The following is a 57,671-nucleotide window of genomic DNA, read 5'->3' on the forward strand; positions in this document are numbered from 1 at the left end:
AGAACCCCAAGCCGTTCGTCTGGACGAAGACTGCCGACGACATCCTCGACACCCTCGCCGCATACTGCACACGAATTAACGACTCAGGACACTAGGTTGTCGCGGATCTCTAGAAGCCTCTGACGCTGGTCCGGGTCGGGGCGGAGCGTTGAGCATCTGATGCAGGCATGTTCATGGATGCAAGGAGTGAACCGCCCCGGGTTCGGTAGAGATCTCAGATTGTGGTTGTGACCTGGGGGTCTGTGAGTTCCGTGTAGTAGTTCGTCTCATACTCGACGGGTGGGACGTGGCCTATCTCACCGTGAAGGCGTCGGTGGCAGTACCAGTCGATCCACTCGGCGGTGGCCAGCTCGACCTGGGAAAGGGTCTTCCAGGGCCGTTGCTGCTTGATCAACTCGGTCTTGAACAGGCCGATCGTGCTCTCCATCAGGGCGTTGTCGTAGGCGTCGCCGACGGAGCCGATCGAGGCCGCGATACCGGCCGCGTCCAGGTGTTCAGCCAGCTTGAAGCTGGTGTATTGGCTGCCCGCATCGCTGTGGTGTATCAACTCGCCCCGAACGTGGGGGCGTTCATCGCGGTCGCGCTGCCACAGCGCCATCTCCAGAGCGTCCAGGACGAGCTGGGTCTCCTTCGACGTCGCGGCGGACCAGCCGACGATGCGGCGGGAGAAGGTGTCCACGACGAAGGCGACGTAGACGACGCCGGCCCAGGTCGCCACGTGTGTGAAATCCGCGACCCAGCAGCGGTTCGGTGCCGTGGCGACGAAATCGCGGTCCACCCGGTCCGGTGCCCGCTCGGCCTACTGGTCCGGGACCGTGGTGATGATCTTCTTGCCGCGGGCGGCGCCGGCGATGCCCAGCTCGCGCATCAGCCGCTCCACGGTGCAGCGGGCCACCTCGTGACCCTGCCGGTTCAGCTCCCGCCAGATCTTCCGGGCCCCGTGGACACGGTAGTTGTCGGTGTAGACCTGGCGGATCAGCTCCTGGAGTTCCGTGTCCCGCACGGTACGGGCGGACGGGGAGGCCAGTCGTTTCTTGCAGGCGTAGTAGGTGGAAGGGGCGATCTTGCAGTCGTGCTCGGTGAGCGTCCCGCAGATCGGCTCGACGCCGCCGAAGCGGTCCCGGTGCTCGTCGATGAACGCTACGAGCGTGTGTGTGGCCGGTCGAGCTCGGCCGCGAAGAAACTCGCCGCCGCCTTCAGGATCTCGTTCGCCCGCTTCAGCTCGGCGATCTCCTTCTTCATCGCCTTGAGCTGGGCCGATTCCTCCGTCGTTGCGCCCGGACGTGTCCCCGCATCGATCTCGTGCTGCTTCAGCCAGTTGCGCAGCGTCTCGCGGGAGCCGATGCCGAGCTTGTCGGTGACCGCCTGCAGGGCGGCCGTCTCGTTCGGGTAGTCGTCGCGCACCTCGGCGACCATGCGCACCGCACGACGGCGGAGCTCAAGCGGGTAACGGGAAGGTCGTGCCATGACTCGATCCTTTCATGAAATCGAGTCTCTACCGAATCCGGAACGGTTCACTCTGGCATACCCTCTTTGGCCCGCAGCTTCGGCCATCACGCGATCGCGGGCAGAGCCATTCCACAGATCTTCATCATCAGCACAGCTGAGCCGTAGATGCCGGCCTGGACTCAGTCACCCAACGTGACTACTCCCTTGGCGCACTGGGCAAGAATCAATACTGCCCACCGCCAGTAGCAGCGGGCGATCCGTCATGCCGGAAGGCTGCCCGTCGCGGAGGCGGAATACGACCGGCCGGGCCCGGAGTGGCGCCCGCCTCCTGTCCGGGCTCGCGGCAGCGGTCGGCCGCTGCCGACTGCCACGGATGACGCGTGGTCAGAAGGCCGCGAGCGTGGCCGGTGTGAGGCCGTGTCCGATGACCGCGAAGGGTCGGCGGCGACTCATGGCGGCCCCGCGATCCGGCCACTCCGTGCCGGAGGAGAGGACCGTCCCGATGTGCGCCGTGCCGCGTTCCGCGCCGGCGGCCGCGCCCATCGCTTCCGGGTCACTGGCGGTAGCCGCTCAGAAAGCGGCCGATGCGGCTGATGGCCGCGTCGAGATCGTCCGCGTACGGAAGGGTCAGAATGCGGAAGTGATCGGGGCGTGGCCAGTTGAAGCCGGTGCCCTGTACCACCTGGATCTTCTCGCGCAGCAGCAGATCGAGGACGAACCGCTCGTCGTCATGGATCCTGTGCACCTTGGGGTCGAGCCGGGGGAAGGCGTACAGCGCGCCCTTCGGTTTCACACACGAGACGCCGGGGATCTCGTTGAGCTTCTCCCACGCACGGTCGCGCTGCTCGTGCAGTCTGCCTCCCGGCGCGGTGAGTTCCTTGATGGACTGACGGCCGCCCAGTGCCGCCTGGATGGCGTACTGGGCGGGTGCGTTGGGGCACAGCCTCATCGAGGCAAGCATGGTCAGGCCCTCGAGATAGCCGTGCGCATGCTGCTTGGGGCCGGTGACGACGAGCCAGCCGGAGCGGAAACCCGCCACGCGGTAGGTCTTCGACAGTCCGCTGAAGGTGAGGACGACGAGGTCGGGTGCGAGGGCCGCCGCGGTGTGGTGGACCGCGTCGTCATAGACGATCTGGTCGTAGATCTCATCGGCGAACACCATCAGCTGATGGCGGCGGGCGAGATCGAGGATGCCTTCGATGATCTCGCGCGGATAGACCGCACCGGTCGGGTTGTTGGGGTTGATGATCACAACGGCCTTCGTCCGATCGGTGATCTTCGATGCCAGGTCGTCGAGGTCCGGGTACCAGTCGGCGGACTCGTCGCAGAGATAGTGCACGGGCCGGCCTCCCGCCAGGGTGGTGACGGCGGTCCAGAGCGGGAAGTCGGGGGCCGGGATGAGGACCTCGTCGCCGTCCTCCAACAGTGCCTGGACGGCCATCGACACCAGCTCGGAGACGCCGTTCCCGAGGAAGATGTCGTCGACCGTGACATCGGTCAGACCCAGGGTCTGGTACCGCTGGGCGACGGCGCGGCGGGCGGAGAGTATGCCGCGCGAGTCCGTGTAGCCGTGCGCCCGCGGCAGCATCCGGATCATGTCCTGGAGGATCTCCTCCGGTGCCTCGAACCCGAAGAGGGCGGGGTTGCCCGTGTTGAGGCGCAGGACGCTGTGGCCCGCCTCCTCCAGGGCGTCGGCCTGCTCGATCACCGGGCCGCGGATCTCGTAGCAGACCTCGCTGAGCTTGCTCGACTGCCGGAATTCCATGCGGTGGCCTCCCAGACCTTGGCGCGATACTTTGTTTTACCAAGTTCGAGCTTGGAAAGTCCAACAACTGTCTAGGATGCGTCACATGCCACGCCGTCGAAGCTACGACCAGTACTGCGCAGCCGCCCGTGCCCTGGACGCCGTGGGTGACCGCTGGACCCTGCTGATCGTCCGGGAGCTGCTGGCGGGACCGCGTCGCTACACGGACCTGCACGCCGATCTGCCCGGGGTCAGCACGGATGTGCTGGCCTCCCGGCTCAAGGACATGGAGCGCGACGCACTGGCGACACGCCGCAGGCTGCCCCCGCCGGCCGCCGCGTACGTGTACGAACTCACCGAGCGGGGAAGGGGATTGCTGCCGGTCCTCACGGCGCTCGCGGAGTGGGGCGCCCCCGCGCTGGGCGAGCGCCGGCCCACCGACGCGGTACGGGCGCACTGGTTCGCCATCCCGCTGCTCCCGGTGCTGTCCGGGCCCGAGAGCGTGGCCGCGGGGTTGCTGGAAGTCCGACTCGACGAAGGCGCGTTCCACGTACGGCTCGGGGACGGCGAACCGGAGTACGGCGACGGGCCGGCCGAAAACCCCGACGCCCGCCTCGTCCTCGACGCCGACACCTGCCGCGAGCTGAGCGGCGGTGCGCTGACGATCGGCGACGGTGTGCGGGACGGGCGTATCGAGGTGTCGGGGGACGGCACGCTGGCCACGGTGCTGCGCGGGGAGTGAACGGAACCGGCCGCCGCGCCGCCACGGCGGCCCGGCGCTGAACGATGATGGACGGGTGCGACTCGAAGCGATCACCTGGGAGCGGCTGACCGAGGCTCTGGCCGAACGGGTTCTGGAGCGCCGGCCGGCGGACGGCGGGCCCTGGCTGCGCGTCGGCTTCGACGGGGCGCCGGCCGCCCGGCCCGGGGAGCCGGCCGAATCGCTCGCCGAGGCGCTTCGGGTACGCGGCCGGTCGGTCGCCGTCGTCGGCACCGAGGGTTTTCTGAGACCCGCCTCGCTCCGGTACGAATACGGGCGCGAGGACCCCGACACGTACTACAGCGGCTGGTTCGACACGGGGGCGCTGTGGCGGGAGGTGTTCGGACCACTGGACCCGGGGGGCTCCGGGCGAGTTCTGCCCGACCTCTGGGATCCTGCCACGGACAGGGCGACGCGCAGCCGGCCCGGCGAACTCCCGCCCGGCGGTGTGCTGGTGCTGCACGGGCCGCTGCTCCTGGGGCACTGGTTCCCGTTCGACCTCACGGTGCATCTACGGCTGTCGCCCGGCGCGCTCCGGCGCCGTACCGACGAGAGCGAGCACTGGACGCTGCCCGCCTTCGAGCGCTACGAGGAGGAGGTGGACCCCGCCGAGGCCGCCGATGTGCTCGTACGGGCCGACGACCCGCGCCATCCCGCGTGGGGTGGCCTGCGCTGACGGCCGGCATCGCTACGGGCCCGGCCTGAGACCGCCCGGCCTGAGACCGCCCCGCCTGAGACCGCCCCGCCTGAGGCCCGCCCCGCCGCAGGCCCGCTCGCGAACGCGGCCGGCACCGGGATCCGTATCTCCCTGGTGCCGGCCGCGGCGGTGCCGTGCGGATCGGCTCCCTGACCGGCCCGCCCAGCCCTTCCCGCTCAGCGTTTCCGCTTCGGTTCAGCTCGCCTCCGTCGCGTCAGGCCGCCCTCACGCCGTCCAGCGCGCCATGCGGGTTGAGCACGTACTTGCGGCTCGCTCCCTGATCGAATTCCATGTAGCCGTGCGGTGCGTCGTCCAGCGAGATCACCGTGGCGTTGACCGCCTTGGCGATGTGGACCCGGTCGTGCAGGATCGCCATCGCCAGGCCCCGGTGGTACTTCATCACCGGGCACTGACCTGTGCTGAACTGATGGCTCTTCGCCCAGCCCAGTCCCAGCCGCACCTTCAGCGTGCCGCTCTTGGCGTCGTCGTCGATGCCGCCCGGGTCGTCCGTGACGTACAGCCCTGGAATGCCGAGCGCGCCACCGGCCCTCACCACGCCCATCAGCGAGTTGAGGACGGTCGCGGGAGCCTCGTCGGTGTCGCGGCCATGGGCGCGCGCTTCGAAGCCGACCGCGTCGACCGCCGCGTCCACCTCCGGTTCGCCCAGGATCTGAGCGACCTGATCCTCCACCTTCCCCTGCGTCAGGTCGACCGTCTCGCAGCCGAAGCTGCGCGCCTGTGCGAGCCGCTCGGCGTTGAGGTCGCCGACGATCACGACCGCCGCTCCGAGCAGCTGGGCCGAGGCCGCGGCCGCCAGACCGACAGGTCCCGCTCCCGCGATGTACACGGTCGAGCCGACGCCCGCGCCCGCGGTCACCGCGCCGTGGAAGCCGGTCGGGAAGATGTCCGAGAGCATGGTCAGGTCGAGCAGCTTCTCCCGGGCCGCGTCCCGGTCGGGGAAGCGGAGCAGGTTGAAGTCCGCGTACGGCACCATGACGTACTCCGCCTGGCCGCCGACCCAACCGCCCATGTCCACGTAGCCGTAAGCCGCGCCGGGACGTGCCGGGTTGACGTTCAGACAGATGCCCGTCTGCCGCTCCTTGCAGTTGCGGCAGCGGCCGCAGGCGATGTTGAAGGGTACGGATACGATGTCCCCTTCCTCGATGAACTCGACGTCAGGGCCCCGCTCGACGACCTCGCCGGTGATCTCGTGGCCGAGGACCAGGCCCTCGGGGGCCGTGGTGCGGCCGCGGACCATGTGCTGGTCGCTACCGCAGATGTTGGTCGCGAGTACCTTGAGAATGACTCCGTGCCGGCACTTGCGGCCGATGTTCGCGCGAGCCACGCCCGGCCCGTCCTGGAGCTCAAGCGTGGGGTAATCGATGTTGTAGACGTTCACCTCACCCGGCTTGATGTAAGCGACCGCCTTGTTTCCTCCGCTCATGCTGACTCGCCGTCCCTTCGGCTCTGCTCGTCCAGCGGATGCCCCGGTCTCTCCGCGCGCGACGCGGTCCGCTGCCGCTCGTGCGGTCCGGCGGGGGACCGAACGGGGCCACGCGAACCCGCGCACTCTGTCACCGCGCACTCTGTCGCCGGGGTGTACGCGCGGTGCCGCTCCGTATTCCAGCCTAAGCCCGCCAAGGAATGCGGACAAAGCGGGTGCCGAGTCCGGTGGCGGGGTCCGGCCTGGGAACAGCGGTTCCGGGAGCGTGCCCTCCTGAGCAGGCGCCGTGACTCCTGGCGGCGCGGCGGCTGTTGTCGCTGAGGTGTGCGCGTTCGCGTGGTTCCTCGCGTCCCGGCGAACGGGACACGGGCGGAATCGGTTCATCAGATGAACAAGTGCCGCCGGAACGCACCGCTGGAAGCCTGTTATCAAGAAGTGACCTGATGGACGTTTCGGTCGGAGGGCGCAGCCCATAGCCTCAGTGCGAAGAAACGTTTCTGTGCAAAGTGCCCCACACCGCGCACTGGTTGAGAGGCTCGCCACGATGCAGGGCACGATCGACGGATTCCACTACGGATCGGTCACCCCCCTGGCGGCCTATGTCATGGCATGCCTGGGCGCCGCGCTTGGTCTGCGCTGCACCACCAGGTCTCTGCGCACCGGCGGCTCCTGGAAGCCCGGCTGGCTGGCGCTCGGCGCGACCTCCATCGGCTCCGGCATCTGGACGATGCACTTCATCGCCATGATCGGGTTCGATGTCGAAGAGGCGCCCGTCAGTTATGACCTGGCCCCCACCGTCGCCAGTCTCGCCGTGGCGATCGTGATGGTCGGCGTCGGAGTCTTCACCGTCGGCTACCGGGGCGCGACCCGGACGGCGCTCCTGTCCGCAGGCTGCCTCACCGGCCTCGGCGTCGCCGCCATGCACTACCTCGGTATGGCCGGAATGAGGGTGCGAGGGCATCTGGAATACGACACCGTGGCCGTCACCCTGTCCATCGTGATCGCCGTCGTCGCCGCGACCGCCGCGCTCTGGGCGGCCGTATCGGTCCACGGCTTCCTGGCGAGCCTGGGGGCCAGCCTGGTGATGGGCGTCGCGGTGACCGGAATGCACTACACGGGCATGTCCGCGATCAGTGTGCACCTGCTGGACGCCTCCGGCGTCTCCGCCGGCGGCTCCTCGCCCACTTCGCTGCTCTTCCCCATGCTTCTCGGGCCCGTGGTCTTCCTGGTCCTGGCGGGCGTGGTCGTGATGTTCGATCCGCTGCTGGTCCTGGGCGAGGGCGAGTGGGACCGGCCTCAGGGGCGACCCGCGACCCAGCCCCGGACCGCCGGGGCATGGGGAAACGTCCCGGCGCCGCGGCACGGCACCCAGGACACCCTCGATCGGTGATCCGCAGCCGCTCGGCGCACGGCTGTCAGTCCGGGGTCGTACGGTGGATCCATGCGGCCCGTTTCCCACATCGAACGTACGGTGGCGCCCTTCGAGGTCGTCAGTTCCTACCAGCCCAGCGGCGACCAGCCGACGGCCATCGCCGACCTGGAGCGGCGTGTCCGCGCGGGTGAGAAGGACGTCGTCCTGCTCGGCGCGACCGGCACGGGCAAGTCCGCGACCACCGCCTGGATGATCGAGAAGCTCCAGCGCCCCACCCTCGTGATGGCGCCGAACAAGACGCTCGCCGCCCAGCTCGCGAACGAATTCCGCGAGCTGCTGCCCAACAACGCCGTCGAGTACTTCGTGTCGTACTACGACTACTACCAGCCCGAGGCGTACGTCCCGCAGTCGGACACCTACATCGAAAAGGACTCCTCGATCAACGAGGAGGTCGAGCGGCTGCGCCACTCGGCGACGAACTCCCTGCTCACCCGTCGTGACGTGATCGTCGTGGCCTCCGTGTCCTGCATCTACGGTCTCGGTACGCCGCAGGAGTACGTGGACCGGATGGTGCCGCTGAAGGTCGGCGCGGAGATGGACCGGGACGAGCTGCTGCGGCGTTTCGTCGACATCCAGTACACGCGCAACGACGTGGCGTTCACGCGCGGTACCTTCCGGGTCCGCGGCGACACCATCGAGATCTTCCCGGTCTACGAGGAGCTGGCCGTCCGCATCGAGATGTTCGGTGACGAGATCGAGGCGCTCACCACGCTGCACCCGCTCACCGGCGAGGTCATCAGCGACGACGAGGAGCTGTACATCTTCCCGGCCAGCCACTACGTGGCAGGACCCGAGCGGATGGAGAAGGCGGTCAACGGGATCGAGCTGGAGCTGGAATCCCGGCTTGCCGAGCTCGACAAGCAGGGCAAGCTGCTGGAGTCCCAGCGGCTGCGGATGCGTACGACGTACGACATCGAGATGATGCGCCAGATCGGCTCGTGCTCCGGTATCGAGAACTACTCGATGCACTTCGACGACCGTTCTCCCGGCACCGCCCCCAACACCCTCCTCGACTACTTCCCCGAGGACTTCCTGCTGGTCATCGACGAGTCCCACGTCACCGTGCCGCAGATCGGCGCCATGTACGAGGGCGACGCCTCCCGCAAGCGGACCCTGGTCGACCATGGCTTCCGGCTGCCCTCCGCGCTCGACAACCGCCCGCTGAAGTGGGAGGAGTTCCAGCAGCGGATCGGACAGACCGTCTACCTCTCCGCCACCCCGGGCACCTACGAACTCTCCCGCTCCGACGGCTTCGTGGAGCAGATCATCCGCCCCACCGGGCTCATCGACCCGGAGATCGTCGTCAAGCCCACCGAGGGACAGATCGACGACCTCGTGCACGAGATCCGCGAGCGCACCGCGAAGGACGAGCGCGTCCTGGTGACCACACTCACCAAGAAGATGGCCGAGGACCTCACCGACTACTTCCTTGAGCTGGGGATCCAGGTGCGCTATCTGCACAGCGACGTCGACACCCTGCGTCGCGTGGAACTCCTGCGCGAGCTGCGCGCCGGTGAGTACGACGTCCTCGTCGGCATCAACCTGCTGCGTGAGGGCCTCGACCTGCCGGAAGTCTCGCTCGTCGCGATCCTCGACGCCGACAAGGAGGGCTTCCTGCGCTCCGGCACCTCGTTGATCCAGACGATCGGCCGGGCCGCGCGCAACGTGTCGGGCCAGGTCCACATGTACGCGGACAGGATCACCCCGGCGATGGAGAAGGCCATCGACGAGACGAACCGCCGCCGTGAGAAGCAGGTCGCGTACAACACGGAGCGCGGGATCGATCCGCAGCCGCTCCGCAAGAAGATCAACGACATCGTCGCCACCATCGCGCGCGAAGAGATCGACACCGAAGCACTGCTCGGCACGGGCTATCGCCAGGCGAAGGACGGCAAACCGGCCAAGACCCCCGTCCCCTCGCTGGGCGGCAGGACGGCGCTGGGGGCCAAGGGTGTCAAGGGGGCCAAGGGCGGCAAGGCCGGCGCCGTGGTCACGGACCGGCCCGCCGCCGAACTGGCCGGGATCATCGAGGAGATGACGGACCGGATGCGGGCCGCGGCGGCCGAGTTGCAGTTCGAGGTGGCGGCTCGGCTGCGTGACGAAGTGGGCGAGCTGAAGAAGGAGTTGCGGCAGATGAGGGAGGCGGGACTCGCCTGACGGGCCGTGGGCCGCTGTGTTGCAAGAACGACACGAAAACGGTCCAAGCCTCCTGTGTCCTCCGCGTGACTGCGTAGGGTTTCCCGCAACCGCATCGGACGGTTGCGGGGGAACCATTCGAGAGGGGACAGCGCGTGGCGGACGTATCCAAGGGCGGTGCGCCCGGCGGTCCCGGGGTCAACCTGACCAAGGGACAGGCCATCAGCCTGGAGAAGAAGGGCGGCGGCACCCTGACCGCCGTGCGTATGGGACTCGGCTGGCAGGCCGCACCGCGCAGGGGGCTGTTCGGCTCCCGGACCCGCGAGATCGACCTGGACGCCTCGGCGGTACTTTTCGCCGACAAGCAGCCGGTCGACGTGGTGTTCTTCCGTCACCTCGTCAGCGACGACGGTTCCGTGCGGCACACCGGTGACAACCTGGTCGGCGGCGCGGGCCAGGGCGGCGACGACGAGGCGGTCCTCGTCGACCTGGAGCGGGTCCCGGTCCATATCGACCAGATCGTCTTCACGGTGAACTCGTTCACCGGCCAGACGTTCCAGGAGGTACAGAACGCCTTCTGCCGCATCGTCGACGAGACCAACGGCCAAGAGCTCGCGCGCTACACGCTCGACGGTGGCGGCCAGTACACCGCGCAGATCATGGCGAAGGTGCACCGCGCGGGCAGCGGCTGGCACATGACGGCCCTCGGCAACCCGGCCAACGGCCGCACGTTCCAGGACCTGATGCCGTCGATCCTGCCGCATCTGTAGACGGGGCGTTTCCCCGGCACGCGCGCGGCTCCCGGAGGCGGTTCCGCCGGGAGCCGCACAACTGCCGACACCCGCATCGCCCGCGTCACCCACATCTGAAGACCCACGCGAGACCGACCACCCGGCAAACCGACCACCCGACAAGAGGACAGAGGCGATGACGGCCGAGCTGGTCCGGGGGCAGAATCACCCCTTGCCCCACACCCGCCTGGAGATCCGGGTGACGGCCGGCGTACCGCTGCTGCCCTGCGCCACCCTCGGTGACGAGCGGAACACCGTGCGCGGCACGGAGTGGGTGGCCCACCCCGGCTCGCCCACCCTCCCCGGCGTCGAGGTGCCCCGGCAGGCCGCACCCGGCCTGCGCTTCCAGGTCGATCTGGAAGCCGTGCCCGAGCAGGTGGGGCTGATACGCCTCCTGCTCGCCCTCCCCGAGGGGGCCGGCGTTCCCGAGCGCTTCGGGTCCATCGCGCCACCCTCCGCCGCTGTCACCTCCACCGACGGCACCGAGGTCGCCCGTTTCACCCTCACCGGCCTGGACACCGAATCCGCCGTCGTCGCACTGGAGCTGTACCGCCGGCAGGGCGCCTGGAAGGTCAGGGCCGTCGGCCAGGGGTACGTGGGCGGACTCGCCGAGCTCCTCCGTGACCAGGGCCTCTCGGAGGCGGCCGCCGTCGCCGCCGGGATCCAGGAGGCGGTGGGCCGGATCAGGGCGGGAACGGTCCCGTCGCCTTCCGCACCCGGGACCGGCCCCGGGCCGTACCCCCTGACCCCTGACCCGGGGGCGGCGGCCGGGTCCGCACCGCACGCGGCCGGTATCGCCCAGGCCGGTGCGGGCGGTGCGGGCGGTGCGGGCGGTGCGGGCGGTGCGGGCGGTGCGGGCGGTGCGGGCGGTGCGGGCGGTGCGGGCGGTGCGGGCGGTGCGATCAGCTACACACATCCGGGCCGCCGGACGTCCACGCCACCGACGCCGCCGCCGGCCGCGCCACCCGCCGGACCGGGACAGCCGGCCCAGCCGGTCGCGGGTGACGCCACGGGCTGGTCGATGGAGGAGCGCCTCTACAACCAGGCCTGGGGCATGTTCGAGGACCTGGCCCGCACCGTCGCGGCCTACCGAAGCGCGACGGACTTCGCCACGTCCCGGCTCGACCAGGAGCTGGACCAGGTCCTCTCCGATCCCCGCAACCGCGTCGGCGGGGCGGGCGAGGCGGCCCGGGAGGCGGCCCGCGCCAAGCACGACCAGCTCGCCGACCGGGCCCGCGCGGTCCTGGAACGCGATCTCGCTCAGCTCGTCGCCGAGTCCGAGGTGGTCGAGCCCGCCTTTCCCGCCGCGTACGCCCGCTGGGACAACCCCGTCTGGCACGCCTACCGCGTCCCGACGCAGCCCCCGATGGCGCTGCGCCTCGGCGACGTCCACCTTCCCGAGCGCCCCGACCTGCGGATCCCGATGCTGGTACGGCTGCCGCTGGAGCGCGGGCTGTGGATCGACAGCGGCCGGTCGGGCTCGGAAAGTGCCCTGCTGGCCGAGGAGGCCGAGCTGCGCCGCCTGGCCGTGGACACGGCGGTCGCCCTCGCCGCGCGACTTCTCGCCGTCCACCCCGCGGGCGCGTTCACGGTCCAGGTGATCGACCCTGCCGGCTCCGCGGCCGTCGCACTGGCGCCGCTGACCGTGTCCGGCGTTCTCGCCGAGGCCCCGGCGGCCGGCGCCGGGGGAGTGGCGGCCGTCCTCGCGCGGCTCACCCGGCGGGTGGATCTGGTGCAGATGGCGGTGCGCGGCGGCGCCACCGAGTCGCTGCCGCCCGATCTGGACACCGCCGAGCAACTGCTGATCGTCAATGACTTCCCGCACGGCTTCGACGACCGCGCGGTCACGCAGCTGCGCTACCTCGCCGACGAGGGCCCGGCTGTCGGGGTCCATCTGCTGATGATCGCGGACCGCGCGGACGCGAGCGCGTACGGACCGGTGCTCGATCCGCTCTGGCGCTCCCTGCTGCGGATCACTCCGCTTCCGGACGACCATCTGGCCGACCCCTGGGTCGGACATGCCTGGACGTACGAGCCGCCCACCATCCCGCCGGGCAGTCAGGTGCTGCTCCGGGTGCTGGAGCAGGTGGCGGCCGCTCGTCGGCACTGACCCAGAGATGTACGGCCTCACGACCCGGTCCCACGCCCCACAACCCCGTGCCGACCTGCGAGTTGACAGTCCTTTACCAATCTCTTTACCTTTTCTTGGCTTTTCCTGTACTCTTCCTTGTATCGGAGGGGAGTACTCCCACACCGCGACGTACCCGTCAATACGGACCGCCATCGGTCCCGGGGCGTCGGCCCGGAGAGCGGCTGTGCCGCCCGGGTGGAAGAGACCTCCGGCAGCGACGACGCTGATCAGTAGCCGTACGACGCCGGAGGCGCAGTAGTGGACGTTTCATGGACCCTGTGGGTGCTGACCATTCTTGGTCTGTCCGCCCTTATCGCGGTCGACTTCTTCATCGGGCGCAAGCCCCATGACGTGTCGATCAAGGAAGCCGGGATCTGGACGGTCGTCTGGATCGCTCTGGCCGCGCTCTTCGGCCTCGGCCTGATGCTGTTCGGCACCAGCCAGGCGTCGGGCGAGTTCTTCGCGGGCTTCATCACGGAGAAGTCGCTCAGCGTCGACAATCTCTTCGTCTTCGTCCTCATCATGGCGAAGTTCTCCGTGCCCTCGAAGCTGCAGCAGCGGGTGCTGCTCATCGGCGTGCTGATCGCCCTGGTCCTGCGCACGGTCTTCATCGCCGCAGGCGCCGCGATCATCGCCAACTTCGTCTGGGTCTTCTTCATCTTCGGAGCTTTCCTGCTCTACACCGCCTGGAAGCTCATCCAGGAGGCGCGCTCCGACGACGAGGAAGAGGAGTTCGAGGAGAACCGACTGCTCAAGTCCATCGAGCAGCGCTTCGGTGTCGCGGACAAGTACCACGGCACCAAGCTCTTCATACGCGACAACGGCAAGCGCGTCATGACCCCCCTGATGGTGGTCATGCTCGCCATCGGCACCACCGACGTGCTGTTCGCGCTCGACTCCATCCCCGCGATCTTCGGTCTGACGCAGGACCCGTACGTCGTCTTCACCGCCAACGCCTTCGCCCTGATGGGCCTGCGGCAGCTCTACTTCCTCATCGGCGGACTGCTCAGGAAGCTGGTGCACCTCAGCTACGGCCTGTCGGTCATCCTGGGCTTCATCGGCGTGAAGCTGGTGCTGCACGCCCTGCACGAGACCGGGGTGCATGTCCCCGAGATCTCCATCCCCGTCTCCCTGGGGGTCATCGGTGGCGTCCTGGTCGTCACCACGATCACCAGCCTGATCTCCTCCAAGAGGCAGACGGAGCGTGACGCGGCGGCCCAGGCCGAGGCGGACAGCAAGGACAGCAAGGACAGCGTCGAAGCCTGACCTGCGCATACCGGCGCGGGACCCCTGGGGGTCCCGCGCCGACGTGCGTGCCACGACAGTTCGGCGGGCAGCGGCTCGGCGGGCGGTGGCTCAGTAGGTGACGGTGATCCGCCGCGCGGGCCCGTCCACCCGCACCAGCCCCCCGTAGGGAATGACCAGTTGCGGGTCGGTGTGCCCGAGGTCCACGTCGAAGACGGCCAGGGTCTCCGGCGCGTACGTGGTGAGCGCGCGGAGCACGGCCTCCCGCTGGTCCCGGGCGTACCGGGCTCCTTCCTCCGGGTCGTGAGGCTTCTCGAACGACCAGGTCTTGGGACGCCCCATCAGCAGGGCGGGAAAGCGCCGCAGCAGATCGCGCTCGCCCATGTTGCGCAGGATCCGGAACACCTCCTCGGCGGCGGGCAGCTCCTCCGAGGTCTCCAGCACCAGCACACAGCCGTCGTAGGCACGCTGATCGGCCTGGATCTCCCGGTCCGCCATCAGCAGCCAGGACAGGATCTCCAGATTCCCGCCCCAGCTGCGGCCCTCCACCACACGCTCGGGTCCGTGCCAGGTCCAGCCGTCGCCCGGCCGGGTCTCCGGCTCCGCCGCGAACGTCGCGGAATCCGCCCAGTCGCGGTCCGTGTCCCGGAACCGCCGGGCGGGGCGCAGCTCGTAGGGCCCGGACGTGAACAGCGCGGCCCGCAGCGACTCGGCGGTGAGCGGGTCCATCGCACCCGGGCGGCCCAGCGCGGCCATCACGCTCGCGCCGTGGTAGCCGACGATGCCGGTGTTCCACAGATAGGCCAGCAGGTTCGTGTTGTCGCTGAAGCCGAAGAACGGCTTGGGGTCGGCCCGGATCAACTCCCTGTCCAGCAGGGGCAGCACAGTGATCTGATCGTCCCCGCCGATGCTCGCGATGACGGCCCTCACCGCCGGATCCGCGAAGGCGGCATGGATGTCGGCGGCCCGTTCCCGCGGCGTCGAGCCCATTTTCCGGGTCGTCGGATATTCGACCGGTATCAGCCCGAAGTCCTTTTCCAGCCGGCCGAGACCCAGCTCGTAGGGGAGCGGCAGCAGTCCCGGCAGGCCCGAGGACGGCGAGATCACCGCGATCCGGTCGCCCGGACGGGGTTTGGGCGGATAGAGCGGGTGCGCGAGGGGTGGCATGCGGTGATCGTACGGAGAGGGCGCGGCCGCGATCCAAGGATTTGACGGCTGCCCGGGCTCCTGGTGATCACCAGCCTCGGGCGCGCCACTCCGCGAGGTGCGGACGCTCGTCGCCGAGGGTGGAATCGTCCCCGTGGCCCGGGTAGATCCAGGCCTCGTCCGCCAGCCGATCGAAGACCTTGGATTCGAGGCCGTCCATCAGGCTCGTGAAGTCCGCCGGGTTCGTGGTCCGGCCGGGACCGCCCGGGAAGAGGCAGTCGCCGGTGAAGACGTGCGCGTGACCGTGCGGGTCGTTGTAGACCAGGGCGATCGAGCCGGGGGTGTGGCCCACCAGACGCAGCGCGGTCAGCTCGACCCGGCCGACCCGGATCGTGTCCCCGTCCTCGACGAGGACGTCGGTCGGGACGGGGATGCCCTCGGCGTCGTACCGGCCCGCGTGGGTACGGGCGCCGGTGGCCGCCACGACCTCGGCCAGTGCCTGCCAGTGGTCGCCGTGGCGGTGGGTGGTGACGACGGACGCGATGCCGTCGTCACCGATCAGGGTCAGCAGCGTCGCGGCATCGGCGGCCGCGTCGATCAGCAGTTGCTCACCGGTGTCCCGGCAGCGCAGCAGATAGGCGTTGTTGTCCATCTCGCCGACGGCGACCTTGGAGATCATCAGGGCGGGCAGCTCGTGCACGTCCGCCGGTCCGCCGACCTTCACCGCTCCGCTGTACGTCATGTGGCTCAGCCTATAGCGGAGGCAGGACGGGCAGCGGGCCGTTCTTGAACTCCAGTGCGGTCCCGGCCCGGCGGCCGGCGAGCCAGCCCATCAGCTCCGGCGCCGGGCCGGTGACGGGGAGGGGGTGGGAGGTGTCGTCCGTCCGGCCGGTGCGCCAGGTCTGTCCGTCGGACGTGGCGATCGCCAGCGGCGGTACGCCGGGATGACCGGAGAAGCGCTCCGCGAGGAAGCCGATCTCGCGGGTGACGAACTCCTCGGAGAGATCTTCGAGATCGCGGTCCAGGCCCAGGTCGACGTGGTGCAGCTCGACCTCGACCCAGCGGCGGAACGGTACCCGGGCGGCCACATCCGTGACGCCGTTGCGCAAGGTGACGGTGCGCGTCCAGTCGGCTGGGGCGGCCGAGGAATGCCGGAAGCGGTCGGCGGCGTTACGGAGGTCGGCGAGGTGGACGTCCAGGGGACGTGGAGCGTCCCGTTCGATGTCGGTGTCGCGGCTCGCGGCGGTCTCGTACATGGGCCGGCCTTCGAGCACATTGACCAGTGCGTCCGCGTTCCGGGCGACATGGGCCAGCAGATGTCCCCGGCTCCAGCCCGGGAGCCGTGACGGCGCGGCGACGGACGCGTTGTCCAGTCCGGCGGCCGCACTGATCAGCCGCTCGTCCGCGGCGTGTAAAGAGGCCAGGTCCCGCTCATGGTCGATCATGGCGCCCACCCTAGGCCCGCCACTCGATCGGGTGAAGAGGGCCGCGAGCCGCCTTAAATCGAATGCACGTGCTATACGCTCGGAGGAGGCATCCTGGCATGTAGGCAGTCCCGAAGGCCGGCGATCCCAGGCCCGGCAACCACCGCTCGGCAGACACCGCTTGGCGATCCATCGCTCCGGCGGACCCCGTTACCCTGGGTAGGGGGTCTGTCCCTGTCTTCTCTTCAGAAAGGTGCGGACCGGCGTGGCCGACCGTCTCATCGTCCGTGGCGCGCGCGAGCACAATCTCAAGAACGTCTCGCTCGACCTTCCCCGTGACTCGCTCATCGTCTTCACCGGGCTCTCCGGGTCGGGCAAGTCCTCCCTCGCGTTCGACACGATCTTCGCCGAGGGGCAGCGCCGGTACGTGGAGTCGCTGTCCTCGTACGCCCGGCAGTTCCTCGGTCAGATGGACAAGCCGGACGTCGACTTCATCGAGGGTCTCTCCCCGGCCGTCTCCATCGACCAGAAGTCGACCTCGCGCAATCCGCGCTCGACGGTCGGCACGATCACCGAGGTCTACGACTACCTCCGGCTGCTCTTCGCCCGCATCGGCAAGCCGCACTGTCCCGAGTGCGGCCGGCCCATCTCCCGCCAGTCGCCGCAGGCCATCGTCGACCGGGTGCTGGAGCTGCCCGAGGGCAGCCGCTTCCAGGTCCTCTCACCGCTCGTCCGTGAGCGCAAGGGCGAATTCGTCGACCTCTTCGCCGACCTGCAGACCAAGGGGTACAGCCGGGCCCGGGTCGACGGGCAGACCATCCAGCTCACCGAACCGCCCAAGCTCAAGAAGCAGGAGAAGCACACCATCGAGGTGGTCATCGACCGCCTCACGGTGAAGGACGGCGCCAAGCGCCGGCTGACCGACTCGGTCGAGACCGCTCTCGGTCTCTCCGGCGGCATGGTCGTGCTCGACTTCGTCGACCTCCCCGAGGACGACCCCGAGCGCGAGCGCATGTTCTCCGAGCATCTCTACTGCCCGTACGACGATCTCTCCTTCGAGGAGCTGGAGCCCCGCTCCTTCTCCTTCAACTCGCCCTTCGGCGCCTGCCCCGACTGCACCGGCATCGGTACGCGCATGGAGGTCGACCCGGAGCTCATCGTCCCCGACGAGGACAAGTCCCTCGACGAGGGGGCGATCCACCCCTGGTCGCACGGCCACACCAAGGAGTACTTCGGACGGCTGATCGGCGGCCTCGCCGAGGCCCTCGGCTTCCGTACGGACATTCCCTGGGCCGGGCTGCCCCAGCGCGCGAAGAAGGCCCTGCTGTACGGCCACAAGACGCAGGTCGAGGTCCGCTACCGCAACCGGTACGGCCGGGAGCGCGCCTACACCACCCCCGCCTTCGAAGGAGCGGTCTCCTTCGTCAAGCGGCGGCACACGGAGGCCGAGACCGACTCCAGCAGGGAGCGCTTCGAGGGCTACATGCGTGAGGTGCCCTGCCCGACCTGTGAGGGCACGCGGCTCAAGCCGATCGTCCTCGCGGTCACGGTCATGGAGAAGTCCATCGCCGAGGTCGCCGCGCTGTCGATCAGCGACTGCGCCGACTTCCTCGGCCGGCTGAAGCTGAACGCCCGGGACAAGAAGATCGCCGAGCGGGTGCTCAAGGAGGTCAACGAGCGGCTGCGGTTCCTGGTCGACGTCGGCCTGGACTACCTCTCGCTGAACCGCGCGGCCGGGACCCTCTCGGGCGGTGAGGCCCAGCGCATCCGGCTCGCCACCCAGATCGGCTCCGGCCTCGTCGGTGTGCTGTACGTCCTCGACGAGCCGTCCATCGGCCTCCACCAGCGGGACAACCACCGGCTCATCGAGACCCTGGTCCGGCTGCGCGACATGGGGAACACCCTGATCGTCGTGGAGCACGACGAGGACACCATCAAGGTGGCCGACTGGGTGGTCGACATCGGCCCCGGCGCGGGCGAGCACGGCGGCAAGGTCGTGCACTCGGGCCCCTTGAAGGGCCTGCTGGCCAACAGGGAGTCGCTGACCGGCCAGTATCTCGCCGGGAAGCGGGCCATCCCGACCCCCGAGCTGCGCCGGTCCGTCGACCCCGACCGGCAGCTCACCGTGCACGGCGCCCGGGAGAACAACCTCCAGGACATCGCCGTCTCGTTCCCGCTGGGTGTGTTCACGGCGGTCACCGGTGTCTCGGGCTCCGGCAAGTCCACGCTGGTCAACGACATCCTCTACACGCACCTGGCGCGCGAGCTGAACGGGGCGAAGTCGGTGCCCGGCCGGCACACCCGGGTCGACGGTGACGACCTGGTCGACAAGGTGGTCCATGTCGACCAGTCGCCCATCGGCCGTACGCCCCGGTCCAACCCGGCCACGTACACCGGCGTCTTCGACCACGTCCGCAGGCTCTTCGCGGAGACCATGGAGGCCAAGGTCCGTGGCTACCTCCCCGGGCGCTTCTCCTTCAACGTCAAGGGCGGCCGCTGCGAGAACTGCTCGGGCGACGGCACCATCAAGATCGAGATGAACTTCCTGCCGGACGTCTACGTCCCGTGCGAGGTCTGCCACGGGGCCCGCTACAACCGGGAGACCCTGGAGGTCCACTACAAGGGCAAGTCCATCGCCGAGGTACTGGACATGCCGATCGACGAGGCCCTGGACTTCTTCGAGGCCGTCCCGACGATCTCGCGGCACCTCAGGACCCTCAACGAGGTCGGCCTGGGCTATGTGCGGCTCGGTCAGTCAGCGCCGACCCTCTCGGGCGGCGAGGCGCAGCGTGTGAAGCTGTCGAGCGAGCTGCAGAAGCGCTCCACGGGCCGCACGGTCTACGTCCTGGACGAGCCGACCACCGGTCTGCACTTCGAGGACATCAGCAAGCTGATCAAGGTGCTGTCCGGTCTGGTCGACAAGGGCAACTCGGTGATCGTGATCGAGCACAACCTGGACGTCATCAAGACGGCGGACTGGGTGATCGACATGGGCCCCGAGGGAGGCAACGGCGGCGGACTCGTCGTCGCCGAAGGCACTCCGGAGCAGGTGGCCGGAGAGCCGGCCAGCCACACCGGGAAGTTCCTGCGGGACATCCTCGACACCGAGCGGATCAGTGACGCGGCGCCGGTGAAGAAGGCCACGGCCCGCAAGACCGCCGCGAGGAAGCCCGCCGTGAAGAAGACCGCCGTGGCCAGGACGGGCGCGCGCGGCGCCTGACCGGGCGCCTACCGGAATCGCCCCCGCCGCCGTCCCGCCTCCCCGGAACGGTGCCGTGCCCGCCCGGGACAGGGCGGGCACGGCAGGCTCCCGGTGCTACCAGGTGACGGGCAGCTCGTGGACGCCGTACACGAGCATGTCCTCCTTGAACCGGAGCTGATCGTCAGGGACCGTGGTGCGCAGGCCCGGGAACCGGCGCAGCAGCGCGGGGTAGGCGAGCTGCAGTTCGACTCGGGCCAGATTCTGGCCCAGGCACTGATGCGTGCCGTGGCCGAAGGCGATGTGCCGCCTCACCTCCGGGCGGTCGATGTCGAGCCGGTCGGGGTCGGTGAAGACGGTCGCGTCCCGGTTCGCGGCGTCGTTGGCCAGGACGACTCCCTCGCCCGCACGGATGAGGGTGCCCGCGACCTCGACATCCTCCACGGCCACCCGGCGGCGCCCGCTGTGGGTGATGGTGAGGTAGCGCAGCAGCTCCTCCACGGCGGTGGCGACGCGCGCGGGATCGTCGCTGTCGCGGACAACGGCGAGCTGATCGGGGTGGTGCAGCAGGGCGAGGGTGCCCAGGGCGGTCATGTTCGCGGTCGTCTCGTGACCTGCGGCGAGCAGCAGGATCGCGTTCTCCACGAGTTGGGCCCGGTCGAGTTCGCCGGTGCGTACCCGCTCCTCGATCAGGGTGCTGAGCAGGTCGTCGGCCGGGCGGCGCTCCTTGTCGGCGATCAAGTCGCTGAGGTACGAGGCCAGTTCGTCGGCGGCGGCTTTGGACTGCTCGGCGGTGCTGTCGAGCGTGACGAGAGTCCGGGCGGCGCGCTGGAAGAGGCCGTGGTCCTGGTGAGGGACGCCGAGGAGTTCGCTGATGACGAGGGAGGGCATCGGCAGGGCGAACGCCGCGACCAGGTCGGCCGGAGGACCGGCCGCTTCCATGGTGTCGAGCAGGTCATCGATGATCTGCTGGATGCGGGGCTTCATGGCGGCGATGCGTTTGACCGTGAAGTGGCCGGTGAACATGCGCCGGATGTGGTTGTGCTCCGGGTCGTCCCGCACGAGGAAGGGAAGATTGCCGGAGTCCCGCCGGGCCTTGACACCTTCGCTCTGGGTGGGATGACCGGGCCGGGTGACGTCGGAGCTGAAGCGCGGGTCGGTCAGCACGGCGCGCTGGTCCTCGTATCGGGTGAGGAGCCAGGCCACCTGGCCGTTCCACAGCCGGATCGGGGAGACGGGCGCGCTCTCGCGCAGCGTGGCGTACTGCGGCGGCGGGTCGAACGGGCAGCCGGGTGCGCGGCTGAGGGGGAAGGTGGGGATGGCCGTCTCGGTCATGACGCGTCCTCCAGGTGGAGTGTGGGGGTGGCAGGTCGCGCGGGGATGGGCTCAGGCATGCACGTCGATCGCCGCCGCGGGGCAGAGCGCCGCCGCCTCACGGGCGCGTTCCAGAGCCCCGGCGGGCGGGGTGGCGTCGAGCAGGACGACGACACCGTCCTCGTCCCGCTGGTCGAAGAGGTCGTCGGCCGCCAGCACGCACTGTCCGGCCGCGCAGCACTTGTCCTCGTCGATCGCGATACGCATAGAGGTCTCCCAACAGGATCGTTCCGACATCCAGGAGGATGTTAGTTACCTTAAGTACTTCCTATCGAGAGCTGGGTGTAGGGAACAAGTGCTTCTTCGGCCATCCGCCGGCTGGGGGCGGCGCCCGGCGGGTCGCCGGATGACGTCGGGCATGATGGCGCGGATGGACGCAACCCCCGCCCGCGAGAGCGGCGGCATCGACGCGTTGCAGGCCCTGCTGAGCACGCTGGCCTACGACCTCACCCGGCCCAGGGCGCACGAGCGGCTTGTCGCCATGGCCGGGGTGCCGATCGACCGGGCGGGGCTGGCACTGCTGCGTGTGCTGGTGGACGACGGGGAGTCGCTGCGGATCGGACGGATCGCGGAGCGGCTCGGAGTCCGTACGCCGCACGTCACCCGGCAGGTCCGCGAACTCGAACGCCAGGGACTGGTCACCCGCGTGGAGGAGGAGGCGGACCGCAGGGCCCAGCGCGTCGGGCCCACCGCCAGGGGGCGGCAGACCCTGGCGCAGGTCGACCGGGCGTCCCAGGCGCTGATCGCCGAGAGCCTGGCCGGTGTGACCGCGCAGCAGATCGAGGCCGCGGTCGAGGTGCTGGGCCGGATCTCCGGACACCGCGGCCCGGCCGGTCACTCCCGCCACGGCTCGGCGAGCTGAGACGGCGTCCCGCGGCGCGTCGGGGCCGGTGCCGAAACGGCGTTCCGCGGCGCGGTCGGGGCCGGCGCCGGGAGGGCCCTCCGTACGGGGAGGGCGTGAGGCAGCGCCGCGTTCCGGGTGCCGCCCGCGCCGATCATGTCCACCGCGTCCGCCACGTCCACCGGCGAGGACCGGACGGACATCTCCGTCCCCGCCGGCGCCGCCCGTACCGTCACCCCCGGGGCCCGGCCCCTGAACGGCCGCCGGAACGGCCCCGGTATCGTCATGAATGTCACCGACCCCGCTGCCCTGTGGAGACATCATGTCCGGTCTGCCCGCCCCTCGCCGAACCGTGCTGAAGGGCGTCGCGCTCGCCGGCGCGGCCGGGCTGGGTCTGGCGGCCTGCTCCACCGATTCGAAGCTCGGCCACGCCCAGACCCCCACCCCGACCGCCCCGGTCGACCTCGGCGCCGCCGCCGACGTCCCGGTCGGCGGCGCCAAGCTCTACCGCGAGCAGCGGCTGGTGGTGAGCTGCCCGGCACAGGGGGAGTACAAGGCGTTCAGCGCGCAGTGCACCCACGCCGGCTGCCTCCTGGAGAAGCTCGAAGGCACCGTGGGCGACTGCCCCTGCCACGGCAGCCGCTTCGACGTCACCACCGGCAAGGCCATCCAGGGCCCGGCCACCGAGCCGCTGCCCGAGGTGCCGGTCAGGGCCGAGGGCGGCAAGCTCGTCGCGGGCCCGGACGCCTGAGCGCACCGGGACGCCCCGAACGCACGGAAGGGCAACGGGGACCGATCACACTGTCGGTGCCCGCCAGTAGGGTGGACCGCATGGCCGACCCCTCCAGCTACCGCCCCGAGCCGGGACAGATCCCGGACTCGCCAGGGGTCTACAAGTTCCGCGACGACCACCACCGGGTGATCTACGTCGGGAAGGCGAAGAGCCTGCGCCAGCGGCTCGCCAACTACTTCCAGGACCTGGCGAGCCTCCACCCGCGCACCCGCTCCATGGTGACGACGGCGGCTTCCGTCGAGTGGACCGTCGTCTCCACCGAGGTCGAGGCGCTGCAGCTGGAGTACTCCTGGATCAAGGAGTACGACCCCCGCTTCAACGTCAAGTACCGCGACGACAAGAGCTATCCCTCGCTCGCCGTCACGCTGAACGAGGAATTCCCCCGGGTCCAGGTCATGCGGGGCGCCAAGAAGAAGGGCGTGCGCTACTTCGGTCCCTACGGGCACGCCTGGGCGATCCGCGAGACGGTCGACCTCATGCTCCGTGTGTTTCCCGTACGGACGTGCTCCGCCGGGGTGTTCAAGAACGCCGCCCGGACCGGCCGCCCCTGCCTCCTCGGCTACATCGGCAAGTGCTCGGCGCCCTGCGTCGGCCGGGTCACGCCCGAGGAACACCGGGAGCTGGCCGAGGAGTTCTGCGACTTCATGGCCGGCCGCACCGGCGCGTACATCCGCCGGCTGGAGCGCCTCATGACGGAGGCCGCCGAGGAGATGGAGTACGAGAGGGCGGCCCGGCTGCGCGACGACATAGGCGCCCTGCGCCGCGCGATGGAGAAGAACGCCGTCGTGCTCGCCGACGCCACCGACGCGGACCTGATCGCCGTCGCCGAGGACGAGCTGGAAGCCGCCGTGCAGATCTTCCACGTCCGGGGCGGCCGGGTGCGCGGCCAGCGCGGCTGGGTCACCGACAAGGTCGAGGCCGTCGACACCGCCGGTCTCGTCGAGCACGCGCTCCAGCAGCTGTACGGGGAGGAGCGGGGCGAGGCCGTCCCCAAGGAGGTCCTCGTCCCCGCCCTGCCCGAGGAGACGGACGCGGTCAGCCAGTGGCTCAGCGAGCGCCGCGGCTCCCAGGTGTCCCTGCGGATCCCGCAGCGCGGCGACAAGAAGGACCTGATGGCGACGGTCGGGCGCAACGCCCAGCAGGCGCTCGTCCTGCACAAGACCAAGCGCGCCAGCGACCTCACCACCCGCTCCCGGGCCCTGGAGGAGATCACGGAGGCCCTCGGGCTGGACAGCGCGCCGCTGCGCATCGAGTGCTTCGACATCTCGCATCTCCAGGGCGACGACGTGGTGGCGTCCATGGTGGTCTTCGAGGACGGCCTCGCTCGTAAGAGTGAATACCGCCGCTTCCAGATCAAGGGCTTCGAGGGCCAGGACGACGTCCGGTCGATGCATGAAGTGATCAGCCGTCGCTTCAGGCGCTACCTCCAGGAGAAGGAGAAGACCGGCGAGTGGTCCGAGCAGCCGGAACAGCCGGAACAGCCGGAGCCCTCGGAACACGGAGACCCGGCCGCCGCGTCCCCGGGCGGGCCCGGCCAAGTGAACGAGGCGCCGCCGCCGCTCCCCGCCGAGACCCTGGCCGGCCCCCCGGCCGAGGAGGACGGCAGGCCCAAGCGCTTCGCCTACCCGCCCCAGCTGGTGGTCGTCGACGGCGGGCAGCCCCAGGTCGCGGCCGCCAAGCGGGCCCTCGACGAGCTGGGCATCGACGATGTCGCGGTCTGCGGTCTCGCCAAGCGCCTCGAAGAGGTCTGGCTGCCCGCGGACGGCGACCCGGTGGTACTGCCCCGCTCCAGCGAGGGCCTGTACCTCCTCCAGCGCGTACGCGACGAAGCCCACCGCTTCGCCATCACCTATCAGCGGGCCAAGCGGGCCAAGCGCGTCAGGACGAGCCCGCTCGACGACGTCCCCGGCCTCGGTGAGTCCCGCAAACAGGCGCTCATCAAGCATTTCGGCTCGGTGAAGAGGCTGCGGCAGGCGACAATCGAGCAGATCTGCGAGGTGCCGGGGCTGGGCCGAAAGACGGCCGAATCCGTGGTCGTGGTCCTGGCCAGGACGGCCCCGGCGACACCCGCCGTGAACACGGCAACAGGAGAGATCATGGAAGACGACGGGGGCAGCACGCATGACTGAGCACGACCGGGACGGAGCGGGGCACGTGAGTACGGGCACCACGAAGGAAGCCGGTGAGACCGCCGACGCGGCCATCCCCGAGCTGGTGATCATCTCCGGCATGTCGGGCGCGGGGCGCAGCACCGCGGCGAAGTGCCTGGAGGACCTCGGCTGGTTCGTCGTCGACAACCTGCCGCCCGCGCTGATCCCCACCATGGTGGAGCTCGGCGCCCGCTCGCAGGGCAATGTCGCCCGCATCGCCGTCGTCGTGGACGTACGCGGCCGGCGGTTCTTCGACAACCTCCGCGAGTCCCTCGCCGACCTCGACGCCAAGCAGGTCACCCGGCGCGTGGTCTTCCTGGAGTCCTCGGACGAGGCGCTCGTCCGCCGCTTCGAATCCGTCCGCCGTCCCCACCCCCTCCAGGGCGACGGCCGCATCGTCGACGGCATCGATGCCGAGCGCGACCTCCTGCGCGAGCTGCGCGGCGACGCCGATCTGGTGATCGACACCTCCAGCCTCAACGTCCACGAACTGCGCGCCAAGCTGGACGCCCGGTTCGCCGGCGACGAGAAGCCGGAGCTGCGGGCCACCGTCATGTCCTTCGGCTACAAGTACGGCCTGCCGGTCGACGCCGACCTGGTGGTGGACTGCCGCTTCCTGCCCAATCCGCACTGGGTCCCCGAGCTGCGCCCCTTCACCGGGCTCAACGAGGAGGTGTCCGGGTACGTCCTCAACCAGCCGGGCGCCAAGGAGTTCCTCGACCGCTACACCGAGCTGCTCCAGCTGATCGCCACCGGCTACCGCCGCGAGGGCAAGCGCTACGTGACCGTCGCCGTGGGCTGTACGGGTGGCAAGCACCGTTCCGTCGCGATGTCCGAGAAGCTCGCCGCGCGCCTCGCCTCCGAAGGCATCGAGACCGTCATCGTCCACCGGGACATGGGGCGCGAGTGACCGGACGCACCTTCCGTATGCGCCGGCTGCGCCGTGGCACCCCCGCACGGCCGGCGCGGGGACGCGGCGCCCAGCCCAAGGTCGTCGCCCTCGGCGGCGGCAGGGGGCTGTCCGCCTCCCTCACGGCGCTGCGCCGGATCACCGGCGACCTCACCGCCGTCGTCACCGTCGCCGACGACGGCGGCTCCAGCGGCCGCCTCCGCGAGGAACTGGGCGTCCTGCCCCCCGGCGACCTGCGCAAAGCCCTGGCCGCGCTCTGCGGTGACGACGACTGGGGCCAGACCTGGGCCCGGGTGATCCAGCACCGCTTCCAGTCCCAGGGCGACCTCCACGAGCACGCGGTCGGCAATCTGCTGATCGTGGCGCTGTGGGAGCAGCTCGGTGACCACGTCCAGGCCCTGGACCTGGTCGGCAAGCTCCTCGGCGCGCACGGCCGGGTACTGCCCATGTCCGCCGTCCCGCTGGAGCTCCAGGCGCTCGTACGGGGCCACGACCCGGCACGCCCCGACGAGGTCGACACGGTGCGCGGCCAGGCCACGGTCGCCCTCACCCGTGGTGAGGTGCAGTCCGTGCACGTCGTGCCGCACGACCCGCCCGCCGTCCCCGAGGCCGTCGCCGCCGTCATGGACGCCGACTGGGTGGTGCTCGGCCCCGGCTCCTGGTTCTCCTCCGTGATCCCGCATCTGCTGGTGCCCGAGCTGCTCGACGCGCTCGTCGCCACCAAGGCCCGCCGGGTCCTCTCGCTGAACCTGGCACCACAACCCGGTGAAACCGATGGCTTCTCACCGCAGCGTCATTTGGAGGTTTTGGGGCGACACGCCCCTAAACTCGCCCTGGACGTGGTGCTCGCCGACGAGGCGGCCGTGCCCGACAGCGAGTCACTCGCCGATGCCGCCAAACGGTTCGGTGCCGCGGTCGAGCTGGCGCCGGTGGCAGCGTCCGACAGTTCCCCGGTCCACGATCCGGAGCTGTTGGCAGCCGCGTACGACCGTATTTTTCGGATGCATGGAAGGATCGGCCCATGGCGATGACGCCAGCGGTGAAGGACGAGATCGCCCGCCTCCCCGTCACCCGGACGTGCTGCAGGAAGGCGGAGGTCTCGGCGATCCTTCGGTTCGCGGGAGGGCTGCACCTGGTGAGCGGCCGCATCGTGATCGAGGCGGAGCTGGACACCAGCATCGCCGCGCGCCGGCTCCGCAAGGACATCCTGGAGATCTTCGGGCACAACTCCGAGCTGGTGGTGATGGCCCCCGGCGGTCTGCGCCGGGGCAGCCGTTACGTCGTACGGGTGATTACCGGTGGTGATCAGCTCGCCCGGCAGACCGGTCTGGTCGACGGTCGCGGACGCCCGATCCGGGGCCTGCCCCCGCAGGTGGTCTCGGGGGCCACCTGCGACGCCGAGGCCGCGTGGCGCGGTGCGTTCCTGGCGCACGGCTCGCTCACCGAGCCGGGCCGTTCCTCCTCGCTGGAGGTGACCTGCCCGGGCCCGGAGGCGGCTCTGGCGCTGGTCGGCGCGGCCCGCAGACTCCAGATCGCCGCCAAGGCCCGCGAGGTCCGCGGGGTGGACCGCGTGGTCGTACGGGACGGGGACGCGATCGGCGCGCTGCTGACGCGCCTCGGCGCCCACGAGTCGGTGCTGGCCTGGGAGGAGCGGCGGATGCGCCGTGAGGTCCGTGCCACGGCCAACCGCCTCGCCAACTTCGACGACGCGAACCTGCGCCGCTCCGCCCGCGCGGCGGTCGCCGCCGGTGCCCGGGTCCAGCGCGCGCTGGAGATCCTCGGGGAGGAGGTGCCCGAGCACCTCGCCGCGGCCGGCCGGCTGCGGATGGAGCACAAGCAGGCGTCCCTGGAGGAACTGGGCGCGCTCGCCGACCCACCGCTCACCAAGGACGCTGTCGCGGGCCGCATCCGCCGGCTGCTGGCCATGGCGGACAAGCGGGCCCAGGACCTCGGGATTCCCAGTACGGAGTCCAGCCTCAGCGAGGAGTTGGCCGACGGACTCGTCGGCTGAGGCCGCCCCGGCGCCCAGCCCCCGTCGGCTCCCACCGGACCGCTGCCGGTCCTCCGTGAAGGACCGGCGGCGGCGGGCGCGGCCTCCGCTCCCTCAACTGCCGCGCCGGCGGCGGCCGTACACAGGACGCACAGCACGGAGCCGGCGGCTCCCGAAGACAGCGGGCCCGTACCCCTACCCGTGGGTACGGGCCGTCGTCGTCCCAGGAGCCTGCCGATGTCACCCCGTGGCCCGTGGAGAGGTAGGGTCATTAGCGGTCGGGGACATCCCATACAACTCGCCGGCGTCGAAACCCGGCGTACCAACGAGGAGATCGGTTCGTGACGATCCGCGTAGGCATCAACGGCTTTGGCCGCATCGGTCGTAACTACTTCCGCGCGCTGCTGGAGCAGGGTGCAGACATCGAGATCGTGGCTGTCAACGACCTGGGTGACACTGCGACCACGGCGCATTTGCTGAAGTACGACACCATTCTGGGCCGCCTCAAGGCCGAGGTGACCCACACCGCCGACACCATCACGGTCGACGGTCACACCATCAAGGTGCTCTCCGAGCGCAACCCGGCCGACATCCCCTGGGGTGAGCTGGGCGTCGACATCGTCATCGAGTCGACCGGCATCTTCACGAAGAAGGCCGACGCCGCCAAGCACATCGCGGGCGGCGCGAAGAAGGTCCTCATCTCGGCTCCGGCCAAGGACGAGGACATCACCATCGTGATGGGCGTCAACCAGGACAAGTACGACGCGGCCAACCACCACGTCATCTCCAACGCCTCCTGCACCACCAACTGTGTGGCGCCGATGGCCAAGGTTCTCCTGGAGAACTTCGGCATCGTCAAGGGCATGATGACCACGGTCCACGCGTACACGAACGACCAGCGGATCCTGGACTTCCCGCACTCGGACCTGCGCCGCGCCCGTGCCGCCGCCGAGAACATCATCCCGACCACCACCGGTGCCGCCAAGGCCACCGCGCTGGTGATCCCGGAGCTGGCGGGCAAGCTCGACGGCATCGCGATGCGCGTCCCGGTCCCGACGGGCTCCGTCACCGACCTGGTCATCGAGCTGGAGCGCGAGGTGACCAAGGACGAGGTCAACAACGCGTTCCAGAAGGCCGCCGAGGGCCAGCTCAAGGGCATCCTGGACTACACCGAGGACGCGATCGTCTCCTCGGACATCGTCAACTGGCCCGCCTCCTGCACCTTCGACTCCTCCCTGACCATGGTCCAGGGCAAGAGCGTGAAGGTCATCGGCTGGTACGACAACGAGTGGGGCTACTCCAACCGTCTGGTCGACCTGACCGTCTTCGTCGGCGCCCAGCTCTGATTCAGGGCAGGTGAAAGGCGCCTGGTGCCGCTCGCGGCACCAGATGTGAACAACAGGGCTCGGCCGGTGCGCAGCGCGCCGGCCGAGCCCTGTCGGCCTGTCCAGACCTTCCAAGGAGTCCAGCAGCAGACATGAAGACGATCGACGAACTTCTTGACGAAGGGGTCGGCGGCAAGCGCGTATTCGTCCGCGCCGACCTCAATGTGCCGCTCGACGGCACCACCATCACCGACGACGGCCGCATCCGCGCCGTCCAGCCGACCATCGCCCGGCTCGCCGAGGCCGGCGCCCGTGTGATCGTCGCCTCCCACCTGGGCCGCCCCAAGGGCGCCCCGGACCCCGCCTTCTCGCTCGCCCCCGCCGCCGCGCGCCTCGGTGAACTCCTCGGCGCCGACGTGGCGTTCGCGACCGACACGGTCGGCGAGTCCGCCCGGTCCGTGGTCGCCGCCCTCGCCGACGGCCAGGTCGCCGTCATCGAGAACCTGCGCTTCAACGCCGGCGAGACCTCGAAGGACGACGCCGAGCGCGGCGCCTTCGCCGACCAGCTCGCCGAGCTGGCCGACCTCTACGTGGGCGACGGCTTCGGTGCCGTGCACCGTAAGCACGCGTCGGTCTTCGACCTGCCGGCCCGCCTCCCGCACGCCGCGGGCGGTCTGATCGCCACCGAGGTCGGCGTCCTCAAGAAGCTCACCGAGGACGTCCAGCGGCCGTACGCCGTCGTGCTCGGCGGCGCCAAGGTCTCGGACAAGCTGGGGGTCATCGACCACCTGCTGGAGAAGGCCGACCGCATCCTCATCGGCGGCGGCATGGCGTTCACCTTCCTCAAGGCCCAGGGCCACGAGGTCGGCTCCTCGCTGCTCCAGGAGGACCAGATCCCGGTCGTCCAGGAGTACCTGAAGCGGGCCGACGAACTCGGCGTGGAGTTCGTCCTCCCCGTCGATCTTCTGGTCGCCGCGGAGTTCCCCGACCTCAGGACCAAGGCGCCGGCCCACCCCGAGACGGTCCCGGCGCACGCCATGCCGGCCGGGAAGATGGGCCTGGACAACGGGCCCGAGACCTGCGCCCTGTACGCCTCGAAGCTCGCCGACGCGGCCACCGTCTTCTGGAACGGCCCCATGGGCGTCTTCGAGCACCCCGACTACGCCGACGGCACCCGGGCTGTCGCCCAGGCGCTCGTCGACTCCCCGGCCTTCTCGGTCGTCGGCGGCGGCGACTCCGCCGCGGCCGTCCGGATCCTGGGCTTCGACGAGCAGGCATTCGGCCATATCTCGACCGGTGGCGGTGCGAGCCTCGAATACCTCGAAGGCAAGACGCTCCCCGGCCTCGCCGCACTGGAGGACTGACCGCTTTATGAGCACTCGCACCCCGCTGATGGCGGGCAACTGGAAGATGAACCTCAACCACCTTGAGGCCATCGCGCACGTCCAGAAGCTCGCTTTCGCCCTGGCGGACAAGGACTACGACGCCGTGGAGGTCGCCGTCCTGGCGCCCTTCACCGACCTGCGGTCCGTACAGACCCTGGTCGACGGCGACAAGCTCAAGATCAAGTACGGCGCCCAGGACATCTCGGCGCACGACGCCGGTGCCTACACCGGTGAGATCTCGGGCCCGATGCTGGCCAAGCTCAAGTGCGCGTACGTGGCCGTCGGCCACTCCGAGCGGCGCCAGTACCACGCCGAGTCGGACGAGGTCTGCAACGCCAAGGTGAAGGCCGCGTACAAGCACGGCCTGACCCCGATCCTCTGCGTGGGCGAGGGCCTGGACGTCCGCAAGGCCGGTCAGCAGGTCCCGCACACGCTGGGCCAGCTCGACGGCGGCCTCAAGGACATCCCGGCCGAGCAGGCCGAGTCCGTGGTGATCGCGTACGAGCCGGTGTGGGCCATCGGCACCGGAGAGGTCGCCACCCCGGAGGACGCGCAGGAGGTCTGCGGCGCGATCCGCGGCCGGCTCGCCGAGCTGTACTCGCAGGAGCTGGCCGACAAGGTCCGCATCCAGTACGGCGGCTCGGTGAAGTCCGGGAACGTCGCCGCGATCATGGCGCAGCCCGATGTCGACGGCGCCCTGGTGGGCGGCGCGGCGCTGGACACCGACGAGTTCGTCAAGATCGTCAGGTTCCGCGACCAGTAAGTATGCGGTAGCACCGATCCGTCGTACCCTTGCGGGGGCCGCGTGGACACGCACCAGCGATGTCACCCGGCCCCCGTCGTTCGTACCAGTCCTGTCAGTCGTCCTGTCAGTCCGAGGAAGTTGGTCCAGCCGTGGTTCTGGGGTTCTCGATCGCCCTCATCATCTTCAGCCTGCTGCTGATGCTTCTGGTGCTGATGCACAAGGGCAAGGGCGGCGGCCTCTCCGACATGTTCGGTGGCGGAATGCAGTCGTCAGTCGGTGGTTCCTCCGTCGCCGAGCGTAACCTCGACCGCATCACCGTTGTTGTCGGTCTGCTGTGGTTCGCGAGCATTGTCGTACTCGGTCTGCTGCTGAAGCTGGACAGCTGACCGCACGTACGGTAAGGCGCCGCGGGCGCGGCCTATCATGAGGTTCCGCGCCCGGCGGTAACGGGGTAACTCCCTTCACTGGACGCGCGTTGGGCCTTACGTAGACTGGGGCGCCCGGCAGCGGAGCTGCCTACCCGATGCTTTGCGGCACCATCACGCAGGGAGTTACGACCGTGGCAAGTGGCAACGCGATCCGGGGAAGCCGGGTCGGAGCGGGGCCGATGGGTGAGGCCGAGCGCGGCGAGTCCGCGCCCCGCCTGCGCATCTCCTTCTGGTGCTCCAACGGGCACGAGACGGTGCCGAGCTTCGCCAGTGACGCACAGGTTCCGGATACGTGGGACTGCCCGCGCTGCGGATTCCCGGCCGGTCAGGACCGGGACAACCCGCCGGACCCGCCGCGCACCGAGCCGTACAAGACGCACCTCGCCTACGTACGGGAGCGGCGCAGCGACGCGGACGGTGAAGCGATCCTCGCCGAAGCGCTCGCCAAACTCCGCGGCGAGATCTAGTTCGCAACACGCCCCAGACCCTCCGGTCCGGCCGGGCACCCAAGGGTGTCCGGCCGGACCGCTTTTGTCCCGGACCGCCCCTCGGGTGGGGGTCGTTGTCCGGGCGGCGTTGTCAGTGGCATCCCCTACGGTCATGAATCCATCGACCGGAAGGGGAAGTTGTGACGACCGTCGACTCCGTGGGGGTACGGGCGCCCGCGTGGCGCGGGGGATTCGGCCGTCTGTGGTCGGCGGCGGTCGTCTCCCGGTTCGGGGACGCGCTGCGCGGGGCGGCCATGCCGCTGCTCGCCACCACCCTCACGGACGATCCGCTGCTCATCGCCTCGGTGACGGCCTGCGGATATCTGCCGTGGCTGCTGTTCGGACTGCTCGGCGGGGCGGTCGCCGACCGGGTCGACCAGCGGCGGGCGATGTGGGGTGTCGATCTGTCAAGAGGCGCCCTGATGGCGGCCTTCGCACTCGCCGTCGGCCTCGGCCACGCGTCGATCGCGCTGCTCTTCGCGCTCGCCTTCGTCCTCACCACCCTCCAGACCCTCTTCGACAACGCGGCCACGGCGCTGCTGCCCTCGTTGCTGCCGCCGTCGGCCCTGGGCAGCGCCAACGCGCGGCTGATGACGGGGCAACAGATCGCCGGCGGCTTCCTCGCGGTCCCGTTGGTGCCGGTGCTGCTGCTCGCGGGCGCCGCTGTGCCGTTCGCGGCCGACGCCGCCACCTACGGGGTGGCCGCGCTGCTGATCGCGTCGCTGCGGGCCGAGCCGTCGGCGCGGTCACCCCGGAAAGCGGGCTCCACCCTGCGCGCAGAGATCGCCGAGGGCATCCGCGTCCTGTGGGGGGACCGGACACTGCGCCGACTCTGCCTGGCGACGACCCTCTGCAACATCGGCATGGGCGCCCTGATCGCGACCCTGGTCCTGCACGTGACGGGCTGGCTGGACGCGGGGAACAGGGGGTACTCGCTGATCATCGCGGCCTACGGGGTCGGGAGCGTGGTGGGCGGGACGCTCGCGAAACGGCTCTCCGAGTGGACGGGCCGGATACGCGCCGTGTTCCTCGCCGGGGCCGTTCAGATCGGCGCTCTGGCGGTGCTGGGAACGGTGCGCGAGATGGGAGCGGCGGTCGCCGCTCTCGCCGTGTTCGGTTTCTTCGGGATGGTATGGAATGTCAATCAGACCACGTTGATGCAGGAGCGGAGCCCGGCGGAGGCGCTCGGCCGGATCAGTTCGGCCTTTCGTACCCTCGCCGTCGCCGGGGCGCCGCTCGGTGCGCTGCTGGGTGGTGTGGCGGCGGCCGGCTGGGGGCTGAACACCCCCGCCCTGCTGGCGGCCGGGCTGTTCACGCTCGCCGTCGCTTCGCTGGGCACCCTGATCAATTAGGTTGGGCGAGCCGCAGGGCACGCACGCAGGCACGAGACGAAGTGGGCTGATGTCCGAATGAACGCAGGAAGCCGTACCAGGCTCGACCAGCTCCCCGCATGGAGCGCGCTGGGCGCCCACCGGGAGCAGCTGGGGGAGACCCATCTGCGGGAGCTGTTCGCCGCCGACCCGGCGCGCGGTACCGGCTACACCCTCCAGGTGGGAGACCTCCACCTGGACTACTCCAAGCACCTGGTGACGGACGAGACGCTGGCGCTGCTGCGCGAGCTGGCCACGGCCACCGGGGTCGAGGAGCTGCGGGACGCGATGTTCCGCGGCGACAAGATCAACACCACCGAGGACCGCGCGGTGCTGCACACCGCGCTGCGCGCCCCCCGGGACGCGGTCATCGAGGTGGACGGGGAGAACGTCGTGCCGGCGGTGCACGCCGTGCTGGACAAGATGGGCGCCTTCGCCGACCAGGTCAGGTCCGGTGAGTGGACGGGCCACACCGGCCGGCCCATCAAGAACGTGGTCAACATCGGCATCGGCGGCTCCGACCTCGGTCCCGCCATGGCGTACGAGGTGCTCCGGTCCTTCACCGACCGGGAGCTGACGGTCCGTTTCGTCTCCAACGTCGACGGCGCCGACCTGCACGAGGCCGTGCGGGACCTGGACCCGGCCGAGACGCTGTTCATCGTCGCGTCGAAGACCTTCACCACCATCGAGACCATCACCAACGCCACCTCCGCGCGCGACTGGCTGCTGACCGAACTCAAGGCCGGCCAGGAGGCCGTCGCCAAGCACTTCGTGGCGCTCTCCACGAACAGCGAGAAGGTCTCCGACTTCGGCATCGACACCGCCAACATGTTCGAGTTCTGGGACTGGGTCGGCGGGCGTTACTCGTACGACTCGGCCATCGGGCTCTCGCTGATGATCGCGATCGGCCCCGGCCGGTTCCGCGAGATGCTCGACGGCTTCCACCTGGTCGACGAACACTTCCGCACCGCGCCGGCGGAGGCCAACGCGCCGCTGCTGCTCGGACTGCTGGGTGTCTGGTACGGCGCGTTCTTCGACGCCCAGTCGCACGCCGTACTCCCGTACAGCCACTACCTGTCGAAGTTCACGGCCTATCTCCAGCAGCTGGACATGGAGTCCAACGGCAAGTCCGTGGACCGGGACGGCAAGCCCGTCGACTGGCAGACCGGCCCCGTCGTCTGGGGTACCCCGGGCACCAACGGGCAGCACGCGTACTACCAGTTGATCCACCAGGGCACCAAGGTCATCCCGGCAGACTTCATCGGCTTCGCCCGGCCGGTCGCCGACCTGCTGCCGGGACTGGTCGCACAGCACGACCTGCTGATGGCCAACTTCTTCGCCCAGACCCAGGCGCTCGCCTTCGGCAAGACGCCCGAGGAGGTACGGGCGGAAGGGGTGCCCGAGGAGCTGGTGCCGCACAAGACCTTCCGCGGCAACCACCCGACCACCACCATCCTCGCCGAGCACCTCACGCCGTCCGTCCTCGGCCAGCTGATCGCGCTGTACGAGCACAAGGTGTTCGTCCAGGGCGCCGTCTGGAACATCGACTCCTTCGACCAGTGGGGCGTCGAGCTGGGCAAGGTCCTCGCCAGGAAGATCGAACCGGTGCTCACCGGTGACGAGCCGGGCGACCAGCTGGACGGTTCGACCGCGGCGCTGGTCGCCACGTACCGCTCGCTGCGCGGCCGCTGACCGATGGAGGAAGGGGGACGACGGCTGCGGCCGCCCGAGAACACGCTGGACGAGCGCGCCATCGGCTGGTGGCGGGCGCGGTGGGCGCTGCTGACCGTCGTCCCGGTGGCCGTGCTGGGCGTGCCGGGGGCGTTCATCGCCCCCGCGCGCCCCTGGCTGCTGATCCCCGCCGCCGCGCTGGCGGTGCTCGGCCTCGCCTGCACCGCGCTCATACCCGGGTGGTGGTTCGGCGTGCACCGCTGGGAGGTGACGGACGAGGCGGTCCAGGTCCGTCCTTCCGCAGGGAATGGCGGATCGCGCCGATGTCCCGGATCCAGACAGTGGACACGGTGCGGGGCCCGCTGGAGCAGCTGTGCGGACTCTCCACGGTGATCGTCACGACCGCGTCCGCCAAGGGCGCGATACGGATCGAGGGACTGGAGCACGAGCGGGCCGCCGAACTGGCCGAGCGGCTGACCCCGCACCCGCGCGCCGCGCGCGGCCGCCGGCTGCGCCGGTCGCCGGCCGCCGCGGTCCTCACGCTCCTGGGCTTCCTGCTGGCCGATGTCCTGCTCGTCGTCGGCGGGGTGCTCGCCGTGATCCTGCTGCCGGCCGCCGTCCTCCTCGACGCCTACCGCAGCCTGGGCCCCTGGTGGCCCGCTCGGGCACCTTGCGGCGCACGACGATCGCGCTCCAGCGCGGCGGCGTGATCGGCTGGACGGTCAAGCAGTCCTACGTCCAGCGCCGCGCGTGTCTGCTGACGCTGACGGCGACGACAGCGGCGGGCGAGGGCGCCTACCACATCCGCGACGCCACCACGGGCGAGGGCCTCGCCTTCGCGGAAGCGGCGGTGCCCGGCCCGCTGAAGCCCTTCCTGATCAAGGAGGTGCCCCCGCCCCACCCCTGATGAGGCGACATGTGGATCATTGCCGTATGACCTCCACCAGCCGTCGTACGGTTCTCACCGCTCTGGCCGCCGCCACCGTGGGCGGCCCCCTGCTGACCGGGCTCGGCGCGGCGCCCGCCCATGCCGCCACCGACCTGTACGCGTCCAACACCGACCTCTACACCAAGCTCGCGGGCCGGGAGGGCATCGACTTCGCCCGCCGCTACCGGCGGCACGAGCAGGCCGACTTCAGCCTCGGCGCGACCTACCCGTACCCCCGCACCACCGTGGTCGCTCCGCACGGCGGCGGCATAGAGACCGGCACCTCCGAGCTCTGTCTCGCGATCGCCGGCTACGACCCGGCCAAGCCCGAGAACAGCCCGGCCGGCGGCCCCGTCCACGACTACTGGATGTTCGAGGGGCTCCGTTCCAGCGGCAACGGTGACCTGCATGTCACGGCGACGCACTGCGACGACCGGATCGCCCTCTCCCTCGCGACGGGCAGCCTCAACGTACTGAGCCTGCACGGCTGCACCGCGTCCCAGGCGGGCGCTCCCGTCGGCAAGCCCGAGGCCGTAGTCGTCGGTGGTCTCAACGGCACGTTCAAGCAGTACCTCCACGACGCGTTCCGGGCCGCCGGAATCCAGACGATCGACGGGTCGTCCGTGCCCGATCTGGCCGGTGTCCAGCCCCTCAACCTGTGTAACAGGACCCTCCTCGGGAAGGGGGCTCAGCTGGAGATCACCACCGAGCTCCGGCGGAAGATGTTCGTGGACAACACCCGGGCCGGGCGGGCCACCAGCACCACCGAGGACTTCAGGATCTTCGTGAACGCCGCGCGCGCCGCCGTCGCGCGGCTGGAGGCGGGAGCCGACCAGATCATCCTCTGACGCGCGCCGGCCCCTCTGAACGCGCTCCGGCCTTTCTGACGCGCTCCGGCGCCACCGGACAACGGCGGAGGGAAAGCCGAAGGCCCGGCTCGCCGCGAGGCGAACCGGGCCTTCACACATCCGGCCGGTGTGATGTCAGGCGGAGGCCGGAGGGTAGAGCTCACGGGGCAGGGCCGAGGCCGCCGCCGCGTCCAGCAGCCAGAGCGTGCGGCTCCGGCCGTACGCGCCCGCCGCCGGGGCCTGGATCTCGCCCGCGCCCGACAGGGCGATCTCCGCCGCCTTCGCCTTGTCCTCGCCCGCCGCCAGCAGCCATACCTCGTGCGCCGCGCGGATCGCGGGCAGCGTCAGCGAGATACGCAGGGGCGGAGGCTTGGGGGCGCCGTGCACCGCGACGACGGTGCGCTCGGTCTCCCGTACGCCGGGAAGCTCCGGGAAGAGCGAGGCGACATGGGTGTCCGGACCGACGCCCAGCATCAGGACGTCGAAGGACGGCACCCGCGCGTGATCCTCGGGGCGGGCCGCCGCGGCGAGTTCCGTGGCGTACGCGGCGGCCGCCGCCTCCACGTCACTGCCGTACGGGCCGTCCGAGGCCGGCATCACATGCACCCGCGACGGGTCCAGCGGCACCGAGTCGAGCAGCGCCTCCCGGGCCTGGGTGATGTTCCGCTCCGGGTCGCCCTCGGGCAGGAAGCGCTCGTCGCCCCACCACAGGTCGAGGCGCGACCAGTCGACCGCGTCACGGGCGGGCGCGGCCGACAGCGCGGCCAGCAGGCCGTTGCCGTTGCGTCCGCCCGTCAGCACCACCGAGGCGGAGCCGCGCGCGGCCTGGGCGTCCACGATCTTCGTGATCAGCCGGGCCGCCGCGGCCTGTGCCATCAGCTCCTTGTCGCGGTGGACGACGAGCTGCGGAGCACTCACTTCGACGCCGACTTCTTGGCGGGCGCCTTCTTCGCGGCCCTCGCCGGGGCGTCCGGCTCCGGAGCCGCACCCGAGGTGGCCGCGCCGGCCGGCGCGGTGGCCCCGTCCGCCAGCCGGTGCACGCCGAAGCGCAGCGCCGACGCGTAGGTGTCGTCCGGGTCGAGCCGGCGCAGCTCCTCCGCGATCAGCTCGGACGTCTCGCGGCGGTTCAGCGCCACCGCGCGGTCCGGCTGGCCCTCGATGGAGAGGGTCGCCAGCGAACCGTTCGCCCGGTCGAGCACGATCTGGCCCGAGTCGGTCTCCATCCGTACGGATGTGAGGCCGGGCCCCGGGGAGACGGTGCGCCTCACCGGTACGTGCAGCCGCTCGGCGAGCCACATGGCGAGCAGCTCGACACTCGGATTGAACTCCTCGCCGCCCACCTCCACCGAGGTGACCTTGCAGGTCACCTGGTCGAGAGCCGCCGCGACCATCGAGCGCCACGGGGTGATCCTGGTCCAGGACAGATCCGTGTCGCCCGGGGTGTACGCGTCGGCGCGGGCCGTCAGTTCCTCGGTGGGGTGCTCGGCGGTGTACGTGTCCGTCACCCGTCGCTGCGCCAGCTTGCCCAGAGGGTCCTGGGCCGGGTTGACGGGCGCGTGGACCGGCCACCACACCACGACCGGGGCATCCGGAAGCAGCAGCGGCAGTACCACCGACTGGGCGTGGTCTATGACGTCGCCGTACAGACGCAGGACGACCGTCTCGCCGGTGCCGGCGTCCACGCCGACCCGTACCTCGGCGTCCAGGCGGGCCTTGGCCCGGTCGCGCGCCGATCGTGAGACGCGCTTGACGACGACGAGCTTCCTCGACGGGTGCTCACGGGACGCGTCGTTGGCGGCCTTGAGCGCGTCGTACGCGTTCTCCTCGTCGGTGACGATGACCAGGGTGAGGACCATGCCGACGGCGGGGGTGCCGATGGCCCGGCGCCCCTGCACCAGTGCCTTGTTGATCTTGCTGGACGTGGTGTCCGTAAGGTCGATCTTCATGGCCGACGCCAGCTCCGTCCGTCTCGTGCGAGCATTTCGTCCGCCTCGACCGGACCCCAGGTCCCGGACTCGTACTGCGCGGGCTTGCCGTGCGTGTCCCAGAACTTCTCGATCGGGTCGAGGATCTTCCAGGACAGCTCGACCTCCTCCACCCGCGGGAAGAGGTTCGAGTCGCCGAGCAGCACATCGAGGATGAGCCGCTCGTACGCCTCGGGGCTGGACTCCGTGAAGGACTCGCCGTACGCGAAGTCCATCGAGACGTCCCGCACCTCCATCGAGGTGCCCGGCACCTTCGAGCCGAAGCGCATCGTCACGCCTTCGTCCGGCTGGACCCGGATGACCAGGGCGTTCTGCCCCAGCTCTTCGGTGGCCGTGTGGTCGAAGGGGGAGTGCGGGGCCCGCTGGAAGACGACCGCGATCTCGGTGACCCGGCGGCCGAGGCGCTTGCCGGTACGGAGATAGAAGGGGACGCCCGCCCAGCGGCGGTTGTCGATCTCCAGCTTCACCGCGGCGTAGGTGTCGGTCTTCGACTTGGCGTCGATCCCGTCTTCCTGGAGGTAGCCGACGGCCTTCTCGCCGCCCTGCCAGCCCGCCGCGTACTGCCCGCGTACGGTGTCCGCCGCCAGGTCCCTGGGCAGCTTCACCGCGCCCAGCACCTTGGTCTTCTCCGCCGCCAGCGCGTCCGCGTCGAAGGAGGCGGGCTCCTCCATGGCGGTCAGCGCGAGCAGCTGGAGCAGGTGGTTCTGGATGACGTCACGGGCGGCGCCGATGCCGTCGTAGTACCCCGCGCGGCCGCCGATGCCGATGTCCTCGGCCATCGTGATCTGGACGTGGTCGACGTACGACCGGTTCCAGATCGGCTCGAAGAGGGTGTTGGCGAACCGCAGCGCCAGAATGTTCTGGACGGTCTCCTTGCCCAGATAGTGGTCGATCCGGAAGACCTCGTTGGACGGGAAGACCTCGTGGACGACCTTGTTCAGCTCCTGCGCGGAGGCCAGGTCGTGGCCGAAGGGCTTCTCGATGACGGCACGCCGCCAGGAGCCTTCCTTCTGGTCCGCGAGGCCGTGCTTCTTGAGCTGCTGCACGACCTGCGGGAAGAACTTCGGCGGTACGGAGAGGTAGAAGGCGAAGTTGCCGCCGGTGCCCTGCGCCTTGTCCAGCTCCGCGATCGTCGCCTTCAGATTCTCGAAGGCGTTGTCGTCGTCGAAGTTGCCCTGGACGAAGCGCATGCCCTGGCTGAGCTGCTGCCAGACCTCCTCGCGGAACGGCGTCCGCGAGTGCTCCTTGACGGCGTCGTGCACCACCTGTGCGAAGTCCTCGTCCTCCCAGTCGCGGCGCGCGAAGCCGACGAGCGAGAAGCCCGGCGGCAGCAGCCCGCGATTGGCGAGGTCATAGATGGCAGGCATCAGCTTTTTGCGGGACAAATCGCCCGTGACGCCAAAGATGACCAGGCCCGACGGCCCCGCGATGAGCGGGAGCCGTCGGTCCAAGGCGTCACGGAGCGGGTTCGCTCCGTGGGTTGCGGTCAAGGTTCTCAGTCCTCCGAGGGAGCGAGGCGCTTGAGCTCCGCCTCCGTCGACTTGAGCAGGTCGTTCCAGGCGATCTCGAACTTGTCGACGCCCTCGTCCTCCAGCAGCTGGACGATCTCGTCGTACGAGATGCCCAGCTTCTCGACGGCTTCGAGGTCGGCGCGCGCCTGGTCGTACGTGCCACGCACCGTGTCACCGGTGATCGCGCCGTGGTCGGCGGTGGCTTCGAGCGTGGCCTCCGGCATGGTGTTCACCGTGTTGGGGGCGACCAGCTCGTCGACGTACAGGGTGTCCTTGTACGCCGGGTCCTTCACGCCGGTCGAGGCCCACAGCGGACGCTGCTTGTTGGCCTGCGCCCGGTCCAGGGCGGCCCAGCGGTCGCCCGCGAAGACCTCTTCGTACGCCTCGTACGCGAGTCGCGCGTTGGCCAGGGCCGCCTTGCCGCGCGCCTGCCCGGCCTCGGAGGTGCCCAGCGCGTCGAGCCGCTTGTCGATCTCGGCGTCCACGCGGGACACGAAGAAGGACGCCACCGAGTGGATCTTGGAGAGGTCCAGGCCCGCGGCCTTCGCCTTCTCCAGGCCCGCCAGGTAGGCGTCCATGACCGCGCGGTAGCGCTCCAGCGAGAAGATCAGCGTCACGTTGACGCTGATGCCCCGGCCGATGGTCTCGGTGATCGCCGGCAGGCCGGCCTTCGTCGCCGGGATCTTGATGAGCGTGTTCGGGCGGTCCACCAGCCAGGCGAGCTGCTTGGCCTCGGCGATGGTCGCCACGGTGTCGTGCGCCAGGCGCGGGTCGACCTCGATGGAGACCCGGCCGTCCTGGCCCTGCGTGGCGTCGAAGACCGGACGCAGGACGTCGGCGGCGTCACGGACGTCCGCCGTCGTGATCATGCGGATGGCTTCCTCGACCGTGACCTTGCGGGCGGCCAGGTCGGTCAGCTGAGTGTCGTACCCGTCGCCTTCCGAGATCGCCTTCTGGAAGATCGACGGGTTGGTGGTGACACCCACCACATGCTGCTGGTCGACGAGTTCGGCGAGGTTGCCCGACGTGATCCGCTTGCGCGACAGGTCGTCGAGCCAGATCGCGACGCCTTCGTCGGAGAGGCGCTTGAGTGCGTCTGTCATGAGTTCTGCATCTCCTACAGTTCGTATACAGGCGTCAGCGCGCCGAGGCTTCCAGAGATTCCCGGGCCGCCGCGGCGACCGCGTCGGCGGTGAAGCCGAACTCGCGGAAGAGGACCTTGGCGTCGGCCGAGGCACCGAAGTGCTCCAGCGAAACGATGCGTCCGGCGTCGCCCACGAAGCGGTGCCAGGTGAGCCCGATGCCGGCCTCGACCGCGACCCGCGCCTTCACGGACGGCGGCAGCACCGCATCCCGGTACCCCTGATCCTGCTCTTCGAACCACTCGACCGACGGCATCGAGACAACCCGCGTCGGGATGCCCGCCGCCTGGAGCTGCTCGCGCGCCTCCACGGCCAGCTGGACCTCGGAGCCCGTACCGATCAGGATGACCCGCGGTTCCCCGCCGTCCGCCTCGAACAGCACGTAACCGCCCTTGGCGGCTTCGTCGTTGGCGTCGTACGTCGGCACACCCTGACGGGTCAGCGCCAGACCGTGCGGGGCGCCCTTGTCGTGCCGCTTGAGGATCTCGCGCCAGGCGATCGCCGTCTCGTTGGCGTCCGCCGGACGGACGATGTTCAGACCCGGGATGGCGCGCAGCGCGGAGAGGTGCTCGACCGGCTGGTGCGTCGGGCCGTCCTCACCCAGACCGATGGAGTCGTGGGTCCAGACGTACGTGACGGGCACCCGCATCAGCGCCGCGAGCCGCACGGCCGGGCGCATGTAGTCGGAGAACACCAGGAAAGTGCCGCCGTAGATACGGGTGTTGCCGTGCAGCGCGATGCCGTTCATCGTCGAGCCCATGGCGTGCTCGCGGATGCCGTAGTGCACCGTGCGGCCGTACGGGTCGGCCTCCGGCAGCGGGTTGCCCGCCGGGAGGAACGACGACGTCTTGTCGATGGTGGTGTTGTTCGAGCCCGCGAGGTCGGCGGAGCCGCCCCACAGCTCGGGGATGATCTCACCGAGGGCCTGCAGCACCTTGCCGGACGCGGCACGCGTCGCGACGGCCTTGCCGGTCTCGAAGGCGGGGAGCTTCTCCTCCCAGCCGGTGGGCAGTTCGCCGGCGCGGACCCGGTCGAACGTCGCCGCGCGCTCCGGGTTGGCCGCACGCCACGCCTCGAAGGACTTCTCCCACTCGGCGCGCGTTCCCCGGCCGCGCTCCAGCACCGCACGGGTGTGGGCGAGGACCTCGTCGGCGACGTCGAAGGACTTCTCCGGGTCGAAGCCGAGGACCTTCTTGGTGGCCGCGACCTCGTCGGCGCCGAGGGCCGAGCCGTGCGAGGCCTCGGTGTTCTGCGCGTGCGGGGCGGGCCAGGCGATGATCGAGCGGGCGGCGATGAAGGAGGGGCGCTCCGTCTCGGCCTGCGCCGCCTTCAGCGCCTCGTACAGACCCGCCGGGTCCAGGTCGCCGTTCTCCTGCTGCGCCACGCGCTGGACGTGCCAGCCGTACGCCTCGTACCGCTTGAGGGTGTCCTCCGAGACAGCGGTCTCGGTGTCGCCCTCGATCGAGATGTGGTTGTCGTCCCACAGCAGGACCAGGTTGCCCAGCTTCTGGTGACCGGCCAGCGAGGACGCCTCGGCGGAGATGCCCTCCTGGAGGCAGCCGTCGCCCGCGATCACGAAGATGGTGTGGTCGAAGGGCGAGGTGCCGGCCGCCGCCTCGGGGTCGTACAGACCGCGCTCGTAACGGGCGGCCATGGCCATGCCCACGGCGTTCGCCACGCCCTGGCCGAGCGGTCCCGTGGTGGTCTCGACGCCGACGGTGTGTCCGTACTCCGGGTGACCCGGGGTCTTCGAACCCCAGGTGCGGAAGGACTCCAGGTCGCTCAGCTCCAGGCCGTAGCCGGCCAGGTAGAGCTGCGTGTAGAGGGTCAGGGACGAGTGTCCCGCCGAGAGGATGAACCGGTCGCGGCCGGTCCACCGGGCGTCGGACGGGTCGTGCCGCATCAGCTTCTGGAACAGCACATAGGCCGCGGGGGCCAGGCTCATGGCCGTACCCGGATGGCCGTTGCCGACCTTCTGTACGGAGTCCATGGCCAGGACGCGGGCGGTGTCGACAGCCCGGCGGTCCAGATCGGTCCAGTCAAGGCCTGTAGTGGTCGGCTTGGTACTCACCCTGAGTCAGGGCTCCTCTCCACATGTTCTATACCGGTGTCTGACGGCGCACCGATTCGCTGCTGAGCCTACCTCCGGAGCAACACGCAACTTTTCGAATCCGTTACCAGGGTGCGGCGCGCGCTGGGACTTCGCCTCCCGGGCACTTTCCGGTCATCCGAAAGGAAGGCTCAACACGAGCCCACCCCCGCGAAGGGCGGCCTCTGGGCAACGTCTAGAGTGGCGTGGTAAGCGCGAGTCTTTACCGGGCCTTCATGCCCGGAGCTTGCTGGGATTTCTCTGTCAGGGGTGTGCGTGACGGCCGTCGAGTCCCGACCCGCAGGGGTCGTCTTGACTCCGAGTCCGGGGGGCCATCGGCCGTTCGGGGCCCGCGTCAAAGCATTCGTGGCGCTGACCAAGCCGCGGATCATCGAGCTTCTTCTCATCACCACCGTTCCGGTGATGTTCCTGGCCGCGCAGAGCGTGCCGGATCTCTGGCTCGTTTTCATCACCTGCGTCGGCGGTTATCTCTCCGCCGGCGGCGCCAACGCGCTCAACATGTACATCGACCGTGACATCGACGCGCTGATGAACCGCACGTCGCAGCGCCCGCTGGTCACCGGCATGGTCTCACCGCGCGAGGGACTGATCTTCGGTCTCACGCTGGCCGTGGTCTCGACGCTCTGGTTCGGATTGCTGGTCAACTGGCTGTCCGCGGCGCTCTCGCTGGGCGCGCTCCTTTTCTACGTCGTCGTTTACACGATGATTCTCAAGCGCCGTACCGCGCAGAACATCGTCTGGGGCGGTATCGCGGGCTGTATGCCGGTCCTGATCGGCTGGTCCGCCGTCACCAATTCGATGTCCTGGGCCGCGGTCATCCTCTTCCTGGTCATCTTCTTCTGGACGCCGCCGCACTACTGGCCGCTGTCGATGAAGGTGCGGGACGACTACGCGCGCGTGGGTGTGCCGATGCTTCCGGTCGTCGCGTCCAATCGGGTGGTGGCCCGCCAGATCGTTCTCTACAGCTGGGTGATGGTCGGCGTCTCGCTGCTGCTGACCCCGCTGGGCTACACCGGCTGGTTCTACACGGCGGTCGCCCTGGTGGCCGGCGGCTACTGGCTCTGGGAGGCGCACGCCCTCCAGTCGCGCGCCAAGGCCGGGGAGGCGGGCGGCAAGCTGAAGGAGATGCGGCTGTTCCACTGGTCGATCACCTACGTGTCGCTGCTCTTCGTGGCGGTCGCCGTGGACCCCTTCCTCCGGTAGGGCCTCTCCAGCGCGTACGGGTAACGCGTACGGACAATCCGAACTCCGTGACGGGCGGGGCGCGTGGTCGACACCACGCGCCCCGCCCGTCGCCCGTTGGACTACCCGTCGGTAGCATCCACTCCATGGCAGACACCCAGCAGGTTGTGGACAGCGACGAGAGCAAGGCCCTGGCCCGGCAGGCTGCGCGTGCCGAGCGCCGGGCGGCCCGGCTGGCCAAGCGGATCGGCGCCTTCGCCCGGCGGCACGGCGGCGCCGAAGGACACCTCGCGTACCTCGGCCAGGCCGGTACCCGCATCGTGCTGGTCGGCGAGGACGGCGGCTGGGGCGACCTCGTCGCGCCCACGCACGCGGTCGCGAAGAGCGCCGCCGAGAAGGCGGGACTCACGCTGCACGAGTCCTTCGACGGGGAGTTCGCGGCCAGGGTGCGCACCGGCCCGTACGAGTGGTCCCGGATGGCCGGCATCCAGCTCGGCGGCCGCGCGAACAACTGAGGCCCCGTCCGGTCGCTCCGGGATCCCGCGGCGGCATTACGGGAGTGAGCGCCCGCGCCGTGCGCCCGCGCTGAGCCCCCGGGGTGAGCCCCGCGCCGTGCCCCCGGGGTCAGCCCCTGGGGACGGTCGGGAGCGGCCCGTCCTCGGACGGCGCGGTGTTCCGGCGGCGATCGGACATGAGCGTGCCCCCGACGGCCGGCCGTCGAGGGCACCCGGACAGGTGGCGCGCCGACCCGCTGGGCGCGGCGGGCCGGCGTCCGCGAAGATCCGCGGGGCAGAGCGGGACCGTCAGACCGCGGACAGCTCCGCGCCCGACTGCGCCGGGATGTCCGCCGTGGTCCTCGGGCGCTCGCGCAGGCTCAGCGCCACCCGCAGGACAGCGATCCAGACCAGGCAGGAGCCCAACATGTGGACGGCGACCAGGGCTTCGGGAAGGTCGGTGAAGAACTGCACATAGCCGATGCCGCCTTGGGCCAGCAGGACCAGCAGCAGATCGCGGGAGCGGGCCCGGGTGTCCGCCGGGGCGTCCACCACCCGCAGCGCCAGCCACAGCGCCAGGGCCAGCGCGCAGACGATCCAGGCGAAGACCGCGTGGACATGGGCGGTGGTGGCCCAGTCGAACGGCATGCGCGGTACGTCGCTGCTGTCGCCCGCGTGCGGGCCCGAGCCCGTCACCACGGTGCCGGCCGCGATCAGTACCAGCGCCGAGACGACCAGCGTCCAGGACAGCTTGCTCACCGGACGCGGGACGCGCGGGCGGGGGGCGCCGTCGCCCTCGCGGGTGCGCAGCCAGGTGACCGTGGTGACGGTGAGCAGGGTGGTGGCGAGGAGGAAGTGCCCCGCCACGGTCCACGGGTTGAGGCCCGCCCACACGGTGATGCCGCCGAGTACGGCGTTGCCCATGACGATCCAGAACTGGGACCAGGCCAGTCGGGTCAGCCCGCGCCGCCAGGGCTTGGTGGAGCGGGCCGCGATGATCGCCCAGCCGACCGCCGCGCACAGGACGTACGTCAGTATCCGGTTGCCGAATTCGATGGCGCCGTGGATCCCCTGTGCCGGGGTGGCGAAGAGGCTGTCGTCCGTGCACTTGGGCCAGGTGTCGCAGCCGAGACCGGAACCGGTCAGCCGGACCGCGCCGCCGGTGACGACGATCAGCACGCTCATGACGACGGCGGAGAGCGCGGCGCGCTGGAGCGCACGCGGCGAGGGCGTCCAGCGCCGGGCGATGTAGGCGAGGGGGGTCAACACGGCCACCATGGTAGGGGGGAGCTTGTGCAGGTTTTCACGAGGGGTACGTAAGCCGCGTCTCCGCCCGCAATCCCCGCCTCGCTGTTCCCGCCCGCGATCGCCGCCTGTCGTCCGCCCCCGGCGCGATCGCTCACTCCCAGCGGAAGAGCGCGCCCGCCGCGCCGAGACCGAGCGCCGCCCATACGGCGAGCACCCCGAGATCGCCCCAGGGCATCCCGGCGCCGTGCTGCAGGACATCCCGCAGCCCGTCGGAGAGCGCCGCGATCGGCAGCAGCCCGAGCACCGACTGGGCGGCGTCCGGGAACTTCTCCAGCGGCACGATCACCCCGCCGCCCACCAGGAGAAGCAGGAAGACCAGGTTCGCGGCGGCCAGGGTGGCTTCGGCCCTGAGCGTGCCGGCCATCAGCAGACCGAGCCCGGAGAAGGCCGCGGTGCCCAGCACGAGCAGCAGCAGAACGGCGAGCGGGTTGCCGCCCGGCGACCAGCCCAGCATGACGGCGATGACCGTCAGCAGCACGATCTGGAGCACCTCGGTGACCAGCACGGAGAGCGTCTTGGCGGTCATCAGGGCCCAGCGCGGCAGCGGGGAGGCGGCGAGCCGCTTGAGCACCCCGTACCGCCGTTCGAAGCCGGTGGCGATGGCCTGGCCGGTGAAGGCCGTGGACATCACGGCCAGCGCCAGGATGCCGGGCGCCAGGAAGTCCACCGCCCGGTCCGTGCCGGTGTCGACGACGTCGACCGTCGAGAACAGCACGAGCAGCAGCGACGGGATGATCACGGTCAGCAGCAGCTGTTCGCCGTTGCGCAGCAGCAGCTTCGTCTCGAACGCGGTCTGGGCCGCGATCATCCGGAACAGCGGGGCCGCGCCCGGCGCCGGGGCGTACGTACCGGTGCTCATGAACGCAGCTCCTTGCCGGTCAGTTCGAGGAAGACGTCTTCCAGGGTGTGGCGTTCCACGGCGATCCCGTCGGGCAGCACGCCGTGCTGCGCGCACCAGGAGGCGACGGTGGCCAGCAGCTGCGGATCGACCGTGCCGCCGATCCGGTACGCCCCCGGGGTCACCTCGACGGCCAGGGTGCCGTCCGGCAGTGCCTTGAGCAGGGAGCCGAGGTCGAGCCCGGGACGTCCGGTGAAGCGCAGGGTGTTCTCCGCGCCGCCCCGGCACAGCTCCTCGGGGCTGCCCTGCGCGATGACCCGGCCCGCGTCGATGATCACGACGTCGTCGGCCAGCGCCTCGGCCTCGTCCATGAAATGCGTGGTCAGCACGGTGCCGACGCCGTCGGCGCGCAGCTCGCGGATCAGCTCCCAGGTGGAGCGGCGGGCCTGCGGGTCGAGCCCGGCGGTCGGCTCGTCGAGGAAGACCAGCTCGGGGCGGCCGACGACGGCCAGGGCCAGCGCCAGGCGCTGCTGCTGGCCGCCGGAGAGCCGCCGGTAGGTCGTACGGCCGCAGCCGCCCAGGCCGAGCCGTTCGATCAGGGCGTCCACATCGAGCGGCCGCGCGTGCAGCCGGGCCATGTGGCGGAGCATCTCGTCGGCGCGCGCGCCGGAGTACACCCCGCCGGACTGGAGCATCACACCGATGCGCGGGCGGAGCCTGGCGGCGTCGGCGACCGGATCGAGGCCGAGGACGCGGACCGAGCCCGCGTCGGGTCGGCGGTAGCCCTCGCAGGTCTCGATCGTGGTGGTCTTGCCGGCTCCGTTGGGGCCGAGGACGGCGGTGACCGTGCCCGCCCGGACGCTCAGATCGAGGCCGTCGACGGCGGTCCTGGCCCCGTACCGCTTGACCAGGCCCCGGACCTCGACGACCGGCTCCCCGGAGATCCGGCCCGCGGCGGACCCGCTGTCGGGCAGTGGGCGACCCGCGAAGACGCTGTACATGCCGGGAATTCTAGGCAGCGCCGGTGCGCCTCGGGCCCGCGGGGGCAAAAGGGGCGCCCGCACGCCACGAAAGCCGCTTTCCCGTGCGGAAGAACGGCTTTTATTAGGTAACCCTTAGTGATGAAACGCACGGCGCGTCGTCGTGGCCACGGTTGTCAGGGTCGGACGAATTACGCAACAATGGCGTTGTGAAATACGTTGGCGAGGCTCCTCAGGAGGAACTCGCGACCGGTGAGCATTCCACTCGCAACCGCGTCGCGCGCTCCATTCTGGACCACGGCCCGTCCACCGTCTCCGATCTGGCCGGACGCCTGGGGCTCACCCAGGCCGCCGTCCGCCGCCATCTCGACGCCCTGGTCGCCGATTCCGTGGTGGAAGCGCGCGATCAGCGGGTCTACGGCTCGCGTGGGCGCGGCCGGCCCGCCAAGGTGTTCGCCCTGACCGACTGCGGCCGGGACGCCTTCGACCAGTCCTACGACACCCTCGCCGCCGAGGCCCTGCGCTGGATCGCCGGTGCGGCGGGCGGCGGCGAGCAGGGCGAGGCGGCCGTGGCCGCCTTCGCCCGCTCCCGGTACGAGGCCCAGGCCGGGGCGTACCGCGAGGCGGTCGAGGCCGCCGGGCCCGACGGGCGCACCGAGGCTCTCGCCAAGGCGCTGAGCGCCGACGGGTACGCTGCTACGGCGCGTAGCGCGCCCGGCCAGCAGGGCGAGCAGCTCTGCCAGCACCACTGCCCGGTAGCGCACGTCGCAGGACAGTTCCCCCAGCTGTGCGAGGCGGAGACGGAATTCTTCTCGCAGCTGCTCGGAACCCATGTGCAGCGGCTTGCCACCATCGCCCACGGTGACGGGGTCTGCACGACCTTCATTCCCCGCGCCACCCCCGCCACCCCCCAGAGCAGTTCACACGCATCCGAAAGCACAGCCGGGAGGAACCCCGCATGACGCTCCCCACAGAGACTGCCCACCCTGAGCTCGACGGCCTGGGCACGTACGAATTCGGCTGGGCCGACTCCGACGTCGCCGGTGCCGCCGCCAAGCGCGGTCTCTCCGAGGCTGTCGTCCGCGACATCTCGCAGAAGAAGAGCGAGCCGGAGTGGATGCTGAACCTCCGGCTCAAGGGTCTGCGCCTGTTCGACAAGAAGCCCATGCCGAACTGGGGCTCCGACCTGTCGGGTATCGACTTCGACAACATCAAGTACTTCGTGCGGTCCACCGAGAAGCAGGCCGCTTCCTGGGACGAACTGCCGGACGACATCAAGAACACGTACGACAAGCTCGGTATCCCGGAGGCGGAGAAGCAGCGTCTCGTCGCCGGTGTCGCCGCGCAGTACGAGTCCGAGGTCGTCTACCACCAGATCCGGGAGGACCTGGAGGAGCAGGGTGTCATCTTCATGGACACCGACACCGCGCTCAAGGAGCACCCGGAGCTCTTCAAGGAGTACTTCGGCAAGGTCATCCCGGTCGGCGACAACAAGTTCGCGTCGCTGAACACGGCCGTGTGGTCCGGCGGATCGTTCATCTACGTGCCGAAGGGTGTGCACGTCGACATCCCGCTCCAGGCCTACTTCCGTATCAACACGGAGAACATGGGCCAGTTCGAGCGGACGCTGATCATCGTCGACGAGGACGCCTACGTCCACTACGTCGAGGGCTGTACCGCCCCGATCTACTCCTCGGACTCGCTGCACAGCGCCGTGGTCGAGATCATCGTCAAGAAGGGCGGCCGCTGCCGCTACACGACCATCCAGAACTGGTCGAACAACGTCTACAACCTGGTCACCAAGCGCGCCGTGGCGTACGAGGGCGCGACCATGGAGTGGGTCGACGGCAACATCGGCTCCAAGGTCACCATGAAGTACCCGGCCGTCTACCTGATGGGCGAGCACGCCAAGGGTGAGACCCTGTCCATCGCCTTCGCGGGCGAGGGCCAGCACCAGGACGCCGGCGCCAAGATGGTCCACATGGCCCCGAACACCTCGTCGAACATCGTCTCCAAGTCGGTGGCGCGCGGTGGCGGCCGTACCTCGTACCGCGGTCTGATCGAGATCGGCGAGGGCGCCGAGGGCTCCAAGTCCAACGTGCTCTGCGACGCGCTGCTGGTCGACACGATCTCGCGCTCCGACACCTACCCGTACGTCGACGTCCGCGAGGACGACGTCTCCATGGGCCACGAGGCGACCGTCTCCAAGGTCTCCGACGACCAGCTCTTCTACCTGATGAGCCGCGGTCTCTCCGAGTTCGAGGCGATGGCGATGATCGTGCGTGGCTTCGTGGAGCCGATCGCCAAGGAACTGCCGATGGAGTACGCGCTGGAACTCAACCGGCTGATCGAGCTGCAGATGGAAGGCTCCGTCGGCTAGTACGGCTCCGTACGGCCTGACGCGGCGCCCCGCAGGGTTCCGTCAGGCCGTACGGCCGCCGCTCGGACCGTGGCCGTACGGCCGGAGCGGGCCGCCCGGCGTGCCCTTCCCCGGCAGCGACCGTTTTCTTACGCACAGGCAGAGAGAGAGCACGACGACAGCCATGGCTGAGGCTCAGAACATCCCGGCGGGTTCCACGACCGCCGGCGCGATCGCGGTGGCCGCCGAGTCCACCGTCGCCACGCGCATGAGCGCTTCCCCCTCCTTCGACGTGGCGGACTTCCCCGTCCCGCACGGACGCGAGGAGGAATGGCGGTTCACCCCGCTGGAGCGACTGCGCGGTCTGCACGACGGCACCGCCGTCGCGGTGGACGGCGGCGTCACGGTCGAGGTGACCGCCCCCGAGGGCGTGGTCGTCGAGACCGTCGGCCGCGACGACGCGCGCATCGGCAAGGCCGGTACTCCGGCGGACCGTGTCGCCGCCCAGGCGTTCTCCTCCTTCGAGAAGGCCTCGGTCGTCTCGGTCCCCAAGGAGACCGTGCTGAGCGAGCCGATCCGGATCGCCGTCCACGGCGAGGGCGGGACCTCCTACGCCCACCAGGTCATCGAGGTCGGAGCCTTCGCCGAGGCGGTCGTGGTCATCGACCACACCGGTGACGCGGTGGTCGCCGCCAACGTGGACTACCTCATCGGCGACGGCGCCAAGCTGACCGTCGTCTCCGTCCAGGACTGGGACGACAAGGCCGTCCACGTCGCCCAGCACAACGCGCTGGTCGGACGGGACGCCTCCTTCAAGTCGGTCGTGGTCACCTTTGGCGGCGACGTCGTACGCCTCCACCCGCGCGTGCAGTACGCGGGTCCCGGCGGCGAGGCCGAGCTGTTCGGCCTCTACTTCACCGACAAGGGCCAGCACCAGGAGCACCGCCTCCTGGTCGACCACAACGCCCCGCACTGCAAGTCGAACGCCGTCTACAAGGGCGCGCTCCAGGGCGCCGAGGCGCACGCCGTATGGATCGGTGACGTCCTCATCCGCGCCTCGGCCGAGGGCACCGACACGTACGAGATGAACCGCAACCTGGTCCTCACGGACGGCGCGCGCGTCGACTCCGTGCCGAACCTGGAGATCGAGACCGGCGAGATCGCGGGCGCCGGTCACGCGTCGGCCACCGGCCGGTTCGACGACGAGCAGCTCTTCTACCTGATGGCCCGGGGCATCCCGGAGACCGAGGCCCGCCGCCTGGTCGTGCGCGGCTTCTTCGCCGAGCTGGTCCAGCAGATCGGACTGCCGGACGTCGAGGAGCGGCTGCTGGCGACCATCGAGGCGGAGCTGGAGGCGTCCGTCTGATGGCCTTCGTCCGTGTCTGTGGGCTGGCCGAGCTGGAGGAGGACACCCCGAAGCGGGTGGAACTCGACGGCACGCCGGTCTCCGTCGTCCGTACCGAGGGCGAGGTGTTCGCGATCAACGACATCTGCTCGCACGCGAACGTGTCGCTCTCGGAGGGCGAGGTCGAGGACTGCATGATCGAATGCTGGCTGCACGGTTCCAGCTTCGACCTCCGCACCGGCAAGCCGTCCGGTCTTCCCGCGACGCGCCCCGTCCCCGTATACCCCGTAAAGATCGAAGGGGACGATGTGCTCGTCTCCGTCACCCAGGAGTCCTGAGTCACCCATGGCAACGCTTGAAATCCACGACCTGCACGTCTCCGTCGTAGCCGAGAACGGCCCCCGCGAGATCCTCAAGGGCGTCGACCTGACCGTCAAGCAGGGCGAGACGCACGCCATCATGGGCCCCAACGGCTCCGGCAAGTCGACTCTCGCGTACTCCCTCGCGGGCCACCCGAAGTACACGATCACCGGTGGCACCGTGACGCTGGACGGCGAGGACGTCCTGGCGATGACCGTCGACGAGCGCGCCCGCGCCGGCCTCTTCCTCGCCATGCAGTACCCGGTCGAGGTCCCCGGCGTCTCGGTCTCCAACTTCCTGCGCACCTCCGCCACCGCCGTGCGCGGCGAGGCCCCCAAGCTGCGTACCTGGGTGAAGGAGGTCCGGGAGACCATGGAGCGCCTCCAGATGGACCCGGCCTTCGCCGAGCGCAACCTGAACGAGGGCTTCTCCGGCGGCGAGAAGAAGCGCCACGAGATCCTCCAGCTCGAACTGCTCAAGCCGAAGATCGCGGTCCTCGACGAGACGGACTCCGGTCTGGACGTCGACGCGCTGCGGATCGTCTCCGAGGGCGTCAACCGGGTCCGCGAGAACGGCGAGGTCGGCACCCTGCTGATCACGCACTACACGCGGATCCTCCGCTACATCAAGCCCGACTTCGTGCATGTCTTCGCCCAGGGCCGTATCGCCGAGTCCGGCGGCGCGGAGCTGGCCGACAAGCTGGAGAACGAGGGCTACGAGGCATACGCGAAGGGTGGAGTCGACGCGTGACACAGTGGCCGGGCCTTCTCGACACCGAGGCGATCCGCAAGGACTTCCCCCTGCTGGATCGTGTGGTCCATGACGGGAAGAAGATCGTTTACCTGGACAACGCGGCGACCTCGCAGAAGCCGCGTCAGGTGCTCGACGCCCTCAACGAGTACTACGAGCAGCACAACGCCAATGTCCACCGTGGCGTGCACGTGCTCGCCGAGGAGGCCACGGCGCTGTACGAAGGTGCCCGCGACAAGGTCGCGGCCTTCATCAACGCACCCAGCCGCGACGAGGTGATCTTCACCAAGAACGCCTCCGAGTCGCTGAACCTCGTGGCCAACATGCTCGGCTGGGCCGACGAGCCCTACCGGGTGGACCACGAGACCGAGATCGTCATCACGGAGATGGAGCACCACTCCAACATCGTGCCGTGGCAGCTGCTCTCGCAGCGCACCGGCGCGAAGCTGAAGTGGTTCGGCCTCACCGACGACGGCCGGCTCGACCTGTCCAACATCGACGAGGTCATCACGGAGAAGACGAAGATCGTCTCCTTCGTGCTGGTCTCCAACATCCTGGGCACGGTCAACCCCGTCGAGGCGATCGTCCGGCGCGCGCAGGAGGTCGGCGCGCTGGTCCTGATCGACGCTTCGCAGGCCGCCCCGCACATGACGGTCGACGTGCAGGCCCTCCAGGCCGACTTCGTGGCCTTCACCGGCCACAAGATGTGCGGCCCGACCGGCATAGGGGTTCTCTGGGGCCGGCAGGAGCTGCTGGAGGACCTGCCGCCGTTCCTCGGTGGCGGCGAGATGATCGAGACCGTGTCGATGCACTCGTCGACCTACGCCCCGGCGCCGCACAAGTTCGAGGCGGGTACGCCCCCGATCGCCCAGGCCGTCGGCCTCGGCGCGGCCGTGGACTACCTGAGCGCGATCGGCATGGACGCGATCGCCGCGCACGAGCACGTGATCACCGAGTACGCGGTGAAGCGCCTGCTGGAGGTCCCGGACCTGCGGATCATCGGCCCCACCACGGCCGAGGACCGGGGCGCCGCGATCTCCTTCACGCTCGGCGACATCCACCCGCACGACGTGGGCCAGGTACTGGACGAGCAGGGCATCGCCGTCCGGGTGGGCCACCACTGCGCGCGGCCGGTCTGCCTGCGGTACGGAATTCCCGCGACCACGCGAGCGTCTTTCTATCTGTACTCCACTCCGGCCGAGGTCGACGCTCTGATCGACGGGCTGGAGCATGTCCGTAACTTCTTCGGATGAGGGCTTGAGGGACTGACCCGTGAAGCTGGATTCGATGTACCAGGAAGTCATCCTGGACCACTACAAGCACCCCCACGGGCGCGGTCTGCGGGACGGCGACGCCGAGGTGCACCACGTGAACCCGACCTGTGGTGACGAGATCACCCTGCGGGTGCGGTACGAGGGCTCGCTCGTCGCGGACGTCTCGTACGAGGGGCAGGGCTGCTCGATCAGCCAGGCCAGCGCATCCGTACTGAATGACCTGCTGGTCGGCAAGGAGCTGGCCGAGGCGCAGAAGATCCAGGGCACCTTCCTGGAACTGATGCAGTCCAAGGGCCAGATCGAGCCCGACGACGCGATGGAGGAGGTGCTGGAGGACGCGGTCGCGTTCGCCGGCGTCTCGAAGTACCCCGCCCGTGTCAAGTGCGCGCTGCTGAGCTGGATGGCGTGGAAGGACGCGACGGCCCAGGCTCTGGGCGAGAGCGCGCGGAAGGATCCGAGGGAGACGGCATGAGTGACAACGAGACCCTGACCATGAAACCGGCCTCGGAGGACGAGGTACGTGAGGCGCTGTACGACGTCGTCGACCCCGAGCTGGGCATCGACGTCGTCAACCTCGGACTGATCTACGGCATCCACATCGACGATTCCAACATCGCCACCCTGGACATGACCCTGACGTCGGCGGCCTGTCCGCTGACCGACGTGATCGAGGACCAGGCGAAGGCGGCGACGGACGGCATCGTCAGCGAACTCAAGATCAACTGGGTCTGGATGCCGCCGTGGGGCCCGGACAAGATCACCGACGACGGCCGCGAGCAGCTGCGCGCGCTGGGCTTCAACGTCTGACCGGCTTCCCGGTCGCCTACCGCGAAAGGCCCCACGACCGTTCTCCGGTCGTGGGGCCTTCGCGTGTCCGCTCCCGAGGGATCAGGCGGGTCCCGAGGGATCAGGCGGACGGCTGTCCGGGCGCCGGCGGAGGAGTGGTGTGCCCGCCCGCCGTGGCGGTGATCAGGGCCTGGGCCAGATTCTCCTTGCGGATGCGCTGGTCCATGTAGAGCAGGCTGATCACGAGCTGCGGGAACGTCGCCACCAGCACCTGCCAGATCAGCTGAAAGATCAGCGCCACCGCGAAGAAACCGCCCATCGAAGCCAGGACCTGCCCGACGTCCGGGTCGCTGGGCAGATCGGACGCGCTCATCGTGCCGGGGAACAGCGTCGTCAGGTTGACCAGTTGTCCCACGACGATGCTCGCGGCGGACACCATGAGGCCGGCCAGGCCCGAGATGCCGAAGATCCGCCACCAGGAGCCGCGCACCAGGTGCGTCGAGCGCCGCAGGGCCGCGACCGGGCGCTGGGACTCGATGACGGCGGCCGCCGGAGCGAGACTGAAGCGGATCCAGAGCCAGACCGCGACGGGCGCCAGAGCCAGGTAGCCGAGGAACCCGACCGGCAGGAGCCAGATGAGCTGCCCGAGGTCGTCGTTCACGGCGAACGTGGCCACCGCCGCGGCGACCACCAGCACGAGCAGCACCATCGGGACGATGGCGACCAGTCCGCTGAGGAAGGTGGCTCCGAGCACGGCGGGGAAACGGGACAGGGTCCGGCGCCATACCGCCCCGAACGTGGTCGGCCGGCCCAGGACGGCGGCCTGGACGATCGTGGGGCAGGCGGCCTGCACCATCGCTGTGGCGACCAGGTAGAGGACCATGGCGAAGAGCCAGACGCAGACGAAGGCGATGCCCAGCGGCCGGATGTCGTCCCAGGGCGGGTCCGTCTCACCGGCCGCGTCGACGAGGGCGCGGAGATGGCCGCTGACGGTGGTGTACGCGATCGCCGCCGCGGCCACGACCAGCAGAAGGGCCCCGGCGAACACCGCTGCGACCAGGCCGAACAGCTGCTTCCAGTACCGGCCCATGATCGCCAGGCTGCCGCCGAATATCGCGCCCAGCGTGAGGGGGGCGAGCGGTATCACCCCTGGCTTGGGGGGCGGCGGTGGCATCCAGCCGCCCCAGCCGTAGGGGCCCTGGCCGTAGGGCCCGTTGCCGTGCGGCCCGTTGCCGTGCGGTCCGTTGTCGTCGGGTCCGTTGCCGTGCGGCCCGTTGTCGGCCGGTCCGTTTCCGGGCGGCACGCCGCCCCCGCCCCGCCCCATGTTCTGCGTCACCGCTGTGCTCCGTTCTCTTTCCCCAGTTCAGAGGCCATACCGTAGCTGGTCGGCTGCGTGCGACCGGGCGCCGGACCATTGCGTACGGTCGTACCCATCGATGCGTACACTTGTACGCATGGGATATGGACTACTGGCCGCGGCGATCGCGGCGGAGGTGGCCGGCACGACGGCCATGAAGTACAGCGAGGGTTTCACCAGACTCTGGCCCTCACTGCTGACCGTCGGCGGCTACCTGATCGCCTTCACCCTCCTCGCGCAGACCCTCAAGACCCTCTCCGTGGGGACCGCGTACGCGATCTGGGCCGGCGTCGGCACGGCCGCCATCGCCGTCATCGGCATGCTCTTCCTGAACGAGTCCACCAACATGGTCAAGCTGGCGGGCATCGCCCTGGTGATAGCGGGTGTCGTCGTGCTCAACCTGGGAGGTTCCCACTGATGACCCGTCGTTACGACCCCGACCGGCGCCAGCGCATCATCGACGCCGCGATCCGGGTGGTCGGACGGAGCGGCATCGCCGGGCTGAGCCATCGCACCGTGGCCGCCGAGGCCGACGTGCCGCTCGGCTCCACCACGTACCACTTCGCCTCCCTGGACGAACTGCTCATCGCCGCCCTCCGGCAGGCCAACGAGGGCTTCGCCACCGCCGTGCGGGAGAGCGGCGCCCTCGCCGACCCCGACTGCGACATCGCGGCGGAGCTGGCCCGGATCACGGGGGAGTGGCTCGGCGGGGAGCGCACCGGTGTCGAGCTGGAGTACGAGCTGTATCTCGCTGCTCTGCGCCGGCCCGCGCTGCGCCCGGTGGCGGCCGAGTGGGGCGACGGGGTGGCCGAGGCGCTGGCCCGGCGCACCGACCCCGTCACCGCCCGCGCGCTGGTCGCGCTGCTGGACGGGATCTGCCTGCAGGTGCTTCTCACGGACGCGGTGTACGACGCGGATGACGCGCGCGACCTGCTGGCCCGGCTCATTCCATGAGGCGGGTGCCCGTGTGAGGCGGGTGCCCGTGTGGTGCGAGAGCCGTGTGGTGCGAGGACCGCGTGCTGCGGTGATCTCGGGGTGGGGCTTCC

Annotated in this window: 51 protein-coding genes and 2 pseudogenes; 36 read left to right on the forward strand and 17 right to left on the reverse strand. The window is 69.9% G+C overall.

Annotation, left to right across the window (positions count from 1 at the left end; all coding sequences use genetic code 11):
• Positions 1–214: 214 nt before the first annotated feature.
• Positions 215–1,467, reverse strand: a pseudogene (locus tag ACIBAE_RS26335) (IS3 family transposase).
• A gap of 535 nt (positions 1,468–2,002) precedes the next feature.
• Positions 2,003–3,214, reverse strand: a complete 1,212-nt coding sequence (locus ACIBAE_RS26340) for a pyridoxal phosphate-dependent aminotransferase (protein WP_399290025.1) — start codon at positions 3,212–3,214, stop codon at positions 2,003–2,005.
• A gap of 85 nt (positions 3,215–3,299) precedes the next feature.
• On the opposite strand from ACIBAE_RS26340, the gene ACIBAE_RS26345 reads away from it, so the two are divergent.
• Together ACIBAE_RS26345 and ACIBAE_RS26350 are read left to right on the forward strand one after the other, a co-directional pair.
• Positions 3,300–3,935 carry a winged helix-turn-helix transcriptional regulator gene (locus ACIBAE_RS26345; RefSeq protein ID WP_399290027.1) on the forward strand — a complete coding sequence of 212 codons (636 nt, stop codon included), beginning with the start codon at positions 3,300–3,302 and terminating at the stop codon, positions 3,933–3,935.
• Between the two features lie 55 nt (positions 3,936–3,990).
• Positions 3,991–4,629 carry a uridine kinase gene (locus ACIBAE_RS26350; RefSeq protein WP_399290029.1) on the forward strand — a complete coding sequence of 213 codons (639 nt, stop codon included), beginning with the start codon at positions 3,991–3,993 and terminating at the stop codon, positions 4,627–4,629.
• A 235-nt stretch (positions 4,630–4,864) separates the two neighbouring features.
• On the opposite strand, the gene fdhA is transcribed toward ACIBAE_RS26350, so the two are convergent.
• Positions 4,865–6,094, reverse strand: coding sequence for a formaldehyde dehydrogenase, glutathione-independent (gene fdhA / locus ACIBAE_RS26355; protein ID WP_399290031.1), 1,230 nt, complete (start codon positions 6,092–6,094; stop codon positions 4,865–4,867).
• Positions 6,095–6,638: 544 nt separating this feature from the next.
• Between fdhA and ACIBAE_RS26360 the strand changes: the two genes are divergently transcribed.
• The 5 genes from ACIBAE_RS26360 (at position 6,639) to ACIBAE_RS26380 (ending at position 13,850) form a co-directional block, all read left to right on the forward strand.
• Positions 6,639–7,484, forward strand: coding sequence for an MHYT domain-containing protein (locus ACIBAE_RS26360; protein ID WP_399290033.1), 846 nt, complete (start codon positions 6,639–6,641; stop codon positions 7,482–7,484).
• A gap of 51 nt (positions 7,485–7,535) precedes the next feature.
• Positions 7,536–9,683, forward strand: coding sequence for an excinuclease ABC subunit UvrB (gene uvrB, locus ACIBAE_RS26365; protein WP_399290035.1), 2,148 nt, complete (start codon positions 7,536–7,538; stop codon positions 9,681–9,683).
• Positions 9,684–9,865: 182 nt separating this feature from the next.
• Positions 9,866–10,432: a TerD family protein gene (locus tag ACIBAE_RS26370; RefSeq protein WP_399290170.1), complete on the forward strand. Its 567-nt coding sequence runs from the start codon at positions 9,866–9,868 to the stop codon at positions 10,430–10,432.
• A 157-nt stretch (positions 10,433–10,589) separates the two neighbouring features.
• Positions 10,590–12,563, forward strand: a complete 1,974-nt coding sequence (locus ACIBAE_RS26375; protein ID WP_399290037.1) for a TerD family protein — start codon at positions 10,590–10,592, stop codon at positions 12,561–12,563.
• A 279-nt stretch (positions 12,564–12,842) separates the two neighbouring features.
• On the forward strand, positions 12,843–13,850 hold the full coding sequence (locus ACIBAE_RS26380; protein WP_399290039.1) for a TerC family protein: 1,008 nt from the start codon (positions 12,843–12,845) through the stop codon (positions 13,848–13,850).
• A 90-nt stretch (positions 13,851–13,940) separates the two neighbouring features.
• On the opposite strand, the gene ACIBAE_RS26385 is transcribed toward ACIBAE_RS26380, so the two are convergent.
• From ACIBAE_RS26385 to ACIBAE_RS26395, 3 genes are all read right to left on the reverse strand, one after another.
• Positions 13,941–14,996: a S66 peptidase family protein gene (locus tag ACIBAE_RS26385; RefSeq protein ID WP_399290041.1), complete on the reverse strand. Its 1,056-nt coding sequence runs from the start codon at positions 14,994–14,996 to the stop codon at positions 13,941–13,943.
• A 67-nt stretch (positions 14,997–15,063) separates the two neighbouring features.
• Complete coding sequence (locus ACIBAE_RS26390) at positions 15,064–15,717, reverse strand: MBL fold metallo-hydrolase (RefSeq protein ID WP_399290043.1); 654 nt, start codon at positions 15,715–15,717, stop codon at positions 15,064–15,066.
• A 10-nt stretch (positions 15,718–15,727) separates the two neighbouring features.
• Complete coding sequence (locus tag ACIBAE_RS26395; RefSeq protein WP_399290045.1) at positions 15,728–16,420, reverse strand: maleylpyruvate isomerase family mycothiol-dependent enzyme; 693 nt, start codon at positions 16,418–16,420, stop codon at positions 15,728–15,730.
• 244 nt (positions 16,421–16,664) lie between these two features.
• Here ACIBAE_RS26395 and uvrA point away from each other — a divergent pair, with 244 nt between their 5' ends.
• Positions 16,665–19,619: an excinuclease ABC subunit UvrA gene (gene uvrA, locus ACIBAE_RS26400; protein WP_399290047.1), complete on the forward strand. Its 2,955-nt coding sequence runs from the start codon at positions 16,665–16,667 to the stop codon at positions 19,617–19,619.
• A 96-nt stretch (positions 19,620–19,715) separates the two neighbouring features.
• Here the strand turns inward: uvrA and ACIBAE_RS26405 are convergent, their stop codons facing one another.
• Positions 19,716–20,933, reverse strand: a complete 1,218-nt coding sequence (locus ACIBAE_RS26405) for a cytochrome P450 (RefSeq protein ID WP_399290049.1) — start codon at positions 20,931–20,933, stop codon at positions 19,716–19,718.
• A 51-nt stretch (positions 20,934–20,984) separates the two neighbouring features.
• Entirely contained in the window at positions 20,985–21,179 is a 195-nt protein-coding gene (locus ACIBAE_RS26410; protein WP_399290051.1) for a ferredoxin, read from the reverse strand.
• 163 nt (positions 21,180–21,342) lie between these two features.
• On the opposite strand from ACIBAE_RS26410, the gene ACIBAE_RS26415 reads away from it, so the two are divergent.
• The 16 genes and pseudogenes from ACIBAE_RS26415 (at position 21,343) to ACIBAE_RS26490 (ending at position 36,844) form a co-directional block, all read left to right on the forward strand.
• Positions 21,343–21,834 carry a MarR family winged helix-turn-helix transcriptional regulator gene (locus tag ACIBAE_RS26415; RefSeq protein WP_399290053.1) on the forward strand — a complete coding sequence of 164 codons (492 nt, stop codon included), beginning with the start codon at positions 21,343–21,345 and terminating at the stop codon, positions 21,832–21,834.
• 301 nt (positions 21,835–22,135) lie between these two features.
• A complete protein-coding gene (locus ACIBAE_RS26420; RefSeq protein WP_399290055.1) occupies positions 22,136–22,564 on the forward strand; it encodes a Rieske (2Fe-2S) protein in 429 nt (142 codons plus the stop codon).
• Between the two features lie 80 nt (positions 22,565–22,644).
• Positions 22,645–24,735 (forward strand): excinuclease ABC subunit UvrC, encoded by a 2,091-nt coding sequence (uvrC, locus tag ACIBAE_RS26425; RefSeq protein ID WP_399290057.1) that lies wholly within the window; start codon positions 22,645–22,647, stop codon positions 24,733–24,735.
• The gene (gene rapZ, locus ACIBAE_RS26430) at positions 24,728–25,666 is read left to right on the forward strand and encodes an RNase adapter RapZ (protein ID WP_399290059.1); all 939 of its coding nucleotides are present in this window, start codon (positions 24,728–24,730) and stop codon (positions 25,664–25,666) included. Before uvrC ends, rapZ begins: the two co-directional genes overlap by 8 nt.
• Complete coding sequence (yvcK, locus tag ACIBAE_RS26435) at positions 25,663–26,697, forward strand: uridine diphosphate-N-acetylglucosamine-binding protein YvcK (protein ID WP_399290061.1); 1,035 nt, start codon at positions 25,663–25,665, stop codon at positions 26,695–26,697. The genes rapZ and yvcK overlap by 4 nt, the downstream gene beginning before the upstream one ends.
• Positions 26,688–27,677 (forward strand): DNA-binding protein WhiA, encoded by a 990-nt coding sequence (gene whiA / locus ACIBAE_RS26440; protein ID WP_399290063.1) that lies wholly within the window; start codon positions 26,688–26,690, stop codon positions 27,675–27,677. Before yvcK ends, whiA begins: the two co-directional genes overlap by 10 nt.
• Before the next feature lie 320 nt (positions 27,678–27,997).
• Positions 27,998–29,002, forward strand: coding sequence for a type I glyceraldehyde-3-phosphate dehydrogenase (gap, locus tag ACIBAE_RS26445; protein WP_399290065.1), 1,005 nt, complete (start codon positions 27,998–28,000; stop codon positions 29,000–29,002).
• Between the two features lie 131 nt (positions 29,003–29,133).
• Entirely contained in the window at positions 29,134–30,345 is a 1,212-nt protein-coding gene (locus ACIBAE_RS26450; protein WP_399290067.1) for a phosphoglycerate kinase, read from the forward strand.
• A gap of 7 nt (positions 30,346–30,352) precedes the next feature.
• A complete protein-coding gene (tpiA, locus tag ACIBAE_RS26455; RefSeq protein ID WP_399290069.1) occupies positions 30,353–31,129 on the forward strand; it encodes a triose-phosphate isomerase in 777 nt (258 codons plus the stop codon).
• Positions 31,130–31,260: 131 nt separating this feature from the next.
• Positions 31,261–31,497: a preprotein translocase subunit SecG gene (gene secG, locus ACIBAE_RS26460; RefSeq protein ID WP_399290071.1), complete on the forward strand. Its 237-nt coding sequence runs from the start codon at positions 31,261–31,263 to the stop codon at positions 31,495–31,497.
• Positions 31,498–31,670: 173 nt separating this feature from the next.
• Complete coding sequence (locus ACIBAE_RS26465; RefSeq protein ID WP_078077905.1) at positions 31,671–32,006, forward strand: RNA polymerase-binding protein RbpA; 336 nt, start codon at positions 31,671–31,673, stop codon at positions 32,004–32,006.
• 161 nt (positions 32,007–32,167) lie between these two features.
• Positions 32,168–33,379 carry an MFS transporter gene (locus ACIBAE_RS26470; protein WP_399290073.1) on the forward strand — a complete coding sequence of 404 codons (1,212 nt, stop codon included), beginning with the start codon at positions 32,168–32,170 and terminating at the stop codon, positions 33,377–33,379.
• 57 nt (positions 33,380–33,436) lie between these two features.
• Positions 33,437–35,089, forward strand: coding sequence for a glucose-6-phosphate isomerase (pgi, locus tag ACIBAE_RS26475; RefSeq protein ID WP_399290074.1), 1,653 nt, complete (start codon positions 33,437–33,439; stop codon positions 35,087–35,089).
• A gap of 3 nt (positions 35,090–35,092) precedes the next feature.
• A pseudogene (locus ACIBAE_RS26480) lies at positions 35,093–35,571 on the forward strand (PH domain-containing protein); the annotation flags it as partial.
• Between the two features lie 167 nt (positions 35,572–35,738).
• Entirely contained in the window at positions 35,739–35,975 is a 237-nt protein-coding gene (locus ACIBAE_RS26485) for a hypothetical protein (protein ID WP_399290076.1), read from the forward strand.
• Between the two features lie 26 nt (positions 35,976–36,001).
• A complete protein-coding gene (locus ACIBAE_RS26490) occupies positions 36,002–36,844 on the forward strand; it encodes a poly-gamma-glutamate hydrolase family protein (protein WP_399290078.1) in 843 nt (280 codons plus the stop codon).
• A gap of 135 nt (positions 36,845–36,979) precedes the next feature.
• Here ACIBAE_RS26490 and pgl read toward each other — a convergent pair whose 3' ends face one another.
• From pgl to tkt, 5 genes are read right to left on the reverse strand one after another with little or no spacing between them, the layout of a single operon-like run.
• Entirely contained in the window at positions 36,980–37,762 is a 783-nt protein-coding gene (gene pgl, locus ACIBAE_RS26495) for a 6-phosphogluconolactonase (protein WP_399290080.1), read from the reverse strand.
• Positions 37,759–38,790, reverse strand: a complete 1,032-nt coding sequence (gene opcA / locus ACIBAE_RS26500; RefSeq protein WP_399290082.1) for a glucose-6-phosphate dehydrogenase assembly protein OpcA — start codon at positions 38,788–38,790, stop codon at positions 37,759–37,761. The genes pgl and opcA overlap by 4 nt, the downstream gene beginning before the upstream one ends.
• A complete protein-coding gene (zwf, locus tag ACIBAE_RS26505) occupies positions 38,787–40,319 on the reverse strand; it encodes a glucose-6-phosphate dehydrogenase (protein WP_399290084.1) in 1,533 nt (510 codons plus the stop codon). The genes opcA and zwf overlap by 4 nt, the downstream gene beginning before the upstream one ends.
• A gap of 5 nt (positions 40,320–40,324) precedes the next feature.
• Positions 40,325–41,443 (reverse strand): transaldolase, encoded by a 1,119-nt coding sequence (tal, locus tag ACIBAE_RS26510; RefSeq protein WP_399290086.1) that lies wholly within the window; start codon positions 41,441–41,443, stop codon positions 40,325–40,327.
• Positions 41,444–41,477: 34 nt separating this feature from the next.
• Positions 41,478–43,553: a transketolase gene (gene tkt / locus ACIBAE_RS26515; RefSeq protein WP_399290087.1), complete on the reverse strand. Its 2,076-nt coding sequence runs from the start codon at positions 43,551–43,553 to the stop codon at positions 41,478–41,480.
• A gap of 294 nt (positions 43,554–43,847) precedes the next feature.
• On the opposite strand from tkt, the gene ACIBAE_RS26520 reads away from it, so the two are divergent.
• Both ACIBAE_RS26520 and ACIBAE_RS26525 read left to right on the forward strand, forming a co-directional pair.
• Entirely contained in the window at positions 43,848–44,795 is a 948-nt protein-coding gene (locus ACIBAE_RS26520) for a heme o synthase (protein ID WP_399290089.1), read from the forward strand.
• Between the two features lie 125 nt (positions 44,796–44,920).
• Entirely contained in the window at positions 44,921–45,289 is a 369-nt protein-coding gene (locus tag ACIBAE_RS26525; protein WP_399290091.1) for a hypothetical protein, read from the forward strand.
• 288 nt (positions 45,290–45,577) lie between these two features.
• Here the strand turns inward: ACIBAE_RS26525 and ACIBAE_RS26530 are convergent, their stop codons facing one another.
• The 3 genes from ACIBAE_RS26530 to ACIBAE_RS26540 form a co-directional block, all read right to left on the reverse strand.
• Positions 45,578–46,546 (reverse strand): heme A synthase, encoded by a 969-nt coding sequence (locus tag ACIBAE_RS26530; protein WP_399290093.1) that lies wholly within the window; start codon positions 46,544–46,546, stop codon positions 45,578–45,580.
• Between the two features lie 121 nt (positions 46,547–46,667).
• Positions 46,668–47,435 (reverse strand): ABC transporter permease, encoded by a 768-nt coding sequence (locus ACIBAE_RS26535; protein WP_399290095.1) that lies wholly within the window; start codon positions 47,433–47,435, stop codon positions 46,668–46,670.
• On the reverse strand, positions 47,432–48,358 hold the full coding sequence (locus ACIBAE_RS26540; protein ID WP_399290172.1) for an ABC transporter ATP-binding protein: 927 nt from the start codon (positions 48,356–48,358) through the stop codon (positions 47,432–47,434). The genes ACIBAE_RS26535 and ACIBAE_RS26540 overlap by 4 nt, the downstream gene beginning before the upstream one ends.
• A gap of 245 nt (positions 48,359–48,603) precedes the next feature.
• Here ACIBAE_RS26540 and ACIBAE_RS26545 point away from each other — a divergent pair, with 245 nt between their 5' ends.
• The 8 genes from ACIBAE_RS26545 to ACIBAE_RS26580 all read left to right on the forward strand — a co-directional run bounded on the left by ACIBAE_RS26545 (position 48,604) and on the right by ACIBAE_RS26580 (position 55,289).
• Positions 48,604–49,356 carry a helix-turn-helix transcriptional regulator gene (locus tag ACIBAE_RS26545; protein WP_399290097.1) on the forward strand — a complete coding sequence of 251 codons (753 nt, stop codon included), beginning with the start codon at positions 48,604–48,606 and terminating at the stop codon, positions 49,354–49,356.
• Complete coding sequence (gene sufB, locus ACIBAE_RS26550) at positions 49,353–50,774, forward strand: Fe-S cluster assembly protein SufB (RefSeq protein ID WP_399290099.1); 1,422 nt, start codon at positions 49,353–49,355, stop codon at positions 50,772–50,774. The genes ACIBAE_RS26545 and sufB overlap by 4 nt, the downstream gene beginning before the upstream one ends.
• A gap of 163 nt (positions 50,775–50,937) precedes the next feature.
• On the forward strand, positions 50,938–52,119 hold the full coding sequence (sufD, locus tag ACIBAE_RS26555; RefSeq protein WP_399290101.1) for a Fe-S cluster assembly protein SufD: 1,182 nt from the start codon (positions 50,938–50,940) through the stop codon (positions 52,117–52,119).
• Positions 52,119–52,436, forward strand: a complete 318-nt coding sequence (locus ACIBAE_RS26560) for a bifunctional 3-phenylpropionate/cinnamic acid dioxygenase ferredoxin subunit (protein ID WP_399290103.1) — start codon at positions 52,119–52,121, stop codon at positions 52,434–52,436. Before sufD ends, ACIBAE_RS26560 begins: the two co-directional genes overlap by 1 nt.
• 7 nt (positions 52,437–52,443) lie before the next feature.
• Positions 52,444–53,208, forward strand: a complete 765-nt coding sequence (sufC, locus tag ACIBAE_RS26565) for a Fe-S cluster assembly ATPase SufC (protein ID WP_399290106.1) — start codon at positions 52,444–52,446, stop codon at positions 53,206–53,208.
• Entirely contained in the window at positions 53,205–54,461 is a 1,257-nt protein-coding gene (locus ACIBAE_RS26570) for a cysteine desulfurase (protein WP_399290108.1), read from the forward strand. Before sufC ends, ACIBAE_RS26570 begins: the two co-directional genes overlap by 4 nt.
• A gap of 19 nt (positions 54,462–54,480) precedes the next feature.
• On the forward strand, positions 54,481–54,954 hold the full coding sequence (sufU, locus tag ACIBAE_RS26575; RefSeq protein WP_399290110.1) for a Fe-S cluster assembly sulfur transfer protein SufU: 474 nt from the start codon (positions 54,481–54,483) through the stop codon (positions 54,952–54,954).
• Positions 54,951–55,289 (forward strand): metal-sulfur cluster assembly factor, encoded by a 339-nt coding sequence (locus ACIBAE_RS26580; protein ID WP_399290112.1) that lies wholly within the window; start codon positions 54,951–54,953, stop codon positions 55,287–55,289. Before sufU ends, ACIBAE_RS26580 begins: the two co-directional genes overlap by 4 nt.
• Positions 55,290–55,389: 100 nt before the next feature.
• On the opposite strand, the gene ACIBAE_RS26585 is transcribed toward ACIBAE_RS26580, so the two are convergent.
• Positions 55,390–56,604 carry an oxidoreductase gene (locus ACIBAE_RS26585; protein WP_399290114.1) on the reverse strand — a complete coding sequence of 405 codons (1,215 nt, stop codon included), beginning with the start codon at positions 56,602–56,604 and terminating at the stop codon, positions 55,390–55,392.
• 118 nt (positions 56,605–56,722) lie between these two features.
• Between ACIBAE_RS26585 and ACIBAE_RS26590 the strand changes: the two genes are divergently transcribed.
• Together ACIBAE_RS26590 and ACIBAE_RS26595 are read left to right on the forward strand one after the other, a co-directional pair.
• Positions 56,723–57,043, forward strand: a complete 321-nt coding sequence (locus ACIBAE_RS26590; RefSeq protein ID WP_399290116.1) for a DMT family transporter — start codon at positions 56,723–56,725, stop codon at positions 57,041–57,043.
• On the forward strand, positions 57,043–57,579 hold the full coding sequence (locus tag ACIBAE_RS26595; protein WP_399290118.1) for a TetR/AcrR family transcriptional regulator: 537 nt from the start codon (positions 57,043–57,045) through the stop codon (positions 57,577–57,579). The genes ACIBAE_RS26590 and ACIBAE_RS26595 overlap by 1 nt, the downstream gene beginning before the upstream one ends.
• Positions 57,580–57,671 lie beyond the last annotated feature (92 nt).

The sequence above is a fragment of the Streptomyces sp. NPDC051569 genome (assembly GCF_044454085.1).
Taxonomy (GTDB): Bacteria; Actinomycetota; Actinomycetes; order Streptomycetales; family Streptomycetaceae; genus Streptomyces.

Coding starts and splice junctions, on each gene's coding strand:
- ACIBAE_RS26340 (WP_399290025.1), bottom strand. CDS start 3,214: ATGGAATTCCGGCAGTCGAGCAAGCTCAGCGAGGTCTGCTACGAGATC.
- ACIBAE_RS26345 (WP_399290027.1), top strand. CDS start 3,300: ATGCCACGCCGTCGAAGCTACGACCAGTACTGCGCAGCCGCCCGTGCC.
- fdhA (WP_399290031.1), bottom strand. CDS start 6,094: ATGAGCGGAGGAAACAAGGCGGTCGCTTACATCAAGCCGGGTGAGGTG.
- ACIBAE_RS26360 (WP_399290033.1), top strand. CDS start 6,639: ATGCAGGGCACGATCGACGGATTCCACTACGGATCGGTCACCCCCCTG.
- uvrB (WP_399290035.1), top strand. CDS start 7,536: ATGCGGCCCGTTTCCCACATCGAACGTACGGTGGCGCCCTTCGAGGTC.
- ACIBAE_RS26375 (WP_399290037.1), top strand. CDS start 10,590: ATGACGGCCGAGCTGGTCCGGGGGCAGAATCACCCCTTGCCCCACACC.
- ACIBAE_RS26385 (WP_399290041.1), bottom strand. CDS start 14,996: ATGCCACCCCTCGCGCACCCGCTCTATCCGCCCAAACCCCGTCCGGGC.
- ACIBAE_RS26390 (WP_399290043.1), bottom strand. CDS start 15,717: ATGACGTACAGCGGAGCGGTGAAGGTCGGCGGACCGGCGGACGTGCAC.
- ACIBAE_RS26395 (WP_399290045.1), bottom strand. CDS start 16,420: ATGATCGACCATGAGCGGGACCTGGCCTCTTTACACGCCGCGGACGAG.
- ACIBAE_RS26405 (WP_399290049.1), bottom strand. CDS start 20,933: ATGACCGAGACGGCCATCCCCACCTTCCCCCTCAGCCGCGCACCCGGC.
- ACIBAE_RS26410 (WP_399290051.1), bottom strand. CDS start 21,179: ATGCGTATCGCGATCGACGAGGACAAGTGCTGCGCGGCCGGACAGTGC.
- ACIBAE_RS26415 (WP_399290053.1), top strand. CDS start 21,343: ATGGACGCAACCCCCGCCCGCGAGAGCGGCGGCATCGACGCGTTGCAG.
- ACIBAE_RS26420 (WP_399290055.1), top strand. CDS start 22,136: ATGTCCGGTCTGCCCGCCCCTCGCCGAACCGTGCTGAAGGGCGTCGCG.
- uvrC (WP_399290057.1), top strand. CDS start 22,645: ATGGCCGACCCCTCCAGCTACCGCCCCGAGCCGGGACAGATCCCGGAC.
- rapZ (WP_399290059.1), top strand. CDS start 24,728: ATGACTGAGCACGACCGGGACGGAGCGGGGCACGTGAGTACGGGCACC.
- whiA (WP_399290063.1), top strand. CDS start 26,688: ATGGCGATGACGCCAGCGGTGAAGGACGAGATCGCCCGCCTCCCCGTC.
- ACIBAE_RS26450 (WP_399290067.1), top strand. CDS start 29,134: ATGAAGACGATCGACGAACTTCTTGACGAAGGGGTCGGCGGCAAGCGC.
- tpiA (WP_399290069.1), top strand. CDS start 30,353: ATGAGCACTCGCACCCCGCTGATGGCGGGCAACTGGAAGATGAACCTC.
- pgi (WP_399290074.1), top strand. CDS start 33,437: ATGAACGCAGGAAGCCGTACCAGGCTCGACCAGCTCCCCGCATGGAGC.
- ACIBAE_RS26490 (WP_399290078.1), top strand. CDS start 36,002: ATGACCTCCACCAGCCGTCGTACGGTTCTCACCGCTCTGGCCGCCGCC.
- opcA (WP_399290082.1), bottom strand. CDS start 38,790: ATGAAGATCGACCTTACGGACACCACGTCCAGCAAGATCAACAAGGCA.
- tal (WP_399290086.1), bottom strand. CDS start 41,443: ATGACAGACGCACTCAAGCGCCTCTCCGACGAAGGCGTCGCGATCTGG.
- ACIBAE_RS26525 (WP_399290091.1), top strand. CDS start 44,921: ATGGCAGACACCCAGCAGGTTGTGGACAGCGACGAGAGCAAGGCCCTG.
- ACIBAE_RS26530 (WP_399290093.1), bottom strand. CDS start 46,546: ATGGTGGCCGTGTTGACCCCCCTCGCCTACATCGCCCGGCGCTGGACG.
- ACIBAE_RS26535 (WP_399290095.1), bottom strand. CDS start 47,435: ATGAGCACCGGTACGTACGCCCCGGCGCCGGGCGCGGCCCCGCTGTTC.
- sufB (WP_399290099.1), top strand. CDS start 49,353: ATGACGCTCCCCACAGAGACTGCCCACCCTGAGCTCGACGGCCTGGGC.
- sufD (WP_399290101.1), top strand. CDS start 50,938: ATGGCTGAGGCTCAGAACATCCCGGCGGGTTCCACGACCGCCGGCGCG.
- ACIBAE_RS26560 (WP_399290103.1), top strand. CDS start 52,119: ATGGCCTTCGTCCGTGTCTGTGGGCTGGCCGAGCTGGAGGAGGACACC.
- sufC (WP_399290106.1), top strand. CDS start 52,444: ATGGCAACGCTTGAAATCCACGACCTGCACGTCTCCGTCGTAGCCGAG.
- ACIBAE_RS26580 (WP_399290112.1), top strand. CDS start 54,951: ATGAGTGACAACGAGACCCTGACCATGAAACCGGCCTCGGAGGACGAG.
- ACIBAE_RS26590 (WP_399290116.1), top strand. CDS start 56,723: ATGGGATATGGACTACTGGCCGCGGCGATCGCGGCGGAGGTGGCCGGC.
- ACIBAE_RS26595 (WP_399290118.1), top strand. CDS start 57,043: ATGACCCGTCGTTACGACCCCGACCGGCGCCAGCGCATCATCGACGCC.